This is a genomic window from Roseicyclus sp. (assembly GCF_018402035.1).
Taxonomy (GTDB): domain Bacteria; phylum Pseudomonadota; class Alphaproteobacteria; order Rhodobacterales; family Rhodobacteraceae; genus Roseicyclus.
Map to the genome: position 1 here is coordinate 111,803 of NZ_JAGYJN010000006.1, position 54,798 is coordinate 166,600.

Consider the following 54,798-nt stretch of genomic DNA (forward strand, 5'->3'; position numbering starts at 1 on the left):
CGGATCGTCGGTGAAGCGTTCTGGCCGCGTGGCGGCTGGATGCGCGGCTTTCAATATGTTCGCCACCGCATGCATCGCCTGCCCGGCACGCCCGAGCAGATTGCGCGTGGCGTGTTTGCTGGGGCTTTCACCATCTTTACACCATTCTTTGGCCTGCATTTCTTTGTCGCCGCCGCGCTGGCGCGGATGATGCACGGCTCAATCCTTGCGGCATTGCTCGCCACATTCTTGGGCAATCCGCTGACCTATGTGCCGATCGCGATCATTTCGCTGCAAATCGGCCACTGGATGCTTGGTACAGATATGCGCGGCGAGGTGGATGATTCCATCTTTTCCAAATTCGCTGCTGCTGCTGGCGATTTATGGCATAATTTCAAGGCGATGTTTACCGATGAACGCGCCCATTGGGGCGATTTGCATCGGTTCTATGACGATGTGTTTTTCCCTTGGATGATCGGCGCGATCATCCCCGGCGTGATCTGTGGCGTGATTTGCTATTACATCAGCGTGCCGGTGATCCGCGCTTATCAAAAGCGGCGTACGGCGCGGTTGCAAAAGAAGATGCAAAAGCTCCGCGATCAAGCTGGCGCAGCGGCGGCAAAACACTAGATCGCCCTTTGGGCATCAAGAGGATGACGGGAATGGCACAGCGCCTCAGGCTTGGTGTGAATATCGATCATGTCGCGACATTGCGCAACGCGCGGGGGGGGGCCATGCCCGATCCGGTGCGCGCCGCCGTGATGGCGCAGGCCGCCGGTGCCGATGGCATCACCGCGCATCTGCGCGAAGATCGCCGCCATATCCGCGACGCCGATATCGGCGCGATTATGGATGCAATCACCATCCCGCTGAATTTCGAGATGGCAGCGACCCCTGAGATGCAAAAGATCGCGCTGACCCATCGGCCCCATGCCGCCTGCATCGTGCCCGAACGCCGCGAAGAGCGCACCACCGAGGGCGGGCTAGAGGTTGCGGGAAACGCCAATTGGATGGGTGACTATATCGCGCCCTTGCGCGACGCAGGGTGCCGGGTGTCGCTGTTCATCGCGGCCGACCCCGCACAGATCGACGCCGCCGCGCGCATTGGCGCGCCTGTGATCGAGCTGCACACAGGTGCTTATTGCGATTTTGATGCCGAGGGTGATTTTGCGGCCCGCGACGCCGAACTTGCCCGGTTGATCGCAGGTGCCAAACAGGCCGCCGATCTGGGCCTTGAGGTGCATATGGGCCATGGGTTGAGCTACGCCAATGTCGCCCCCATCGCCGCCATCCCCGAGGTGGTCGAGCTGAATATCGGCCATTTCCTCATCGGTGAGGCGGTGTTTGTGGGCCTTTCTACCGCGATTTCCGAGATGCGCAGCCATATGGATGCCGCACGGCGCTAAACGTGCGGCCATTGCGCAATCGCGCCGAATGGGCGAAGCTAGAAACTGTTCAAACCGCCGTCAGACCCGGAGGGTTTCGTGCACCAGATTTTCGCTGTCCTGTCGCGGGCGGCCGCCTGTTTGGCTTGCGCCATGGACAGGCGGTCTGTTGTCGTGCCGCGTCGGCCCGGCCGAGGGGTTTTGCAATGATCCTCGGCATTGGCACCGATTTGGCGAATATCGAACGCATCCAGCGCGCGCTTGATCGCTTTGGTGACCGCTTTCGCGAGCGTGTCTTTACCGTGACCGAACAAAACCGCGCCGAGCGGATGAAGGAACCCGCCGCTGTCTATGCAAAGCGCTGGGCCGCCAAGGAGGCGTGCTCCAAGGCGCTAGGCACCGGGTTGCGGATGGGGATCGCGTGGAAAGATATGGCGGTGTCGAACCTGCCATCGGGCCAGCCGATCATGAAGGTGACGGGCTGGGCCAAGGAACGGCTCGATCAGATGACGCCAGATGGCTATACCGCCATCATCCATGTCAGCCTGACCGATGACCACCCTTGGGCGCAGGCCTATGTGGTGATCGAAGCCATGCCCGATGCCGAAGCGGCAAAGCGGCCCAATGTCGGCCCGGTCTCGCGCCGCAAGATCAGCTAATTTTCAGCGACGTCTGTTCTTTTGTCGCCGCTGATAGGCGTATTCTGTAGGGATAAGGATCAAGGCTGCCGCCGATCCGATGATCGCATCGATCCCCGGTGATCCAAAGCTCAGCCCAAAGAGCGACCGGATAAAAAACAGCACCAGAACCGCCCCAAAGGTGATCAGCACCGAAGGTAAGATGCCATTATGGCTCCAGCCCCATTTCTCGAACACAACCGCCACCACGCCCGCGATCATCAAAGAGCCGAAAAACGAAAACAACACCATGGCTCATACCCCCATTACAAAACCCGGCGCGATACGCGCGCCCGTAAATAGTCGTCGGCCGACATCCTTGGCTTGCCCTCGGGCTGAAGCGCGGTGATTTCGACCGCGCCTGTGGCGCAGGCGATCGTCAAACCCTTTAGCACCGTTCCGGGCGCGCCTGTGCCATTGGCCAACTGGCAGCCGATCAGCTTGACCCGCTTGCCCGCGATCATGGTCCAAGCGCCGGGAAAGGGCGAGAGGCCACGGATCTGGCGGTCAATTTCGATGGCTGGGCGTGTCCAATCGACCTGTGCCTCGGATTTGTCGATCTTGGCGGCATAGGTGACGCCTTCAGCGGGTTGGGGCTGCGGTGTCAGCCTATCCAGATCGGCCAGCGCGGTGACAATCGCCTCGGCACCCAAGCACGCCAGCCGGTCGTGCAACGCGCTGGCGGTTTCCGTCTCGCCGATGGGAATAGCGCGGCAGAGCAGCACGGGGCCGGTATCTAATCCGGCCTCCATTTGCATGATGCAGACGCCGGTTTCCGCGTCACCGGCCATAATCGCGCGCTGGATGGGCGCGGCCCCGCGCCAGCGCGGCAAAAGGCTTGCATGGATGTTGAGACAGCCCCGGCGCGGCGCATCGAGCACCGCTTGCGGCAAGATCAGCCCATAGGCCACGACGACGGCCACATCGGCATCGAGTGCTGCGAATTCCGCCTGCACCTCGGGGGTGCGGAGGCTTTTCGGATGCCGAACCGGCACCCTCATCGCCGCAGCGCGGGTATGAACGGGTGTGGGGCGTTCGGCCTGACCGCGGCCAGCCGGGCGGGGTGGCTGGGTATAGACGCAAGCGATCTCATGGCCCGCTTGCACCAGCGCCTCAAGCACCGTGACCGAAAACGCCGGCGTGCCCATAAAAACGATCCGCATCACCGCGCCCCTTTTCTGGCCCGTTTGAGCAGCATCTCGCGCTTGGTCCGCGAGAGGCGGTCAAAATACATCCGTCCCGCCAGATGGTCGATCTGGTGCTGCACCGAGGTGGCCCAAAGCCCGGTGAAATCTTGACGGACCCGAAGCCCGTGGTGATCGGTAAAGTCCACGGTCACATTGGCTGGCCGCGTCACCGATGCCCAGACACCGGGCAGGTTAGGGCTGGCTTCTTCATGGTCGTTCATCGCCTCGGATGCGGTGATGATCTCGGGGTTGGCCATGCGGATAGCTTGGCCGCGTGTGTCGCTGGCATCGACCACGGCCAGACGCAGCATCACGCCGATCTGCGGCGCGGCAAGGCCCACGCCCGGCATCGCCTCCATCGTTTCGATCATGTCGTTCCAGATCACGCGGATTTCATCGGTGATCTCGCCCACATCCACCGCCGGCGTCCTAAGCCGCTTGTCGGGCCACATCACGAAGGGGCGCTTTGTGCCGCTCACGCCTTTTCCCGCGCGCGGTCCTTCTTGAGCTTGACCATCTTGCGGGTGATCAGCTGGCGGCGAAGGGGGGTGAGGTAATCGATAAACATGATGCCGTTCAGATGATCGATCTCATGCTGCAGGCAGGTGGCCCAAAGACCATCGAAGGTTTCTTGCTTTTCGGTGCCGTTTGGATCGATCCAGCGCACCGTCACCTCGGCCGGGCGTTCGACATCGGCATAGATATCGGGGATCGACAGACAGCCTTCCTCGTAAATGCTGCGCGTCGTCGCTTTCGGCGATGATCTCGGGGTTGAACATGGCCAAGGGGCGCGGCGCGGCCCTTCGGCCTTGACGCAATCCATCACGATCAGCCGTGTGTCGACGCCGATCTGGGGTGCGGCCAGCCCGATACCCGGCGCGGCATACATCGTTTCTAACATATCATCGGCAAGCAGGCGCAAATCATCCGACAGGTCGGTGATGGGCGGGGCAAGCTTTTTCAGCCGCGGGTCGGGATGGATCAGGATCGGGCGCTTCATGGGCGTTCATTTAGGTCAAGCGGGCGCGCGCCGCAATAAGCGCGACCATGGGCTTGCACCTGCCGCCTGCTGGGGTAGCGTGGCTTAGTGCAAATCTGACGGAGCCATTCCCCATGTCCTTTGACGAGATTATCGACCGCCGCGGCACGCATTGCGTGAAATGGGACATGATGGAGACGCTCTACGGCGTTAGCCCTGATGAGGGGATCGCCATGTGGGTGGCCGATATGGAGTTTCGCCCCCCGGCTTGCGTGCAAGACGCGCTGCAAGCGGTGGCCGATCACGGCGTCTATGGCTATTTCGGTGATGATCGCGCCTATCTGGAGGCGATTTGCTGGTGGATGGAACACCGCCACGGCTGGCGCGTCGATCCGGCGGCGATTTTCACCACGCATGGCTTGGTCAATGGCACGGCCATGTGCGTCGATGCCTTCACCAAGCCGGGCGATGGAGTTGTGTTGTTCACGCCCGTCTATCACGCCTTTGCCCGCGTGATCCGCGCGGCGGGGCGCGAGGTGGTGGAATGCGAAATGCCTGTGGTCGATGGGCAATATACCCTCGATTTCGACGCATGGGATGCGCAGATGAAGGGGCATGAGAGCATGCTGGTGCTTTGCTCGCCCCATAATCCCGGCGGGCGTGTCTGGACGCGAGCAGAGCTTGAGGGGATTGCCGCGTTTGCAAAGCGCCATGATCTGATCCTGGTCTCGGACGAGATCCATCATGATCTGATCTTGCCCGGACAGGCGCATATTCCCATGGCGCTGATCGATGGCATTGCGGAGCGTCTGGTGATGATGACGGCGGCAACCAAGACCTTCAACATTGCGGGCGCGCATGTGGGCAATGTGATCATCCATGATCCCGCGCTTCGTGCAAAATTCGCGACGCGGATGGCGGCCATGGGCCTGTCGCCGAATTCCTTTGGCCTTTACATGGTCACAGCCGCCTACTCGCCCGAGGGTGCGGCATGGGTCGATCAGGTCCGCGCCTATATTGCCGAGAATGCGCGGATTTTTGACGAGGGGATCAATGCAATCCCCGGTCTTCGGTCAATGGCGTTGCAATCGACATATCTGGCTTGGGTCGATTTTTCAGGCACGGGCATGAGCCGCGCGGAGTTTACGGCGCGGGTAGAGAAAGGCGCCAAGATCGCGGTCAATTACGGGCCGAGCTTTGGTTTGGGCGGCGACAGCTATTTGCGCTTCAACATTGCCGCCCCGCGCAGTGTGATCGTGGATGCGGTGGCGCGGATGCAAGCGGCGTTTGGTGATCTGCAGTAAAGCGCGGGTGCGCCTGAGGGCGCATCCGCGCCAGCCCAAATCGGTCGCGCTGCACTGCAGCACTTGCATGCCGCAACGCAATATCCTATCGCATGCGGCGAGATAGACGAAACATCCTTGCGCAAGGAATATTGCCATGAGCTTCCGCCTTCAGCCCCAGCCTGTCGCCCGCCCGAATCGTTGCCAATTGTTCGGCCCCGGCTCGCGCACAGCGCTGTTTGAGAAGATGGCGGCCAGTGCGGCGGATGTGATCAACCTCGATCTTGAGGATTCGGTCGCGCCTGACGACAAACCCACCGCGCGCGCGAATATCATCCAAGCCATCGGTGACATCGATTGGGGCACCAAGACGCTGAGCGTGCGGATCAACGGGCTGGACACGCCATGGTGGTATCGCGATGTCGTGGACCTGTTGGAACAGGCGGGTGACCGGCTTGACCAGATCATGATCCCCAAGGTGGGTTGTGCGGCCGATCTTTATGCCGTCGATGCGCTGGTGACTGCGGTCGAGGCGGCCAAGGGGCGCAGCAAGCGCATCGCCTTCGAGGTAATCATCGAATCGGCCGCAGGCATTGCCCATGTGCACGAGATCGCCGCCGCCTCGCCGCGCTTGCAGGCGATGAGCCTGGGTGCCGCCGATTTCGCGGCCTCGATGGGGATGCAGACCACCGGCATCGGCGGGACGCAGGAGAATTATTACATGCTCCATGACGGTGCGCGGCATTATTCCGACCCGTGGCACTGGGCGCAAACCGCCATCGTCGCGGCCTGCCGCACCCATGGTGTGCTGCCCGTCGATGGGCCATTTGGCGATTTTTCCGATGATGAGGGCTACCGCGCCCAAGCGCGCCGCTCGGCCACGCTGGGCATGGTTGGCAAATGGGCGATCCACCCCAAGCAGGTGGCGCTGGCCAACGAGGTTTTCACCCCGTCAGAGGCCGCCGTGACGGAGGCGCGCGAAATTCTCGCCGCGATGGAGGCTGCCAAGGCATCGGGGCAGGGCGCCACGGTCTATAAGGGGCGGCTGGTTGATATCGCCTCGATCAAACAGGCCGAGGTGATCGTGAAACAGGCCGAGATGATCGCGGCGGGGTGATCTGGCGCAGCCATAGTTGCATCTCACGCCTTGGCCCGCCATATACGCGCAAGGCCATTGTGATGGGGTGTAAGGCGCATGACGACCTATCTCGACTTCGAAAAACCGCTTGCCGAGATCGAAGGCAAGGCCGAGGAGTTGCGCGCGCTGGCCCGCCAGAGCGAAGGCATGGATGTCGAGGCCGAGGCGGCAGCGCTTGACCGCAAGGCCGCCGATATGCTGCGCGATCTCTACAAATCGCTCTCGCCTTGGCGCAAATGCCAAGTGGCTCGCCACCCCGACCGCCCGCATTGCCGCGATTATATCAGCGCGCTGTTTACCGAATACACGCCGCTTGCCGGTGATCGGAATTTTGCTGATGATCACGCGGTGATGGGCGGGCTTGCGCGGTTTCAAGATCGCCCGGTCGTGGTGATCGGCCATGAAAAGGGCCATGACACCAAAACGCGCATCGAACGTAATTTCGGCATGGCCCGTCCCGAGGGGTATCGCAAGGCGGTGCGCCTGATGGATATGGCCGACCGCTTCAACCTGCCGGTGATCACGCTGGTCGACACACCCGGTGCCTATCCCGGCAAGGGCGCAGAAGAGCGCGGCCAATCCGAGGCGATCGCGCGTTCGACCGAGAAATGTCTGCAAATCGGTGTGCCCTTGATCTCCATCATCATCGGTGAGGGTGGATCGGGCGGTGCTGTCGCCTTTGCCACGGCGGATCGTCTGGCGATGCTGGAGCATGCGATCTATTCGGTGATCAGCCCCGAGGGCTGTGCCTCGATCTTGTGGAAAGACGCCGACAAAATGCGCGAGGCGGCCGAGGCGCTGCGCTTGACTGCGCAGGATTTGAACAAGCTGGGCGTTTGCGATCAGGTGATCAAGGAACCCTTGGGCGGCGCGCAGCGTGACAAGGCCGCGACCATCGATGCTGTCGGGGCCGCGATTGCGCAGATGTTGGAGCAATTAAGCGCGATTGATCGCAAGGCGTTGATCGCTGGGCGGCGGCGCAAATACCTCGATATGGGTTCCAAGGGGCTGGCCGCGTGATCACCCGCCGCGCGGTTCTTGGGGCGGCTGTGTTTTTCGCCACCAAGCTCAGCGCAGGGCAGGAGGATCTCGCCATGACACCGGCCAGCGATCTGGATTGGACCTATTTGGCCGATACGGTCATGGGCGGTGTCAGCCAAGGTGGCGCGCGGATGGAGGCAGGTGTCCTGCGCCTAAGCGGGACAGTCTCGACCGCCAATCGCGGTGGGTTCATTCAAGCCCGTACCGAGATGCCGTCCGGATTGCCCACCGATGCCACCGCCCTGCGCTTGCGGGTCAAGGGCAATGGTGAGCGGTATTTCGTGCACCTGCGGACCACCCGCACGCTTTTGCCTTGGCAGTATTACCAACAGGGTTTTCGAGACAGGGCCAGAATGGGCCGAGGTGACGCTGCCTTTGGCTGATTTCACGGCCTCGGGGCGGATAATGGCAGGGGCGATCAGGCCCGAGAGTATCCGCTCTATCGGGATCGTGGCCTATGGGCGCGATCATGTCGCAGATGTGTCTGTTGCGGCGCTGGGCGTCTGTCTGAGGCGCGAGGGTTCTGTTGCGCGTGTCCCGCGCGGAAGGAAAGGTGCGAGGGGGCTGTCTGCCCCACTCGCGCGCAGACCGCGCGGAAGGAAAGGTGCGAGGGGGCTGTCTGCCCCCTCGCGCTCCCCCGAGGATATTTATGAAACGAAGAAGCTAAAGCGCCGCGTAGAGGGCGGTTAGGCGGGTTGCCTCGTCTTGCAGGCCAAAGGGTGGGTTGAGCACGAAGATGCCCGATCCGATCATGCCATGGCCGGGGCGGGCGGGGGGGAAGCGGACCTCGTGGCTGAGCGCCTCGGAATAGCTCATGCGCAGGGTTTGGGCCATCTGTGAGTGGGCTTGGTTGGCCAGCACCGGATACCACAGCATCACCACGCCGACATTCCATTTGCGGTGCAATTTGGCGATAAGGTCGGGGATGCGGTCGTAATCGGTTTTGACCTCGTAGCTGGGGTCAATCAGCATGACGCCGCGCCGCGGCTCGGGCGGGGTGCGCGAGAGCGCCATGGCGAGGCCGTCTTCTTGCAGCACTTGGAGATAGCGCTGCGGCATAGCTTGGCGCAGTGCCGCGACCTCGGCGGGGTGGAGTTCGGCTAGCGTCATATTGTCGAAGCCGCGCAGAAGTGCAGCGGCGATGAGCGGCGAGCCGGGATAAGATGCTGCCCCGTGTTCAGTGGCCACGATGGCACGGGCGCGGGCATAGGGGTGATCGGGGGCGAACCAATCGGCCACCCGCCCTATGCCTTGGGCGGCCTCGCCGGTTTTGCGCGCCTCAACCCCGTCGAGATGGTAAAGGCCGCGCCCTGCATGGGTTTCGAAATAGCTCAGCGCCTTATCCTTGCGCGTGAGGTAGTCGAGCGTGCAGGACAGGAGCGCATGCTTATGCACATCAGCCAGATTGCCCGCGTGATAGGCGTGTTGATAGGAGAGCATCGCCTAGCACATCCGCTTGGACGCATGGGCGGGATCGATCAGGTCATTGACCCGCGTGTCGACATCATGGCCCGATCTGCGCAACAACGATGCGGGCTGCATTTCCGACCAAGGGCCGGTGCACATGAACGCTTTGGCAAGCGACAAGGCGCCAGGGCGATCATCGCGCGCCGCGAGCATGACGATATTCTCAATGATCCGCATGAAAGCCCGCCTCGGCCATCAGGCGGTTGGATGCGGTTTCGACATCATCTTCGAGTTTGCGCATGAACGCGTCGCGCTGCATGCCGGGGGCGATCCTTGGGAGGAACTCGACCACGGCCAGACCCGGTTTGCGCAACAGGCTGTGGCGTGGCCAGAAGACGCCGACATTGGCCGCGACCGGCACGCAGGGCTGGCCCAATTGTTCGTAAAGCGCGCCGGTGCCAACCTTGTAGGGGCGCGGCACGCCGGGGGCACGCGGGTGCCTTGGGGATAGATGATCAACTGGCCACCCTGACGCTTGCCGGATTTCACATCCGATAGCATCTTCGGCAATCGCTGCGCCGCGCTTGCCGCGATTGACCGGGACGCAGCCGATGCGCAGCCCGTATTGGCCCACGAAGGGCGCAAAGAGCAATTCGCGCTTCATGATGAACTTGCCGCGCGGCACGGCGTTGTAGATCATCAAGATATCCAGAAAGCTTTGATGTTTGGCCGCAATCATCACATCATCGGTGGGTGGTGTGCCGCGCACTTCGCAGCGCAAGCCGGTCATCCAGCCAAGCGTCCAGATCACCCAGCGGCAATAGGCATGGCAGGCCGCATGCGCCCCTGCAGCTGAGATGACAGCCCAAGGGAAATAGGCCACAGAAATGATCAGCATGGCGACATACATCTGAATGATGAAAGCCACGGAGCGCAGCAATTGGATCATCTCAATCCCTTCAGGGTGCGGAGGGCCGCGATACGCGTTGCCCAAAAGGCCGTGACCGCGGCCAGTGGGGGGATGGTCAGTGGCCAAAGCCACCCTGCGCCTTGAAAGCCAAGGCCAGTGAGAAAGGCCCCTTCTTGTGCCGCGCGCGGCAAGAGCGCAATGGCCAGCATGCCAAACGCCGCGCCAAGCCCCGCCCCGGTCAAGGCGCGGTGGGTGAACCGCCGCACGAAGGCGCGTGCGATATAACTGTCTTGTGCGCCAACAAGGCGCATTACGCGCAAAACCTGCACATTCGAGGCGAGCGCCGCTTGCGCGGCCAAGGTGATCATCGCCGCCGTCGCGCCAAGGATCAAGCTCAAGGATATCCAGCCCAGCAATCGCAAACGATCAGCGGCGGCAACCAAGGGACGGCGCCATCTGGTGTGATCATCGAGCACAGCGCCGGGGGCTTCGGCGGCGAGGCGCTGGCGCAGCCCAGCCGCGTCAAAGCCTGCGTCATCCTCGATGATCTCGATCAGGCGCGGCACGGGGAGATCGCCAAGGGGCAGATCAGGGCCGAACCATGGTTCAAGCAAGGCGCGCTGTTCATCATCTGACAGCGCGCGCGGCGGCGACGCCAGGTGTCTGGCCAAGCGCTGTCAGAACGGCGCGGGTCTGGATCTCGATCTGGTCATCGGGGGCCGATAGGCGGATGGTCGCACTTTGCGCCAAGGCGGCTGACCAGCGATCGGCCAGCCGCCCGGCGGCAAGCGACAAGGCCAAGGCAAAGACGGCCAGAAAGGCCATGGCGGCTGATACCGCCAAGGTCAGGCGCGCGGTCTGGCCTGTGCGCGGTACGATCCGGTCGGCCTGCACATCGCCACGGAGCATTGTCATGATGTTCATAGGTTCGTCCCCGCAGCGCTGAGCTTGCCATCGGCGATGCGGAGCACGCGGGCTTGCACCTGTGCTTTGGCCGCGCGAATGAGCGCAAGATCATGGGTCGCGATCACGATGGTTTTGCCCAAGCGGTTCAACTCGCACAGCAAGGTCAACAGTCTGAGCGACATCTCCCAATCGACATTGCCCGTTGGCTCATCGGCCAAGATCAGCTCTGGGTCCATCATGATCGCGCGGGCCAATGCGGCGCGCTGGCGCTCACCGCCTGATAATTCGGCCGGGCGGGCCGATGCGCGCGCGCTCAGGCCGACCCAAGCGATCAGTTCGCGCAGATTTGACGCGTTTTTCACCGCGTCGCGGCCCGACACGGTCAATGGCAGGGCAATGTTCTCGGCGATGGGCAGGTGATCGAGAAACTCGCAATCTTGATTGACCACGCCGATCCTTTGGCGGCTGCGCGCGATCCTGTCACGGTCGAGCGCCGCGGTATCTTGGCCGAAAACGCTCACGCGGCCTTGTGTGGCGATAAGCTCACCATAGCACAGCTTGAGAAATGTCGTTTTCCTGATCCTGATGGACCCGTCAGGAAATGAAATGATCCCGGCGCAAGGCGTAGTGTCATATCCGACAGGATCGGGTCGGCTCCGTAGCCATAGGCGGCATCCTGCATGTCGATCACGAAAGCACACTCCTTGGACCAGCACAACTACCGCGCCCGTCATGCAACGGATGCGCGCAGGTTGCAATCGGCGGGCCACCCATGCCCTTGGAATACAATGGGGGCGCTGCTACAAGCGAGGGCAATGACAGGCGGCGCGGCGCCCTAATGCGTTGTGCGCCGCGAGAATAGGGTAAGCGGAAACGGTAAATGCGGCTGACCTGTCCGAATTGTGGCGCCCGGTACGAGGTTGCCGATAGCATGATCCCCCCGAGGGGCGCGATGTGCAATGTTCCAATTGCACCACGACATGGTTCCAACCCGGTCGGCCCAATGATGCGCAGCCGAGGGATGAAGACGCGCCACCACCACCCCCGCCGCCGCCACCACCTGCGCAAGACGTCACAGACGCACCCGAAGTCGTCGAATTGCCCGACGCGCCCGCGGTGGAGAACCCTGCGACTGCGCCCCAGCCGCCTGATCCGCAAGCCGCACTAACCCGTCAAGAGATTGACCCCGCGATCCGTGAGATCTTGCGCGAAGAGGCCGCGCGCGAGGCCCGTCTGCGCCAAGCCGAGGCGGATCTTGTGCAAAGCCAATCCGAGATGGCCTTGGTGCCTGATGACGCGGCACAGGCGACATCGCGCATGCGCCCCGAGCTTGACGCGGCGGTCGATGCCTTTGATGCGCGTGACCCCGCATTGGGCCGTGGCGTTGCAGCGCGCGATCTTTTCCCCGACATCGAACAGATCAATTCAACACTGCGCGACAGTGCGGACCGTTCTGCGCGTGAGGCAGATGCAAGCGATATCGACACGCTCGACACAATCCCGCGTCGCCGTCGCGGCCTGCGCATTGGGTTTTTCATTGCCGTTGGCGCTGCGGTGGGGGCGGCCATGCTTTATGCCAATGCCGATGCAATGGCGGTGCAAATACCCGCGCTGGCAGAGGCGATCGAGGGCTATGTTCTCACGGTGAATGGCGTGCGTTTTTGGTTGGATGATCTGGTCCAAAGCTTGGCTAACGCCACGCAATAGCCATGCCCCAAGCGCCGCGCTGGATCAGAATTGATCTAGCAAGCGGCGCAGGTAATCGCGTTCGACCTCGGGCCGGTCCTGTTCGGCCGAGCGGCGGCGCAGTTCATCAAGCAGTTCGCGTGAGCGGCGGAACGCTTCTTGGCGATCTGCCATCGCCTCGTCGCTGCCGAAGCTGCCGGAATTGCCAGCTTGGCGGCCCAGCGGGTCTTGCAATTGGCGGTTGGGGGCCATGTTGCCCTCGGCTTGGCCTTGGCCGGGGTCTTGCCCTGCCTGCGCTTCGGCCAAGGCGCGGCCCAGTTCGGTCATGCCTTCGCGCAGTGCCTCGAGTGCTTCGGATTGGCTGTCGAGTGCGCCCGCGATATCGTCGTTCTCGAGCCGCCCCTCGGCCTCTTCCATCGCGCGGCCCGCCCGGTCGAGTTGGCGCAGCGCCTCATCGCCCGCATCGGTCCCTGCGCCGGGCAGGCGGCCTTGCTGGTCCTCGAGCAGGCGGCGCAGCGCTTCTTGGCGTTCGGCCAAGCTCATGCCTTCGCCGTTCTCGCCGCCTTCACCCTCACCTTGGGGTTGGGCGTTTTCACCTTGACCCTGGCCCTGCTGCTGTCCGGGTTGTTGACCTTGCTGCTGGCCCTGTTGCTGGCCTTGCTGCTGGCCTTGTTGCGGGCGGTCGGGGTTCAGCCGATCTTGCAATTCGCGGAATGCATCATCAGCGAGGTCTTGCTGATCGCGCAGCGTGTCTTGCAGACCTTCCATCGCTTGCTGGCCGGGGCTGCGAGGGCCATCGCCACCTTCGCCGCCTTGGGTCACTTGCATATTCTCAAGCATCTGTTGCAGCGCATCGAGCATCGCTTGCGCCTCGGCCATGCGGCCTTGCTGCATCAGCTCTTCGATCTGGCGCATCATTTCCTCGAGGTCGGCCATCGACATTTCCATGCGCTCGCCATCTTGATCGGGGCGATCCTCGCCGGGTTCGGCATTCTCGGCGAGTTGCTGCATGTAGTCATCCATCGCCTCGCGCAGCTCTTGCATCAGTTGGGCAATCTCGGCGTCGCTGGCACCTTGGCGCATCGCCTCGGACAGGCGTTCTTGGGCTTGGCGCAGCCGTTCCAGCGCGTCATCCAAATCGCCGATCTCAAGGGTCATCGCGGCATTCCACAAGATCTCGGCCACTTGATCGCGGGTCTCGGGTGAAAGCGTATCGACCGCGCTTTCCAACCGCCGGATCGCGCTGCGGATTTGCAGATAGACACCTTCGTCAAGACCTGCCTCGGGGCTCCATGTCATCGCGCGCAAGAGTTGCGCAGCGCGGGTGGCATTCTCGCGCGACCACAGAATATCGCGGCGCATCTCGATCAGCGCATTGGCCAAGGGATCGAAGAACCGCCGCCCCGGAAGGCGGGGGATGTCATAGCTGACAGTGCCGATCTGGCCCGCCGCATCCGTCACGGTCAGCACCAGCGAGACGGGGAGATTGGCGAAAGGATGCTGTGACAGGTCTTCGACCAAGACCTCGGCAAAATCGGTGCGCTCGCCGCGAAACGGCATGGGCAGATCAAGCACCAACGCCTCGCGCAGCTCGGGGGCGGTGGCGAGGCCAAAGCGGCGGTCAGCGCGGGCCGGGTCGAGGCGGATATGGGCGGTTCCCGATTGCACCCCATAGTCATCTTGCGCGGTAAAACTCAGTTGCATCTGCCCGGGCGGCTCGCCCAGCAACTCCCCCTCAAGCGCGATCATGGGGGGGTGATCGGCCAGCACCGAGATTGCCCAGCTTCGGCCCATCGGGCCGGTGACGGTGAAATCGCCCGCGCGTTCGATCACGATGCTTTGCACGGCCGGATCGGCGGGTTCGGTAGGAAGATCCCCGATCGTCGTCACAATGCCGATGCTGCCCGGCTCACCATAGGTGCGAAAGGTCATGCGCGCGCCTTGCGGCACCTCGAAGCGGTCGGCCAAGATCTCGTTGAGATAAAGCGATGGCAGGCCGGTATAAAGCGGCGGCTCGATCCATGCCTCCCATGAGGGGCCGGAGGCGGCGGCTGCGCCGGGGCCAATACCGACTGTCTCACCAAGATCGGTGACGCGGCCCAGCGTGCCAAAGGCCAGCGCCATGACAAAGGCGGTGGCCGCGATGTAGCGCAGCGCGAAAGGGTCTTGGCGCGATAGGCGCAGATCAGGCTCGGGCGCGCGGGCATCTTGGGTGCGGGCCGCCATTTGGCGCAGATGCGCGGCCCAAACGGCCTGTGCGCCGGGATCATCACTGCCGATGGCGGGCTGGTCAAGCAAGGCCGAGATCGGCCGCCCCGGTAACGTCGCATCAAGCCGGGCCAAAGCCTCGGCACGGCTGGGCATGGCAAAGCGCGTGATCCCGCGCGCGATCATCGCCGCAAGCGCCATGCCGATCACACCCAATGTGATCAGCACCGCGAGCGGCGGGACAAAAGCGGCAAAGCCAAAGGCAAACAGCGCCAACACCACCATGGCGATGGTCCAGACCGGCCAAAAGGCGCGCGTCGCACGCTCGGCCATCATGGCCGCGCGCGTTAAACGCAACGGCCAGATCAGGCGCGTCAGCGCAGGCGTGCTGGGGGCTGACTTTGGTCATGGTCCCTTTCGGGGGCGATTTGCCCCGTGGGCCTATACCCACGAGGGAACTGTATCTCGGTTTATGATCTCGTCAAATGTCGGGCGCGCCCGGATGACGGCGAATTGATCGCCCTTGACCATGACTTCGGGGATGAGGGGCCGCGTATTGTACTCGCTGGCCATCACCGCGCCATAGGCACCCGCGCTACGAAAGGCGACCAAATCGCCTGCGGCGACGGGGGTCATCTGGCGCTGCTTGGCAAAGGTATCGCCGGTTTCGCAGACGGGGCCGACGACGTCGAAGGGTCGTTGATCAACGCCCGGCGCGGGTTCTGTGACCGGCACGATATCGTGCCATGCGCCATACATGGCGGGCCGCACCAGATCGTTCATCGCCGCATCAAGGATCAAGAAATCGCGCCCCTCACCCTCTTTCACATAGACGACCGAGGAGACGAGCAGCCCAGCATTGCCCGAGATCAGGCGGCCCGGTTCAATCTCGACCTCGACGCCCAGATCGCCCACGACCTCGCGGATCAGCGCGCCATATTCGGTGGGCAGCGGCGGCGCGGTGTTGGTGCGCTCATAAGGGATGCCAAGCCCGCCACCCAGATCGAGGCGGCGGATATCATGCCCCTGCGACCGCAAGAAAAGCGTCAGATCGCGCACTTTTTCATAGGCTTGGCGGAACGGCTCAAGATCGGTCAATTGGCTGCCGATATGCACATCGATGCCGATCACCTCGATCCCCGGCAGTGACGCGGCCAGTGCATAGACAGCGGGGGCCTTAGCGATGGGGATGCCGAACTTGTTCTCGGATTTGCCGGTGGCGATTTTCTCATGCGTCTTGGCATCGACGTCTGGGTTCACCCGCACGGTGATCGGCGCGCGCAGGCCAAGGCCATGGGCCACCTCGGACAGCGCGATCATCTCGGGTTCGCTTTCGACGTTGAACTGCCGGATGCCGCCGGTCAGCGCCATGTGCATTTCTTCGCGCGTCTTGCCGACACCGGAAAAGACGATCCGCTCACCCGGCACGCCCGCGGCGCGCGCGCAGGTATTCACCGCCCGAGACCACATCCATGCCCGCACCCAGACCCGCGAGATGCGCGATCACGGCTTGGTTGGAATTCGATTTCATCGCAAAGCACACAAGATGATCGAGACCTGCCAACGCCTCTTCGAACAGGCGATAGTGGCGCGTCAGCGTGGCGCAGGAATAAACATAGAAGGGCGTGCCGACCATCGCCGCGATTTGCGGGATCGAAACATCCTCGGCGTGGAGGATGCCGTTGCGGTAAAGAAAATGGTCCATTGCATATGCCCTGACAGATCGCCGTGGGGGCAGGTAGCACGGCTGCGCCCCGCATCAAAGAGGCTGGACGCCGCGGCATTCCCCGCTAGGCTTTGCCATCGGCGAAAAGGGAGGGAAACACCCATGGCAAAGACCGTGATCATCGAGGCCCCCGGTGGGCCGGAGGCCTACAAAATCGTTGACCGCCCGGTGGGCGATCCGGGTCCGGGCGAGATACGTATTCGTCACCATGCCTGCGGGCTGAATTTCATCGACGTCTATCAGCGCAGCGGCCTTTACCCGTTGTCGATGCCCCATGCGATGGGGATGGAGGGTGCCGGCGTGGTTGAGGCCGTGGGCGAGGGCGTTTCACATCTTAAGGTTGGTGATCGTGCCGCCTATGCCTCCATGCCGCCCGGTGCCTATTGCGAGGCCCGCGTGATCAAGGCCGATCAGGTCTGTCCGCTGCCCGATGGTATTTCCTTCGAGGAAGGGGCGGCCATGATGCTCAAGGGTCTGACGACCCAATACCTGTTCCGCCGGACGACACCGATTGCCAAGGGCGACACCGTGCTGTTTCACGCCGCCGCCGGTGGTGTTGGCCTCTTTGCCTGCCAATGGGCGAAAAGCGAAGGTATCCGCCTGATCGGAACGGCAGGCACGGCTGAGAAATGCCAGCTTGCGCTTGATCATGGGGCCGAGGCTTGCGTCAATTACCGCGATGGCGATTGGGTGGCCAAGGTGCGCGAATTGACCGGCGGGCGCGGTGTCGATGTGGTGATGGATGCGGTGGGCCGCGACACCTTCGAGGGATCGCTTGATTGCTTGCGGCCCTTGGGCTTCATGATTTCCTTCGGCAATGCCTCGGGGCCGGTGCCGCCCTTCGATATCGGTCTTTTGGGCAAGAAGGGTTCGCTCAAGATCACGCGGCCGACGCTGTTCACCCATATCGCTGACCACGCCACCTGCCAGCAGATGGCGCGGGAGTTGTTCGCGAAGGTGCTATCGGGTGATGTGAAAATCCGCATCGATCAGCGCTTTGCGCTTGATCAGGTGGCCGAGGCGCACCGCGCGCTCGAGGGGCGGGAAACGACCGGGCAGACGGTCATCTTGCCGTAATCAAGGGTTCTGCCACCAAGGGTGCGCCTAAAGGCGCACCTTTACCCAGCCCGCCGTGCCAATAGGAACAGGGCGAGGGGCAGGCCCGCGCTGACCCCGATGCCATAGGTCACGGGGATCACCAGAAAAAACCAGCGGTCCCCGCGCAGCCCCTCGACCACGGCCCAGATCGTCAGCGCAATCGCCGCGATGGTCAGGTCATAGACCAGCGCGCTGGTGGCATCATTGACCCACCACGCATCGATCATCGGCCCCAATGCCCAGCCATGTTCCGTGAACCACGCGTAGAAATAGCTCCACGGCAGAATCGTGCCGAGGACGACAAGGGCGAGGTAGACAAGGCGTAGGGGGTCATGACATGCTTTCCAAGATCGTTGCTTGATGATCTAGGACGCCAAGGCTGTCGCTTCTACCCCTGTTTTGCCCCGTCCTGTTTGCGCTTTGCCTCTACATAGGCGCGCAAGACTGCTTGCATGCGCGTCAGATGGCCGGGGCCCTGCGCCTTGAACCATTCCAGCACATCGGGATCAACGCGCAGAGAGACAGGCGTTTTCCGTTCGGGATAGACCGCTTCGGCGCGTTCCCAGAACGTGTCGGGCAATGCGTAATCCGGCGCGCCCGGCGCTGGTGGGCTGATCTCGCCCCGTTCCTTCATCTGGCGAATTTCAGCCAGGGAAGCGTGCTTTATATCGCCCATATGCTTTTTGGCCTCCCAGCCATGCCGAAATCAGGCGTGTGTGTTCTCCCCGTGACGTATGCACCACGACATAAGCGACCTCATCAACCAGTCCGACCGAGATGCAACGTGTTTCGCCATAGTCGTTCCTATCGTCGATCTTTGTCAGGACTGGACCTTCGAAGATCAGGGCCGCGAAGACAAAATCGACACCGTGTTTCTTCAGATTTTCGGCGCGCTTTGTCTCTGACCACTCGAATGACAATCGTTTAACTCGCACAACGGCGCTGGTTCAATACAGGCACATATCATTGTGAAGCGGCTACCCTTTTGGATGTCGGCACACGGCTAAACGTATATACGAAATGTATGCCATAATCAAGGCTCACCTGCGACACCGTGCTGCGGCGTCGTGATTGACCCGCGCGCGTCGCTCCAATACGCATTCACGAAACAATATTGCGCAAGCTGCGGCCCAAGTGGCCCTGACGGGAGCAAGGGAAAAACATGTCCGAGATGATACGCGAAAGCATGGATTATGATGTGGTCATCGTGGGTGCGGGGCCAGCGGGCCTGTCGGCGGCGATCCGGCTGAAACAGATTGATCCCGATCTTTCGGTCGTTGTGCTGGAAAAGGGCTCGGAGGTCGGCGCGCATATCTTGTCGGGGGCTGTGCTTGATCCGGTCGGTTTGAACCAATTGATCCCCGATTGGAAAAAGCGCGGCGCGCCTGTCACGGTCCCGGTCAAGAGCGACAGCTTTTACATGCTGGGCGAGGGGGGCGGCATCCGCATTCCCAACGCGGTCATGCCGGGTCTGATGAACAACCACGGCAACTACATCGTCTCGATGGGCAATGTTTGTCGCTGGATGGCCGAACAGGCCGAGGCGCTGGGCGTCGAGATTTTCCCCGGCATGTCCTGTTCCGCGTTGGTCTATGGTGAGAATGGCGAAGTGGCGGGCGTGGTCGCGGGCGAGTTTGGCAAAAACCCCGATGGCACACCGGGCGACGCCTATGAGCCGGGAATGGAGCTGCGCGGAAAATACGTCATGCTGGGCGAGGGCGTGCGCGGGTCGCTGACCAAGGAAGTGCTGGCGAAATACGATCTGCAAAAGGGGAAATGCCCGCAGAAATTCGGCCTTGGCATGAAAGAGATTTGGGAGATCGACCCCGAAAAGCACCGCGAAGGCACGGTGGTGCATACGATGGGCTGGCCATTGGGCAGCAATGCGGGCGGCGGATCGTTCATCTATCACCTTGATAACAATCAGGTCTATGTGGGCTTTGTGGTGCACCTCAACTACGAGAACCCGCATCTTTACCCTTACATGGAATTCCAGCGCTTCAAGCATCACCCGATGGTGGCCGAACTGCTCAAGGGCGGCAAACGCATCGCTTATGGCGCGCGCGCGATTTCCGAAGGCGGCTGGCAATCCATGCCCAAGGCGGTGGCACCCGGCGTGGCGATCTTGGGCTGCGGCGTGGGTCTGGTGAACGTGCCGCGCATCAAGGGCAATCATAACGCGATGCTGTCGGGCATGGCGGCGGCCGAGGCCGCGGCATCGGCGATTGCCGCGGGTCGCGCGGGCGATGAGCTGGGCGATTACGACGATTACCTGCATAAATCGGGGCCGATTGCCAAGGATCTCAAGCCCGTGCGCAATGTCAAACCGCTCTGGTCGAAATACGGGCTGATGGGGGGCTTGGCCTTTGGCGGTCTGGATATGTGGACCAACAGCCTTTTGGGCTTTTCCTTCTTCGGCACGTTGCGCCATGGCAAATCCGATGCCGCGGCCACCGGCAAGGCCGTCGATCACAAGCCTATCGATTATCCCAAGCCCGACGGTGTCTTGAGCTTTGACCGCTTGACCAATGTCAGCTTCTCGATGACGAACCACGAGGAAAGCCAGCCCGCGCATCTGACGCTCAAAGATGCAAGCGTTCCGATCAAGGTGAACCTGCCCGAATATGCCGAACCCGCGCAGCGCTATTGCCCGGCGGGGGTTTACGAGGTCGTGGGCAGCGGGGCCGAGGCGCGCTTCGTGATCAATTTCCAGAACTGCGTGCATTGCAAGACATGCGACATCAAGGATCCGTCGCAGAATATCCATTGGACGGTGCCGCAAGGTGGTGACGGGCCAAACTACCCGAACATGTGATCGGATGATGGCGATAATGATGCTTGGCGCGGTTTGGGCGCATTGCCCTTGCCCTGCGCCGGGCCTAGTCTTTGGCCCCTAACGGGGAGTTTCCTTCATGCGCCGCTCATTGCTTGCCGTCTTGCCAATGGTCATCGGTCTTGGGTTCGGTCACGCCGCTTTCGCACAAGACACAGGGCCGGGTCTTGCCGGGCCATATCTTGCGGCGCGGTCTGCCGTGCTTGAGGGCAATCACCGCATCGCGGCGGTTTATTTTGAGAATGCGCTTGCCGCCGATCCCGGCAATCCGGTGCTGATCGGCAACGCGATCTTTGCCAATGCCGCCTTGGGCCAATGGATGCGCGCCGAGACCATCGCCGAAATGTTGCCGTCCACGGGCGACGGCGGGCAGGAATTGGTCAATCTTGTCAGAATGGTGCGTGGCATGGCCACGGGCGATCTGGTCGGCGTGCGGGCCGCGATCCAGGCGGGCCAGGGTGCAGGGCCACTGATCGATGATCTGGCCATGGGCTGGATTTACTTGGGCGAAGGCGACATGCGCCGCGCCGCCGAAGCCTTTGTGGCCCTCGCCGCTGATGAAAGCTTGGCCGATATTGCCTATACGCATCTGGCCTATGCGCTTGCGGCTGTGGGTGATTTCGAAGGGGCCGATGCAATCTTGTCGGGCGAGGCCTATGGCCCGCTTGCCGCAAGCACACGCGCGATCCGCGCACGCGCCGAGGTTTTGGTGCAACTCGACCGGCCTGAGGACGCGCTGGAACTGTTGGATTTCTACACCAATGTGGTGCCTGATCCGGCCATGCTGGCCTTGCGTGCGAGGATCGCGCAAGGCGATACGCCGACAGGCTACAGCTTTATCACGACCGCCCAGCAAGGCGTGGCCGAGGTGTTTTATAGCATCGCACGCGCTTTGGGTGGCGAAAGCGGGTCGGGCACGCTGCCCCTGCTTTATGCCCGCGCGGCGCATGGGATCGATCCTGCGCATTCCGAGGCGCTGATCTTGGCCGGGGAATTGCTGCGCGATGAAGGGCAATACAGCCTTGCCGCTGATACCTATGTCGAGGTGGGTGCGGACGACCCGCATTTCGTCGATGCCCAGCTTGGCCGCGCCGATGCCTATTTCGAGGATGGCCGCGAAGAAGAGGCGGTGGCCGTGTTGCGCGATTTGGCCACCCGGCACCCCGGCCTTGCCACTGTGCAGGCAGCCTTGGGCGATGCGCTACGCCGCACGGATCGCTGTGCCGAGGCGGTGGTGGCCTATACCGCCGCACTCAACCTCGTGGATCGCACACAAACGCGCTATTGGTTCCTCTATTATACGCGCGGCATCTGTCACGAGGTGTTGGATGATTTCGTGGGCTCTGAGGCTGATTTTCGTCAAGCCCTTGTCCTGAACCCCGAGCAGCCGCAGGTTTTGAATAACCTCGGCTATTCGCTGGTCGAACAGCGCCGCAATCTGGACGAGGCTTTGGGCATGATCGAGCGCGCGGTCGCGGCAAGGCCGGATTCGGGTTATATCGTCGATAGTCTTGGTTGGGTGCTCTATCGTCTGGGTCGTTTTGATGAGGCGGTCGCGCCGATGGAACGCGCGGTGGCACTTTTGCCGACCGATCCGATCATCAACGACCATCTGGGCGATGTCTATTGGATGGTCGACCGCAAGCGCGAGGCCCAGTTTCAATGGCAGCGCGCACTCAGCTTCGACCCCGAGGAGGCCGACGCGATCCGTATCCGCCGCAAGCTGGAGATCGGGCTTTATCGTGTGCTGGAAGAAGAGGGCGGGGTGGGCGAGACGCAGTGAAGCAATTCGCCCCCGCCAAGGTCAATCTTGCGCTGCATGTCACGGGGCGGCGGGCAGATGGGTATCATCTGCTCGACTCACTCGTGGTTTTTGCCGGTGCGGGTGACTGGGTTACGATTGCGCCTGCTGAGCGCTTGTCGCTGTGTGTCAGCGGCCCACGCGCCGCGGGTGTGCCTGATGATGGGCGTAACCTGATCTGGCGGGCGGCGGAATTGCTGGGGCCGGGGTTGGGGGCGGCGATCACACTCGATAAGCATCTACCCGCTGCCGGGGGGATTGGCGGTGGTTCGGCCGATGCGGCGGCCGCCTTGCGCGGTTTGGCCGCGCTTTGGGGCCGACCCTTGCCCGATGCTGGGGCTGTGTTGTCCTTGGGGGCGGATGTGCCTGTGTGCCTTTTCGGGCGTCCTGCGCGGATGGCGGGCATCGGCGAAGACATCACGCCCCTGCCACCCTTGCCGCCGCTGTGGCTGGTCTTGGTCAATGCAGGCGTCGCCGTGCCAACGGGGCCGGTTTTCAAGGCGCTGGCACGCGCCGATAACCCGCCCCTGCCCATGATCCCGCCGCAGGGCTGGCCCAGTGCTGAAGCGCTGGCCGAATGGTTGGCGCAAACCCGCAATGACCTCGAGGGGCCGGCCCGCATGCTTGTGCCGCAGATCGGGGATGTGATTGCGGCGATCGCGGCGCAAAAGGGCTGTCTTTTGGCGCGCATGTCGGGGTCGGGCGGCACCTGTTTTGGGCTTTTCGCCACGGCGCAATCAGCCCGCGAGGCGGCGGCAGCGCTCAGCGCGCAAGACCCCGCATGGTGGGTGCAGGACGCAGCCGTTCTAGGCTAGGCGCGCCACGACGTAATCGGCCAGATCATGCATCATGTCGCGCAGCGGGTGATCGGGCAAAACCGTGAGCGCCTCTTGCGCGCGGGCGGACCAGCCGAAAGCCTCGGTCCGGGTTTCATCCAATGTGCCATGGCGGCGCAATAGCGCCAGCGCGTGATCCAGATCGCCCTCTTGCTGGTCGCCCTTTTCGATGGTGCGCTGCCAAAAGGCGCGCTCTGTGTCATCGGCGCGCGCGATGGCGCGGATCACGGGCAGGGTCAGCTTGCGCTCGCGGAAATCATCGCCAGTATTCTTGCCGATGACCCCGTCGCTGCCGCCCCAATCGAGCAGGTCATCAGCCATCTGAAAGGCGATGCCTAGCCCGTCACCATAGGTGGCCAGCGCGCGCACCTCGGCCTCGGGGCGGTTGGCGATGACGCCGCCAACCTCGCAAGCCGCTTCGAACAATGCAGCGGTCTTGCCACGGATGACCTGAAGATAAGTGTCCTCAGTGGTGGCGATATTCATCGCGGCACTCAGTTGCAGCACCTCGCCCTCGGCGATCACGGCGGCGGCGTTGGACAAGATCGATAGCACCCGCAGATTGCCGGGCTCCACCATCAATTGAAAGGCGCGGGCAAAGAGGTAATCGCCAACCAGAACCGATGACTTGTTGTCCCAAAGCAGGTTGGCGGTGGGCCGCCCGCGTCGCTTTTGGCTTTCATCTACGACATCGTCATGCAGCAGCGTGGCGGTGTGGATGAACTCGACCGTTGCCGCGAGCTTGTGATGGGCATCGCCCTCGTAGCCGCATAGCTTTGCTGCGGCCAAGGTCAGCATGGGGCGCACGCGCTTGCCGCCCGCTTCGACCAGATGAGCGGTCACCTCGGGGATGCGGGGCGCGTGTTTGGAGGCCATCCGCGCGCGGATCAGCGCATCAACCGCAACCAGATCGGGACCAAGTGCCGCCTGCATGCGTTCATGCGGCTTGCTGGCTGCATTATCGAGGCTCATGCGCCGATCCTTCCCAAAGTCCTGTCCCCGTCTCGACAAGTGCCGCGGGCCTGCCTACATCCGTCATATGCTGGAAATCATGCGCAGCACCGACCCGACCGAGATTGCCTTTGCCTCGGCGCTATTGTCCGGCGAGGATATAGAGGTCTTCGTGCTGGACGTCCATATGAGCGTACTCGAAGGGTCGATCGGCATTTTGCCACGGCGCATGCTGGTGCGGCGCGCGGATGCGGAGCGTGCAAGGATCGTGCTGCGCGACAACAAGCTTCCGGTGAGCGAATGACGCTGGATACGACAACACGCGATGCCTTCTTGGGGGGGCGTGTGGTTTTGCGCCAACCCCGCGACGGTTATCGCGCGGCGACCGATCCGGTATTTCTGGCCGCCGCCTGCCCGGCCAAGGCTGGTGAGCATGTGCTTGAACTTGGCTGTGGTGTGGGTGCTGCGGCGCTTTGTCTGGCCGCGCGGGTGGCGGGGGTGCAGATCATCGGTATCGAGCGCCAGCCGGATTATGCGGCACTTGCCCGTGAAAACGCCGCTGTCGTCGGCGCCAATTTGCAGATCGTGCAGGCCGATCTGACCGCTTTGCCCGCTGATCTGCGGCAGATGCAGTTCGATCAAGTGATCGCCAACCCGCCCTACTTTGGTGCAGGCGAAGGATCGCGCGCCAAGGATGCCGGGCGCGAGGCCGCCAATCGCGAAGACACGCCGCTGGCCGATTGGATCGCGGTCGCACGCGCGCGGCTCAGGCCCGGCGGCTGGCTGACGCTGATCCATCTGGCCGAGCGTTTGCCTGATTGCTTGGCCGCGCTTGCCACGGGCTTTGGCGCGGTCACGGTCTTGCCTTTGCAGCCGCGTGCCGGGCGGGCGGCGTCACGGGTGGTGATCCGCGCACGCCGGGCGGCGCGCACGCCATTCACCCTGCTTGCGCCGCTTCTTATACATGAAGGTGCCGAGCACGGTGCAGATGCCCCCGACTTTACAGCACAAGCCCAAGCGGTGCTGCGCCAAGGTGCGGCGCTGCGCTTTCCGGGCGATGATTGATAAAGAGCAATGCATTTTTCCGCACGGTTTTGCGTGACACGACTCAGGTTCCGTGATGGGATTGTCATGTGACTGTCATCAAAGAGGAGAAATTGCCCATGTCGCTTGGCTCTCATCTGCAGGAACTCAAGAAAAAGCACGCCAATCTCGCCCAACAGGTCGAGCAGGCACAGCGCAGCCCGGGGATCGATGATCTGAAGGTGCGCGAGTTGAAGAAAGAAAAGCTGCGCCTGAAGGAAGAGATTTCGCGTCTGGCCAACTAAACGCGATCTTTTGCATAAGCCTTGCATTTGGCGAAGGGCGGCTTTGCCCTTTTCGCGGCTACTCAGGTCATGAAGTCTGACCTATCTCGGGCGTAAGGGAAGAACACATCCCACCGAGAGGATCAGATCGATGGATAGCTTTGCACTGACACATGAGATGCGCCTGAAAATCGCGGCGGCGCGGGTTGAATGCGCCCAGTATTTCTGGGGCCAGCTCTTGAGCTTGTTCGCCCGCCGCGCCTGAAACGCGCGCGAGGGTGCCAATGAAAAGGCCGGGGTTATGCCCCGGCCTTTTGTATTTCTACACGCTTGACCAAAGTCAGACGAAGAATTGCGCCCCATTGGCCGAGATGGTCGCGCCATTGATGAAGCCTGCATCTTCTGCCGCAAGGAAGGTCACGCAGCGCGCAATTTCCGCAGGTTCGCCCAAACGGCCCGCCGGGATGCCCGCGATGATCTTGTCGCGCACCGACTCGTCAATCGCCATCACCATTTCGGTGGCGATATAGCCGGGGCAGATTGCATTGGCGGTGATGCCGAACTTCGCACCCTCTTGCGCCAGCGATTTCACGATGCCCAGATCGCCTGCCTTGGTCGCGGCATAGTTGACTTGCCCTGCCTGACCTTTCTGGCCGTTGATCGACGAGATCACGATCACGCGCCCAAATTTGCGGTCGCGCATGCCCGACCAGACGGGATGCACGGTGTTGAACACGCCGGTCAGGTTGGTGTCGATCACTTCTTTCCACTGCGCGGGGGTCATGCGGTGGAACATCGCATCGCGCGTGATGCCCGCATTGGCGACGACCGTGTCGATGGGGCCAAGATCGGCCTCGACCTGCGCGATACCCGCCTTGGAGGCGTCGTAATCGGCGACATCCCATTTGTAGGTCTTGATGCCCGTCGCTTCGGTAAAGGCCGCGGCTTTTTCATCATTGCCGGCATAGGTGGCGGCGACCGCATATCCTTGGGCTTGCAGGGCTTTGGAAATGGCCTCACCGATGCCGCGGCTGCCGCCGGTGACGAGTGCTACTCTTGCCATGGGTCTCCTCCAGTTTGGCGTCAATCTTGGTAACGGTGTTACGATTATATCGATCTGCACGCAACAATATTACGCAAGAAAATCCGACCAATATGGAAATGAAAAGGGCGCCCGCAGGCGCCCCAATCTCTCCTTGGTCTCAGGGGCGCTCAATGCACATGGCGACACCCATGCCGCCGCCGATGCACAGCGTGGCAAGGCCGCGCTTGGCGCCACGGCGCTGCATCTCGAACAAAAGCGTGTTGAGAACGCGCGCGCCCGATGCACCGATAGGGTGGCCGATGGCGATTGCGCCGCCATTGACGTTCACGATGGCCGGATCCCAGCCCATATCCTTGTTCACGGCACAAGCCTGCGCAGCGAAAGCTTCGTTGGCTTCGACCAGATCGAGGTCATCGACCGTCCAGCCCGCTTTTGCCAGCGCCTTGCGGCTGGCATAGATCGGCCCCACGCCCATGATCGTCGGGTCAAGCCCGGCGGTGGCGTAAGAGGCGATGCGCGCCAAGGGCTCAATCCCACGGCGCTCGGCCTCATCAGCCGACATCAGCAGCGTCGCGGCCGCGCCATCATTCAGCCCCGAGGCATTGCCCGCCGTGACCGAGCCGTCCTTGGTGAAGGCGGGGCGCAGCTTGCCCATGGCATCGACCGTGGCACCGTGGCGGATATATTCATCGGCATCGACCACGATATCGCCCTTGCGGGTTGAAATCGTGAAGGGCGTGATCTCATCGGCGAACTTGCCCGCCTTTTGCGCGGCTTCGGCCTTGTTTTGGCTGGCGACTGCGAATTCATCCTGCATGTCACGGCTGATCTGCCATTGCTGGGCGACATTCTCGGCGGTTTGGCCCATGTGGTAGCCGTTGAAGGCATCCCACAGACCGTCGCGGATCATGGTGTCGATATAGGACATATCGCCCATTTTCTGGCCTTGGCGCAGCATGGCGGCATGGGGCGACATCGACATGTTCTCTTGACCACCGGCGACCACAATCGCGGCATCGCCCAGCATGATGTGCTGCGCACCGAGTGCTACCGCGCGCAGGCCCGAGCCACAGACCTGATTGATGCTCCACGCGGCGGCTTCTTTGGGCAGGCCCGCATTGATATGCGCCTGACGCGCTGGGTTCTGGCCCTGCGCGGCGGTCAGCACTTGGCCAAGGATGGTTTCGCTCACATCCGCCTTGTCGATACCCGCGCGGGCGACGACCGCCTCGATCACGGCGCGCCCAAGATCATGGGCGGGTGTATTGGCGAAAGACCCTAGAAAGCTACCGACCGCAGTGCGCGCGGCAGAGGCGATGACGACATTGGTCATGAAAATCCCTTTCGTGAACGACACGCACCCCAACACGGGGGGCAGCGCATGGATTCGCTGTGTCAGGGAAAATTTAGCCGCGCAAGCCCTCGGATTTCAACAGACAGGGTGTCTCAGCCGATAGGGGGGTATTATTTGTCCGTCCCGCGACCCTTGGCCTTGGATGGATCTTTCCACGGTGGGGTGATGCTGGGTGCGGCGAAGTAATAGCCTTGCAGGCAATCCACGCCCGCGCTGACCAGCCAAGCCGCCTCCTGTTCGGTTTCGACGGCTTCGGCGACGACGATCATATCGAAATGCCGCCCAAGCGAGATCAGCGCCGCGCAGAGCACTTGGTTATCGGGGTCGGAGTCAACATTGCGGGAAAACTGGCCATCGATCTTGATGATATCAAAGCAAAACCGCCGCAGGTGGCGAAACGCGGTCTGGCCTGCGCCGAAATCATCCAAGGCAAAGCTAATCCCCTTATCTTGCAGGGTTTCCATAAAGGCTTGCACGATCTCGGGCATTTGCATGGCCGAGGTTTCAGTAATCTCGAGGATCAGCCGATGCACGATATCGGGTTGCAGGCGGATGGCGCGTTGTAGCGCGCGCATCCAGCCGGGATAACCGATGGAGCGGGCCGACATATTGATCGAAAGGCGAAGCGCCGGGTTGGCGCGCAACGCCGAGAGACCCAGCCGGAGGGCGGCGCAATCGATCAGGCGGCCAAGATCTTGCTCTTCGACGACGGTGATGAAATCGCGCGCCGGGATCACGCGCCCGGTTTCATCAAGCAGGCGGATCAACCCCTCGTAAAAGGCGACACCGCGCCCATCGGCGCGGATGACCGGCTGATAGGCCAAAAGCGCATCGCCGCGTTCAAGGGCATGGCGCACCATTTCCAACGTGCCGCGATCACGCTGGCTGATCGCGGCGTCAAGGGGGTTGCCCAAGCCCGGTTCGACCGGTTTCGTGCGGAAATGACCCATCACATCCTCATCCGAAGCAATTCGCTTGCTGTCATGCAGCCTGCGCACTTAAGGAATGGTGAAACCTTGGATTTGCATCCAATTTGCGGGGGTTTTCCAATGTCTGACGCTGGCCGCTGCACATGGTGCGGCACCGATCCGCTTTACGTCGCCTATCACGACACCGAATGGGGCGTGCCCGAGCGTGATAGCCGCGCGCTGTGGGAAAAGCTGGTGCTTGATGGCTTTCAAGCGGGGCTTTCGTGGATCACGATCTTGCGCAAGCGCGATGCGTTTCGCGCCGCTTTCGCGGGCTTTGATCCCGAGGTGATCGCGGGTTGGGGCGAGGCGGAGATTGCCCGGCTTTTGGCCGATCCGGGCATCGTGCGCCATCGCGGCAAGATCGCGGCTACGATCGGCAATGCGCGCGCTTATCTGGCGATCGAGGAAAACATCGGGTTTTCACAGTTTATCTGGCGATATGTCGATGGTGCGCCGTTGCAGAATACTTGGGCAAATCAAGCGCAAGTGCCAGCGCAAACCGCATTGAGCCAAGGCTTGTCCAATGATCTGCGCCGCGCCGGGTTCCGGTTTTGCGGCCCAACGATTACCTATGCGTGGATGCAGGCCACCGGGCTTGTGAATGATCATTTGACCAGTTGCCACCGTCACGCGGTGTTGCGCTGAACGGCGGCTATGGCGCGCGGTCAAACCGTGCATAAAGCGCGTCGAGGGTGTAGCTCTCGGCGACCATACCGTGATCTTCGGGCATGAAATCGGGGTCTTCCGGCAAGCAGCCGCGCCCACAGAATTGGCGCATCGTGCCAGTCGCGCCATCGATGAACCACAAACGCCCGCCCGGTGTGCCAACCCATCCATTCACGCCCAAGGCCATATCGCCCTCGACATCTTGGATGGAGGGGACTTCGCCATCATAATCGGCGGCATAGGCCGCATGGGTGTGCCAAGACGAGACGACATCAACCCCATCTTGGAGTGGCAGCGACGCGCAAGTGGCATGCGCGCCCCAGCTGACCTTGGTGGAGGAATAGGCCCCGTTGGAATGGCGCAGAATATAGCCACAGACCTCGCGGTTGAAGCGCACCGAGAGGGTGTTCACCGACTCCATCAAGGCAAGGACAAAGGCCGCCTCTTGCCCGCTTTGTGCCGAGGCGGGCGTGGCGCTTAGCAGCGATAGGGCCATGGTGGCAGAGGTGACAATTCGAAAAAGCACGCGTGATGCCCCATTTTTCAAGCCTGACTGAAAAGATGATAAGCGGTTTTCCCGCACAATCCAGTGAAAGCGATCCTGCGCCACTGGACCCGGGGCGTGACACGCTTATGTTCTCGATTGAAAATTTTGTTTGCGACTATGAGGAGGGCCGCGCATGTCACGTATGGAATTCATCGATCCCAAAACGGCAACTGCGACCGGGATGAGTGCGGCATTTTCCGAAGATGCAGAAATACAGCTCTGGCTCAAGCTGGGCCGGATGGCGTTTTTCTTCTGTATCTGGAGCGCGATGGTGATCCCGATTGCGCTGATCTATTCGTTCCGCTTCTAAGGCCGGGTCACGCCCTGTTTCGGCTATGTTGCTGAACAAAGGCCGTGATCTCGGCTGCTGGTCGCGCGCCTGTCAGCCGCGCGACCTCTTGGCCGTTTTGAAACAAGATCAGCGCGGGAATGCCCCTGATGCCATAGCGTTGGGCAGCATCGCCATTGACCTGCGTGTTGATCTTGGCCAGCCGCGCATGGGGTGCAAGCGCGCGGGCGGCTTTCTCGAACTCGGGGGCCATCGCGCGGCATGGGCCGCACCAAGGTGCCCAGAAATCCACCAAAAGCGGTAAGCTGTCCTTGCGTTCGGCCTTGCGCAACGTGGCGCTGTCGACCTCTTGCACCTTGGCCTCGGCCAGCTTGGCGCCGCATGTGCCGCATTTGGGATGCGCGCTGAGCCGTTCGGTCGGAACCCGGTTGGTGGTGCCGCAGGTCAGGCAAGTGATGATATGGGACATGGCTGGCCCCTTTTGTGATTGCCGAAGTCAATCATTTGGGCGCGCATGGCGATAAAGGCAAGCCCTATCGCGCGATGGGAAGGGCAAGAAAAAAGGTGCGCATTGCTGCGCACCTTTGTCTTAGGGCCGGATCGCTGGGCATGCGCCCCGCGCTGGCGTCTGGTTCAGACCAGAACGATGTTGATCGCGGACTCGCGACCATCACGGCCGGATTCGATGTCGAAGGTGACCTTCTGGTCGTCCTTCAGGCTTGTGTGGCCCGAACGCTCGAGCGCGGAGATGTGGACGAAAACGTCCTTGCCGCCGCTATCGGGTGCGATAAAGCCGAAACCCTTGGTGCTGTTGAACCACTTCACGGTGCCATTGGCCATCGTGTTATCTCCTAACTATAGGCTGCCCACGAGATGCGGCAGCTTGGCTTGGTCGGTCTGGATCGAAAGACTGACGGCCTGTTAGGGAAGACAGTGGTCGAAAAAGAATAACGTTCGCATGGGTCACATGGGGGTTGTCGGCGCAAATAGCAAGCCCGAACTGGCACAGGCCGCTATGTCGGGTGCGCCTTGGGCGCACCACGGCATGCGGGTGCGCCCAAGGGCGCACCCTAGACCCGTCACGGGCTTAGCGCGTGAACTTCTTATACTTCAAGCGCTTAGGCTCTAGCGCGTCGGGGCCGAGGCGGCGTTTTTTGTCGTCTTCATAGGCCGAGAAATCACCCTCGAACCATTCGACATGCGCCTCGCCTTCAAAGGCGAGGATATGGGTGCAAAGCCGGTCGAGGAAGAAGCGGTCGTGGGAAATGATTACCGCGCAGCCCGCGAAATCCTCGAGCGCGTCTTCAAGCGCGCGCAGCGTCTCGACGTCGAGATCGTTGGTGGGCTCATCGAGGAGCAGCACATTGCCACCCGATTTCAGAAGCTTGGCCATGTGCACGCGGTTGCGCTCACCACCCGAGAGCAGGCCCACCTTTTTCTGCTGATCGCCGCCTTTGAAATTGAAGGCCGAGCAATAGGCGCGGCTGTTCATCGAGGCGTCGCCCAATTCGATGATTTCGGCCCCGCCCGAGATCTCCTCCCACACGGTTTTGGCCGGGTCGAGCGAATCGCGCGACTGGTCGACATAGGACAGCTTGACCGTATCGCCAAACTCGACCGAGCCGGAATCGGGTGTTTCTTGCCCGGTCAACATGCGGAAAAGCGTCGATTTGCCCGCACCGTTGGGGCCGATCACGCCGACGATCCCGCCGGGTGGCAGCGAGAAACTCAGATCTTCGACCAAGAGCCGGTCGCCATAGCCCTTTTTCAGATCGTTGATCTCGATCACCTTGGACCCAAGGCGCGGACCATTTGGAATGACGATCTGGGCGCGGGAAATCTTTTCGCGCTCGGATTGGTTGGCCATTTCCTCATAGGCGTTGATACGTGCCTTTTGCTTGGCCTGACGCGCCTTGGCACCGGCACGGATCCATTCCAATTCGCGCTCAAGCGTTTTCTGGCGCGACTTGTCTTCGCGGGCTTCTTGCGCAAGGCGCTTGGCCTTTTGCTCCAGCCACGCCGAATAATTCCCCTCGTAGGGGATGCCGCGCCCGCGGTCGAGTTCGAGGATCCAGCCCGTGATATCGTCGAGGAAATAGCGGTCATGGGTCACGATCAGGATCGTGCCCTTGTATTCGATCAGGTGCTTTTGCAGCCAAGCGATGGTTTCGGCGTCAAGGTGGTTGGTCGGTTCGTCCAAGAGAAGCATCTCGGGCGCTTCCAAAAGCAGTTTGCACAGCGCCACGCGCCGCCGTTCGCCGCCGGAAAGTGTCGCCACCTCGGCCTCGTCCGGCGGGCAGCGCAGCGCCTCCATCGCGATATCGACTTGGCTGTCGAGATCCCACAGGTTCTCGGCGTCGATCTCATCTTGCAGGCGGGCCATTTCGTCGGCGGTCTCGTCCGAGTAGTTCATCGCCAGCTCGTTGTAGCGGTCGAGCTTGGCCTTTTTGGTACCGACGCCGAGCATCACATTGTCACGCACATTCAAGCTTTCATCGAGCTGCGGTTCTTGCGGCAGGTAGCCCACGCGCGCGCCCTCAGCCGCCCAAGCCTCACCGCTGAAATCGGTGTCGATGCCTGCCATGATCCGCATCAAGGTCGATTTACCCGAGCCGTTGACGCCGACGACGCCGATTTTCACACCGGGCAAAAAGTTCAGGCGGATATTTTCAAAGCATTTCTTGCCGCCCGGATAGGTCTTGGAAACGCCATCCATGTGATAAACATACTGGTAGGAGGCCATGTGCCGCTCCGTTGTCATGATCCGAGGTTTGCAAGCCATCTAGTCGCTTCGGGGCCGATGGGCAATCCGGTGCGCGCGGCGGCGCGTTGACTATGGGTCATCAAGGCCGCATCAAGGTGCGCCAATACCCCTTGAACAAGGCCGCATCCGCCCTTGCGCTCTGATTTACCCCTTGCACGTGCAGGCCAGACGATCGGCCTTTTCGGCGGATCATTCGATCCGGCCCATCCCGGCCATCTGCATGTCAGCCGCGAGGCGCTCAAGCGGTTCGGGCTTGACCGCGTCTGGTGGTTGGTGAGCCCCGGCAATCCGCTCAAGCCCAAGGGACCAGCCCCCTTGGCGCAGCGCTTGGCGGTGGCGCGTGCCTTGGTCGATCATCCCCGCATCATCGTCACCGATATCGAGGCACGGATCGGCACGCGCTACACGGCCCAGACCATCGCGGCGCTGCAAGCGCTTTACCCCGGTGTGCGGTTCGTGTGGCTGATGGGGGCCGATAATCTGGCCCAGTTCCATCGCTGGCAAGATTGGCAAGCGATCATGGGCCGCGTGGCGGTGGGTGTTCTGGCCCGCCCCGGTAGCCGGATCGCGGCGCGCACGGCTAAGGCTGCCAGCATTTATCGGCACGCGAAATTACCCGCCGAGGCGGCACATCTTTTGGCCCATACACCGCCCCCCGCGTGGTGTTTCGTGAATCTGCCGATGATCGATGCCTCATCCACCGCGATCCGCGCGCGCGGTGAATGGTAGCGCCTAGCGCTTGTCGCGCAGTGCCAAACTTGTCAGGCCCGACAAAAGCAAGATCGCAAGCCCCGCCAGGGTCAGCCCATCGGGCAGCGTACCGAACACCGCCCAGCCCAGCGCCGTGGCCGCGACCAGTTGGAAATAGACAAACGGGGCCAGCCGCGATGCCGGGGCCATGCGCAGTGCGAGGATCAGAAAGAGATTGCCCAGCATCGAGCCAAAGGCCGACCCAAAGGTCAGCGCGGTGATGCGCGGCTCGAAGCTGGGCAGCGCCAGCAGCCCGAAGGGGGCCAAGGCCAGAGCGCCCACGACCAATTGGCTGAGCAAAAGCGCGCCGGGATGGGCCAGCGCTGACAGCCAACGCGAAGTGGTCAAGAACCCACCGTAGAAAAGCCCCGCCAAAACGGCAAAGCCAAGCCCCGGCGTCATGCCAAAGCCCGGGCGCACCACCAGCAAAACGCCACAGAAACCCAAAAGCAAAAGCACGACCCTGAGGGGCGAAAACCCCTCTTTGAGGAGCCAAGCCGACAGCACATAGGCCAAGATCGGTCCAATGAAGAAGGCCCCGAAGACATCGGCGATGGGTTCGGTCTTGAGCGCGGTCAGGATCGACAAGATGCCCCCCGCCAAGAGCAGACCGCGCAGCCAGATCCGCCAATTGGCAAATAGTGCCAGTGGCATGATCCGGGCCACGAAGGGCAAGATCATCACCGCCCCGAGGGTGAAGCGGCTCCATGCGGTGAAAACCGGCGCGACGCCTGCCTCACCCAAAAGCTTGCCCGCTGTATCCCCTGCCGGGATCAGCGTCATCGCCAGCAGCATCAGGGGAAGAGCCCGAAGGACATCGCGTTGCATGCGCCCTACTATCCCATCGCCATGGTGGCGAAAAGCGCCCTCCCAAGGGGGATTGAAGCGACAAACCCTTGAGCGATGCTGCCGCCTGCGGTTAAGTCCGGGCAAAGTTTGCGCAAATGGTGTTGTGATGTCGTCGCGTCGTTCATTCCTGTCTGGCCTTGCCGCTTTCGCGGCCACGCCTGCCATGGCGGCGGCCCCGGCGGTCTCGCTACGCCCCGTGACGCGCCCTGCGGCGCTTTTGGCGGATATTATCCCATCGGCCAGTGATCTGGTTCAACAGGCGGCCATCGGCGGGCGTGTCGGTTTTGTCGTGGCCGATGCCACGACCGGCACGGTGCTTGAGGGGATGAACCCGCTTTTCCCGCTGCCACCCGCTTCGGTTGCCAAGGCTGTGACCTGTAGCTATGCGCTTGAGCGGCTTGGCCCTGACTACCGGTTCGAAACCCGTATTGTCGCTGATGGCACGATCAGTGATGGGCGGCTAGAGGGCGATCTGTGGCTGGTCGGATCGGGTGATCCGGCCTTTGACACAGACACATTGGCGGGCATGGCCGATGCTTTGCGCGCGCAAGGGCTACGCACGGTGACCGGGCGCTTGATGGTCGCCGATGGCGCGCTGCCTGCGATCTTTGAGGTCGATCCCTCGCAGCCGCCGCATGTGGGCTATAACCCCGCAATCTCGGGTTTGAACTTGAATTTCAACCGGGTCTATTTCGAATGGGCGCGGCAGGCGGGCGAGTACACCATCGCATTGGACGCGCGCTCGGAAACCCTGCGCCCTGCGGTGCAGATCGCCCGGATGCGCATCGCCGATCGCAGCGACCCCGTCTATACCTACGAGCATATCGAGGGGCGCGATCATTGGAGTGTGGCGCGCGCGGCTTTGGGTGATCGTGGGTCGCGTTGGTTGCCGGTGCGCCGCCCCTCGGCCTATGCCGCCGAGGTGTTCCAGACATTGGCCCGCGCCGCAGGGATCAGCTTTTCGGGTTTTGCGCTTGCCCCTGCCGCCCCGGCGGGCGCGACGGTTCTGGTGGTCCATCACAGCGAACCGCTGGCGGTGATCTTGCGCGACATGATGCGTTGGTCGACCAATCTCACCGCCGAGGTTGTGGGCCTGAAGGCGACGATGGCGGATGGCCAAAGGCCCGATGATTTGGCGCAGTCGGCGGGTGCCATGTCGGCGTGGATGCGCGCGAAGCTTGGGGCGCGGCAGGCGGGATTTGTTGATCATTCAGGTTTGGGCGATCAAAGCAGGCTGAGGCCCCATGATATGGTCAGCGCGTTGGTCGCCGCTGGCCCCACGGGTGCATTGCGGCAGATGATGCGCGCCCAGCCCATGCTTGACGGGCGCGGCAGACCGATTGCCGATCACCCGGTTCAGGTCGCGGCAAAGACGGGGACGCTGAATTTCGTGTCGTCCTTGGCGGGCTATGCGCGCTTGCCATCCGGGCGCGATCTTGCCTTTGCGGTTTTCTGTGCCGATACCGCGCGGCGCGATGGCCTGAGCGAGGCAGAGCGTGAACGCCCCGAGGGTGCGCGCCCTTACAACCAGCGCGCAAAGCGTCTGCAACAACAGTTGATCGAGCGCTGGGCCGCGCTTTACGCCTAGGCGGCGCGGCGATCATTGAAATGAATTCGTCACCGATCCCGCAACCTAGTTGCAGCGGGCGCCTTTGCGCGCCCGAATAGTGGGCCAATCGCCGTATCCGCACGGGGCAAGACGGTGTTCGTGGCCGAGAATACTTCCGAGAGCGACATCGCCCCTTCGGGCGTGTTGCATGCAATCGATGTGGGTGGCCGCAACATCATCGCCCCTTGCGATCTGGGCGCTCAGCCCGATAGCACCGCCATTGCCCCTGATGGCAGCTTCATCACCGTCGTGATCGCCAATGAGGGCGATATGGATGGCGCCTCGCGCGGGTTTACCGCGTTCCACCGCGCTGCCCAACGAGTTGCTGGCGGTTGAAACCCGCTTTGGGCTGGAGGGGATCACCCGCGTTCCCCTGTCCGCGATGGATGGCATGGTCGCTTTGGGTGAGACCCCCGCCGTGCTGGCCAAGGAAACAGTCGTCGACCTGATCCCCTATCTGACCTCGACCGGCGGATACGTCCTCGACAAGGTCGAAGGCTTGACGGCACGATGAGGGTGTCGACCGACGATGAGGGCGTCGATGACCACTCGGGCCAGACGATGTTCTTTTCTATCGCGCCGATGTGATCAAGGATTTGGCCCGCCCCTGAAAGGGCGGGCCAATCCCAGAATATTCAAGGCTTTTTCAGCACGACATCACCCCGCGGTCATCCCCCGCGGGGTTTTCCTTTGGTTGAACCTATAGGCGGATGACGAAATCCTTTGTGGTGGTTTCGACCACCTCCCAGATGCCGGTGAAACCGGGGCGGATCACATGGGCATCGCCTGGCCGCAGCTGGATCGGCGCGCCACCGTCGGGTGTGAGGATCGAGAGCCCTTCGGTCAGGCGGAAATATTCCCATTCGTCATAGACAACGCGCCATGCGCCGGGGGTGGATTGCCAGACGCCGCACCAAAGGCCGGGGGCCTCATCGGTCAGCCATGTGCGATGTTCGGGATCGCCTGCGATCAGCCGCGCGGGGTCAGGGCGGCTGATCTCGGGCGTGCCTTGGGGCAGAACGGGCGAAACAAGCTGCATGGTGCTTTCCTATAAAGCGCCGCCCCAAGGGTTTGGGGCGACGCTTGATTGGCTTTACTCTATCCAGCGCACGCCGGTCAGGTCATTGGCTTGTGTGGGCGAGTTTTCCCACAGCCCTTCGATCTTGGCATTGGCGACGCCGGTCTTGGCCAACTGGAACAGATAGCCGTTGACGTAATCGCCCGCGATCATCTCTTGCATCTGCACCATGAGCGCGGCGCGCGCGGCGGGTTCTGAGGTGGTGGCCAGTGTCTCGTTCAGCGCGACGAATTCGGGCCGCGCATATTGGAAGTAGTAATCGGGCCGGGCGTAGATGCCGATATCCATCGGCTCGGTATGGCTGACGATGGTCAGGTCGAAATCGCGCCCGCGAAAGACCTGTTCCAGCCACTGCGCCCATTCGAGATTGGTGATCTCGGTCTCAATCCCCACCGCGCGCAGTTGGGCGGCGATGATCTCGCCGCCCCGGCGCGCATAAGCGGGCGGCGGGAGCGCAAGGCGCAGGGTCAACCCATCTGGTGCTGCCTCGGCCAAGAGCGCGCGCGCGGCGTCAGGATCATGAGGCGAAAGACCCGTCAGATCGACATAATTGGGGTTGTGTGGCGCAAAATGCGTGCCGATGGGCGTACCATAGCCGAACATCGCCCCGTCGATGATATCTTGGCGGTTGATCGCATGTGCGATGGCTTGGCGGATACGGATATCGTCAAGCGGCGCTTGGCCATTGTTCATCGCGAGGATGGTTTCCCCCTCGGTCGAGCCAACGATCACGGAGAATCGCGGGTCTGCTGCAAATTGAGACAGCGTCTCGGGTGCGGGGAAATTCGGGAAAGCATCGACATCGCCCGCCATCAGCGCGGCAAAGGCGGCGTTCGGGTCCGAGATGAAGCGGAAAGTCGCGGCTTCTAGCGCCACGGCCTCGCCCCAATAGGCGTCGTTGCGCACAAGCTCGATCCGGTCGCCCTCAACCCGGTTGGCAAAGCGGAAGGGGCCGGTGCCGATGGGGTTGGTGGCGTTGCTCTCGGCGCTTTCGGGGGCCACGATCACCGCATCCCCCCATGCCATGTCGAACAAGAACGCCCCATCTGGCCCATCAAGCGTGACACGCACGGTGAGATCATCCACCGCCTCGGCGCTGAGGATATTTGCAAAAAGCGCGGGCTGGGCATTGGTCGATCCGACGGCGCGGGCGCGGTCGAGCGTAAAGACCACATCATGGGCGGTCAGCGTCGTGCCGTCGTGAAAGCTCACGCTGGGACGCAGGGCAAAAGTATAGACCGTGCCATCTGGCGAGATTTCCCATGAAGCGGCAAGGCCGGGAATGACTGATCCATCGGGGCCAAACCGCGTCAGACCCTCGAAGATATTGGCATAGACCACCTCGTCGATGGCGGCGGCGGCTCCTGCGGTCGGGTCAAGGTTCGGCGGCTCCAGCACCATGCCGATGGAAATATCGGCCTGTTGCGCGAATGCGGCCCCGGCGGTGAGCGCACAGATCGCTACGCCACGGCGAAGGTGATGGATCATGGTCATTGTCTCCCACAAGATGTCCCTGATGCATCATGAAACAGTGTGCGGGAAAAATCTCATAAAAACTTCTTGGTGAAAGGACGCCTCTCAACACCTCGCCGGTTGTCGCAAAGTCCTCGTCATTCAACTGGTCGCCTTGCATATGACATCAATTGCGACGCGGTTTGCCCGATGCATAAAGGGCGCTGCAGGCTACGGGGCGCTCTTTCGTTCATTTTTACGCATCTTTTGCGATCATGCGTGGTGAAAGGGGCATCTGTCGGCCAGCCCGAAATTCTATGGGCCTCGGGCGGCGAATCGGATTAGAGGTGCTTGGCATGGGACAGAATCTAGGGGGCGGAATGCCTAATTTGACCATCCAAGAGATCTTGTCGATCAGCCCCGAAGCAATGCCAGACTTTATCCGTCAGCATACATCGACACGTACGCTCAGCCGTGTGGTGAAAACGCTCAATCGCACATTGATCGAGGGTGACGAGGCCGCGCGCGACATGGCTGCAACAGCTTTGCGGCACTTGGGGTTCCACGAAACGACCTAAGGCGCAGGGGCGATCAGCAGCTCACCCAAGGTCAGCGCCATCACCTTGGCGCTGTCGATCATGTCTTGAACGCCCACCCATTCATCGGGCTGATGCGCAAGATCAAGGATCCCCGGCCCATAAGCGATGCAGTTCTTCAGCCGCCCGATCCGGTCGATATGCTTCTGGTCATAAGTGCCGGGTGACACCACATAATCGGCCTGTCGTGCCAAGACCCGCTCGATGGCAGCGGCCACGCTGGTGACAATGGGCGCGTCGCGCGCGGTCATGGTTGGCTGAACCTCGAACAATTCGCGGATCTCGTAGGTAAAGCCAGGGCGGCGGGCGCGCACCCTCTCCATCAATGCGGTGATCTCGGCCTTTACCTCGGCGGGGTCTTCTTCGATCAAGAAGCGCCGGTCGATGGTGATGCGGCAGCGATCCGGCACGCAAGGCGCGGGCAGGCCGGTGTAATCGGCGTCCTGCTCCACGGCACCGCCATGAATGGCATTGATATTCAGCGTCGAGGACCGCGCACCTTCGGGCACCACGGGCATTTCGGTCCGCTTGCTGGCCAGAAGCGGAAAGAGCGTTTCCTCCATCTCGGCCAGAACGGCCCCCATGTGGCGCACCGCGCAATCGCCCAGAAACGGCATAGAGCCATGGGCGATCCGGCCATGCGTTTCGATCTCGGCCCACCACACGCCGCGATGCCCAAGACAGATGCGATCCTTGTTCAAAGGTTCGGGGATGATGACATGCTGCACGCGCGCGGGGCTGAAATAGCCGCGCTCGGCCAGATAGGCGACACCGCCATAGCCGCCCGATTCCTCATCCGCCGTGGCGCTGATCTCGATTGCGCCGGTGAATTCGGGGTGGGTGTCGATGAAAGCCTCGGCCGCGATCACGCTGGCGGCAAGCCCGCCTTTCATATCACAGGCCCCCCGGCCATAAACGCGACCCTCGCGCAATTCTCCGCCGAAGGGGTCCACCGTCCAGCCATGGCCGGGCTCGACCACATCATGGTGCGAATTGAAATGCACGCAATCGCCCGGACGCCCGCCTTCGCGCCGCGCGACCATGTTCCAACGCGGGTAAGCCTCGCTATCGGCGGGGGCACCATGGGCGCGGATCAATTCCACCGCGAAACCCTTGGCCGAAAGCCGCGCGGCCAGCATCTCGCAAATCTCAAGGTAATTGCGACCCGGCGGGTTCAGGGTCGGGATACGGATCAAGGCCTGCGTCAGCGCGACCAAATCATCTTGGCGCGCGGCAATAGCATCCAGCAATCGATCATCATGTTCCATGACGACCAAACTGCGCCGATGCGGCACAGGCTGCAAGCCCTGCCATTTTGTGCAAAGATCACCTATATCGGGGATATCGGGACGCGACACAGAGGCGAAAGATGATCATCGGGCTTGGACGTATGCTATTGTTGATGCTGGCGCTACTGACGGTGGTCTATGTCTCGCTGTTCTTCTATTGGCGCGCCGGTGCCAAGATGCGGCTGGAAGAGGAATGGGTGATGGCCGGGCGACCCGGTGATCGCGATGTTTGGATCGATGAGCGCATCGCGCCGATCACACGGCGCATCCGTGCTTGGCTCGTGTTTTTCGTTTACCTGCTGCCAGTTGCAGGTTTGAGCTTGTATATCACCCTTGCGAATTGAGGTGCGCCCATGCGCTGGCCCCGTATCGTCTTTTTCTTGATTGTGTTCCTGATCATCGGGGCCTTGCTGCACTATACCCTGCCGCAGCGCGATATCGTGCGCATCACCGGAACCGAGATCATTCGGCAGGATTTCTCGGGCCTGAACCGTATCTTCTATGCCCAAGGCGATAGCGGCAATGCCCAGACCGAGAGCCGCGATTTGCGGCTGATCAATGCGGTTGCCGCTTCGGGCGCGGTGATGGTCTATCGCAACGAGGATACGGGATTTGGCTGGCCGCCCTATTTCAAACTCGACAGCGCTGATCTCCATGCCGAGGCCGCGAACCTGACCTCGACCGCCGCGACACCGCAATGGGTGGCAATCACCCATTATGGCTGGCGCTCGCGGCTTTTGACGACCTATCCCAATGCGGTGGGCATTCGCCCCGTCGAAGGGCCGGATGCGCGTTTTGTGCCTTGGCTTAACGCCATGATCTTGTTTGTTCTGCTGGTTATCTGTTTCATGGCATGGCGGATCTGGGAGCGGTTCGAGGATCGCGTGATCGACCCGCTGCGCGACCGCCTCGCCGTGCAATGGGCCAAACTGAAAGACAAGACCGCCGGGCGGGGCTGATCATCGCTTCTTCGTTTCAAAAATATCCCCGCCGGAGGCACCCCAAGCCAGCCAAAGGCCCAATCACTGGGCCTATTCGCCATAGGGAACCCAGATCGTTTTGACCTCGGTCGCCTGATCGAGAAAACGCCGCCCTTCACCATCGCCGCCTATCCAATCGGGGGCATGGGCATTGATCCATGTGCGTTTGAGATTGCCCGCCGATGCAGCCTCGAGTGCGGCCCTATCGATGGCACCGGCAAAAGACCAAAGCGCGTCCACATCGGCATGTGCGGCCAGCGTTTGGCCCAGTTCTTTCGCGTCGCCTGTTACGATATTGACCACGCCGCCCGGAAGATCGGATGTGTCGAGCACTTGGTAAAGATCGGTCGCGGCCAGCGGGTAGGCGCGCGAGGGAACCACGACCACGCGGTTGCCCATGGCGATCGCAGGCGCGACGAGGGACAGCGTCCCGAGAAGCGGCGCCGCATCGGGGGCGAGCGCCCCGATCACGCCAACGGGCTCGCGCATCGCGAGCGCCACGCCACGGATCGGCGCCTGCGCCACATGCCCATCCATCTTGTCAGCCCATGCGCCATAGCTGAAAAGCCGTGCGATGCTGGTGCTCACCTCCGCCTCGGCCTGCGCCTTGCTGCATCCCGTCAGATCGCGCAAGCGCTGGCCAAATTCACCCGCCCGCGCGGAAAGATTCTCGGCGATATAATAAAGCACCTGCGCGCGGTTATGCGCGCTGGCCTTGGCCCAGCCACTTGCCCCCCGCGCAGCTTCCACCGCGTTGCGGATATCCTTGCGGTTGCCGATGCCCATATGCCCAAGCAGCTTGCCGCGCTTGGACCAGACAGGGGCAGAATAGCCGCCATCGGGCCGTGCCTGTTTGCCGCCGATATAAAGCTTGGCCGTGCGGTCAAGTCCTGGGGCCTCGACCGATTTTGGGGCAGCAATGGGTGCAATCGGTTTGATCGGAATATGCTTGGCTCTGGGCACAAGATAGGCTGAAAGCCCCTCCCACCCGCCTTCGTGGCCAAAGCCGCTTTCGCGTACCCCGCCAAAGGGCGCGCTGGCGTCAAAAAGATTGGTGGCATTCACCCAGACCACACCAGCCGCCAGTTTCGGCGCGATGTCGAGCGCGAGGTTGAGGTTCTCGGTCCACACACTGGCCGCCAAGCCGTAGCGGGTGTTGTTGGCGATCTCGACCGCTTCGGTCGGCGTCCGAAAGGTGGTTGAGACGAGAACAGGGCCGAAAATCTCTTCCTGCATCAAGGGCGCGGCGGGCGAGAGGCCGGTGATCAGCGTGGGCGGAAAGAAACAGCCACCCTCCGGCATGACGACCGGGGCGGTATGGACCTCACCTTCGGTATTGGCGGCCAGCATCGCGGTTATGGCTTGATGTTGCACAGGATCGACCAGCGCGCCCATGTCGATGCATTTATCCAGCGGGTCGCCCACGCGTAGCTTTGCCATGCGCGCCTTGAGGCGGTTGTGGAAATCGTCCGCGATCCCCTCTTGCACCAAAAGCCGCGATCCCGCGCAGCAGACTTGGCCTTGGTTGAACCAGATCGCATCGACCAGCCCTTCGATGGCGCTGTCAATATCGGCGTCGTCGAAAACGATATAGGGGGATTTGCCACCCAACTCGAGCGTCAGCGCCTTGCCCATGCCTGCGGTCGCCTTGCGGATGCGGCGGCCCACTTCGGTCGAGCCGGTGAAGGCGATCTTTGCGATGCCCGGATGGGTGACGATCGCCTCGCCCGTGCGCCCATCGCCGGTGACAATGTTGACCACACCTTTGGGAAGGCCCGCCTCCTGACAGATCTGGCCGAAAAGGAGCGCCGTGAGCGAGGTGTATTCGGCAGGTTTCAGCACCACCGTGTTGCCAGCGGCAAGGGCAGGCGCGATTTTCCATGCCAGCATCAAAAGCGGAAAGTTCCATGGGATGATCTGACCGCAAACGCCGATGGGCTGATGGCCCGGCGCTTCGGCGTCGCGCAGCTGTGCCAACCCTGCGTGATAGTAGAAATGGCGCTGGGCCAAGGGCAGATCGACATCGCGGCTTTCGCGGATCGGCTTCCCATTATCGAGGGTTTCCAAGACGGCGAAAAGGCGCGCATGTTTTTGCAACAGACGCGCCAGCGCATAGAGGTATTTGGCCCGCGCATGGCACGACAGCTTGGCCCATTTTGGGAAGGCTTTTGTTGCGGCCGCGACGGCGGCCTCTACGTCCTCGGCTGTGCCTTGGGTGATTTGGGCAAGCTCTGCACTCGTGGCCGGGTTGCGCGTGGCAAAGGTTTTGCCTGCTGGGGTAAAGCGCCCGTCGATGAAATGGCCAAAGGCAGGGCCGCGTGAGGCGATCCATTCTCGCGCCTCGGTGGCGCTTTCGGGGGCGGGGCCGTAGTCCATGGTCTCGAAAATCTTGGCTGTGGTCATCTGCTTATCCCCTCATCTGAGGCGTCGTGGGAAAACTGCAGTTTTCCCACGCGAAAAACCCGGGTTTTTCGCTTCGTTTTCCTGCAGGCAAACGCGCCCACTGCTCATGCCATCGGATGCCGCCAGCTTGCCGAATAGGCGCCGGTGACATGGTGTTCGAGTTGCCGTTCGATATCGCCCAAAAGACTTGATGCGCCAAAGCGGAACAGATCGGCGCGCAGCCAGTCGTCGCCCAGTTCCTCTTTCATCAAGGACAGGTAGACCAGCGCATCCTTGGCCTTGGAAATGCCGCCCGCGGGTTTGTAGCCGATCTTAATCCCTGTCGCTTGCTCATAGGCGCGGATCGCGCGGATCATCGTCAGGCTGACAGGCAGCGTGGCGTTGACGCTTTCCTTGCCCGTGCTGGTCTTGATGAAATCGGCCCCCGCCATCATGCACACGAGCGAGGCGCGCGCGACATTCCTGAGTGTGCCAAGCTCGCCCGTGGCCAAGATCGCCTTGACATGCGCCGGCCCACAGGCCGCGCGAAATTCGCGCATTTCGTCATAAAGCGCTTGCCAATTTCCGGTCAGGACATGGCGGCGCGAGATGACGATGTCGATTTCTGCGGCCCCCGCCTTCACGCTTTGCTCGATCTCTTTCACCCGCAGCGCAAAAGGCGACAACCCCGCTGGAAACCCGGTGGACACGGCGGCAACGGGGATGCCTGATCCTGCAAGTGCAGCGACAGCGGTTTCCACCATCTCATGATAGACGCAAACGGCCCCAACGGTGATCTGTGGCAGGTCGAGTGCCGCGCGCAGATCCGCGCGCAGAGGTTGGCGCGCCTTGGCGCAAAGGCGGCGAACGCGGCCCGGCGTGTCGTCGCCCGCAAGGGTTGTCAGATCAATCAGCGTGATCGCGCGGGCCAGCCATGCGGCTTGGTAGTCTTTCTTGACCGTGCGCCGACCGGGCAGGGTGGCCGCGCGGCGTTCGATGGCCGAGGTATTGGCCTGCACCCGCGCCACCCAATCGAGGTCGAGTGCCATGCCCGGATTTCGGGGGCGATGAAGCTGCGGCAGGTGATCTTTCACGCTTGGCGCAACGGCGGTCTGGGACATTGGGGTGCTGGGCGATGCTTTGGTCATGATGGTGAAAGCCTGTCACGCGGCCCGTGGCTTGGCAAGCGTGACCCGGCGGCGGTTTGGGGCCGTGACAGGGGGCGGTGAAGCCGCTAACAGGACGGCCAAGACCGCAAAGGGAAAGCACATGACATTCGACCGCGCCATCAAGATCGCCCCCTCGATCCTATCTGCCGATTTCGCTAATTTCGGGGCCGAGATCAGGGCCATTGAGGATCAAGGCGCCGATTGGGTCCATGTCGATGTGATGGATGGGCATTTCGTGCCGAACCTGACCTTTGGGCCGATGGCGGTGAAAGCGTTCCGCCCCCATGTGAAAACCGTGATGGATGTGCATTTGATGATCGCGCCTGTCGATCCCTATATCGATGCCTATGCCGATGCGGGGGCCGATGTGCTGACCGCCCATGTCGAGGCCGGGCCGCATATCCATCGCACGCTTCAGGCGATCCGTGGCGCGGGGATGAAGGCGGGCGTGGCACTGAACCCCGGCACCCCGGCGGAAGCCGTGGCGCATCTGTTGGATCTGGCCGATCTGGTCTGTGTCATGACCGTCAACCCCGGCTTTGGTGGGCAGAAATTCATCGACATGACGGGCAAGATCGCCGCCCTGCGCGCCATGATCGGTGATCGGCCCATTCATATCGAGATCGATGGCGGTGTTGATCCGCGCACCGCCCCGTTGGTCGCTCAGGCGGGGGCGGATGTGCTGGTTGCGGGATCGGCCGTGTTCAAGGGCGGATCGGTCGACCATCCCGAGGTTTACGGCGCGAATATCGCCGCGATCCGTATGGCCGCCAAGGGCTAGGCGGCCCCGTCAGACCCGCTTTGGCCCTGCTTCCAGCACATCTTCCAAGGTGCGCAGACCGGTGCGCGGTGCTTGCACCAGCACGGCCATATTGCCCGGCTTATGCTCGTTGCGCATCATTTTCATATGCGCCAGTGGCAGGTCGTCCCATGGGAAAACCTCGGACATGCAGGGGTCAAGGCGGCGGTCGAGCATCAGCTTGTTGGCCGCTGCCGCCTGTTTGAGATGGGCGAAATGGCTGCCTTGCAGGCGCTTTTGGTGGCTCCACATATGGCGGACGTCAAAGGTGCAGTTATAGCCCGATGTGCCGGCGCAGATCACGACCATGCCGCCGCGCTTGACCACGAAGGTGGAGACGGGGAATGTCGCCTCGCCGGGGTGCTCGAACACCATATCGACGTTGACGCCTTTGCCGGTGATGTCCCAGATCGCCTTGCCAAAGCGGCGCACCTCGTTGAACCAATCGGTGTATTCATCGCTGCCGACCTCGGGCAGGCGGCCCCAGCAGTTGAAGTCGCGCCGGTTGATCACGCCCTTGGCGCCCAGATCCATCACGAATTGGCGCTTATCCTCATCCGAGATCACGCCGATCGCATTGGCGCCTGCGGTGTTGATCAGCTGGATCGCGAAAGAGCCAAGCCCGCCTGACGCGCCCCAGACCAGCACATTCTGGCCGGGTTTGAGGTCATGGGGTTCATGGCCAAAGAGCATCCGGTAAGCGGTGGCGAGCGTCAGCGTGTAACAGGCCGATTGTTCCCATGTCAGATGCTTGGGGCGCGGCATGAGTTGTTGGGATTGCACGCGGGTGAATTGGGCAAAGCTGCCATCGGCGGTCTCATAGCCCCAGATGCGCTGGCTGGGCGAAAGCATTGGGTCGCCGCCGTTGCATTCCTCATCGTCGCCATCATCTTGATTGCAGTGGATCACGACCTCGTCGCCGACTTTCCAGCGGGTGACGCGATCACCCACCGCCCAGACGATGCCCGCCGCATCCGAGCCGATGATGGCATAAGGCGCCTTGTGCTGGCGGAAGACGGAGGCAGGTTTGCCCAAGCAGGCCCAGACGCCATTGTAATTCACACCCGCCGCCATCACGAGAACCAGCACATCGTTGCTGTCGAGCTTGGGGGTATCGACCACTTCGACCTTCAGCGCATCGACCGGCTCACCATGGCGTTCTTGGCGCAAGATCCAACCATACATCTGCGCGGGGACATGGCCCAAGGGCGGGATTTCGCCCATTTCATAAAGGTCTTTCTTGGGTGCGTCATAGCTGGCGATCGCTGGGGTCGCGTCGAGGGCCATCGTCATATCTCCGATCCTTTGCGGATGCCGCAGTGCGGAATCAATCATGCTGCTGCTGCGAGGGATACAGATCGTCACGCAACAAAGCAAACCAGAAATTTAAATCTGTGAAATATTATGTCGCAAAGAAATGAATTTTCTCGTCTAGCGTGTGTGAGTTTTCGGCTTGATCGCCAATAAGATGTGCAATCGAGGCCGCATAGAAAGCGAGAAATTCCGATCCTGCCGCCGAAACAGCCAAGCGGTCGCCAATGCGTGTCACATGACCGGCTTCGATGAGCGCGCGCAGACCCACCTCCATCGCGTAAGAGATATCGCCGCGCGGGATATGGAGCACGATATCGCATGCTTCGGCCTTGGCGATCTGGCGGCGCAGCACGGCCTCTAGCGCCACGACACTGCGCACCCCACAGCTTAGCGCATGGGCGACCAATGGCACTGGTGTCACGGGCATCACCCGCGCAATGCGCGCCATGAGCGCTTGGCCAAGGTCACGGGCGGGGTCTTGATGTCCCTCTTGCATGAAATCCGTCAGGCTGAGTGGGTCGCCAAAGCTCACCGCCGCATAGCCATAGCGGTGAAAGCGGCCCGTTATCCGGTACCAAATCTGGCGGCGCAGGTAGCGCCAAATCGGCCAAAGTGTGAAGCGAAAGGCCCGCGTGCCGCTATCTTGCGCCTCGATCAGGTTACGATCTTCCATCACGCGATCATAGTTGATCGCGACGGGCACAAAGACGACATCGCGCGATTGACCGGGGTGAAACCCCTCGATGATGTAAGAAAACAGCCCCAGTTTGGGCCGCCCCATCGCGCCTGTGCGGCTAAGGCCGCCTTCGGGGAAAACGGCCTGTGTCACGCCGGCCTCGGTCGCCATCTGGACATAGCGGGCCAGCACCTTGCGGTAGAGTGCATTGTTGTGGCGGCGGCGGATGAAATAGCCGCCCATCGCGCGGACAAGCTGGCGCAACGGCCAGACCCGCGCCCATTCACCCACCGCATAGGCCAAGGCCGAGCGTTCGGCGGCAAGCCATGTGACCAGCACGTAATCCATATTGGAGCGGTGGTTCATCACAAAGATCACGGTCGAGGCCGCCGGAATATCCTCGAGCGCGCGATCATTGGCGTGGACCAGCCGCACCCGGTAAAGCGATTGGCTGAGTATCCGCGCCGCGCGAATGGCGAAACCGAAATAGGTAAAGGCCGAAAAGCCCGGCACGATCTCGCGGGCATAGCGTTCAGCCTTTTGAAAGGCGACGTCTTCGCGGATTTTGTTGCTGCGCGCATGGTCGGCGATGGCTTGTGCCACCTCGGGGTCATAGATCAGGCGGCGGATCGTGTCGGTGCGCGAGGCAAGCTTGAAGGGCTGGATCGGCGTCTTGAGGCGGGTATTGAGTTGCTCGACCGCGCGCTCCAGCCTGCGGCGCAGGAACCAGCGCACCGATGGGAATAGGAAATGCGACGCGAATGTTACCCCCGCAAACAGCAGGATCAGAACAAAAAGCCAAATCGGTAACGTGACATCGGCGGACATGATGCGCCTAGACTGTCAGCTTTGCCGCAGGCGGGCAACGGGGCGGTCTATGCCCATCTCACAGCGTCATATGCCGCGCGCGTGCGCCGCGTTCGATCGCGGCTGCATGTAGGCGGTCGATGTCCAACTCATGGCGCAATTCCTCGAGAAAGCGTAGCTCACTTTGCGCCAAAGCCCCGTCTGCCACCGCGACATCGCAACAGATCGCATAGGCGGTTTCAAACAGCTTTTCGGGCAAAGCATCGGTCACGAGGCCAAAGAATGCGTCAAGCCCGTCTTCCTCTTCGAAGAGTTCGAAGACGATATTGGCCACGCTGCGCATGCGGTCGGTGTCGTAATTGGCGAAAACCGGCAGGTGGTTCACGATCTGCTCGATATTCAACAGCTCTGCGGTGCGGATCGCCGCATCCGAGACGGACACCGCCACCATCAGCGCGACAAGGGCATCTTCGGGGCTAAGTTCGGCCATGTGGCTCTCCTTTCGTCTTTGGGAATTTATTGACGTTGCCGCGTCTGCACAATAGGGGCATGGGCGCGCGGGCGATGGGGCCCGCTGTCAATTCGGGACCGAAACAGATGACCACGCTCCGCGATGCCGCGATGACCTCCAAGGCTTGGCCCTTTGAAGAGGCGCGGGCGGTGCTCAAACGTTACGAGAAAGCCCCACCCGAAAAGGGCTATGTGCTGTTCGAGACGGGCTATGGCCCATCCGGCTTGCCCCATATCGGCACCTTTGGCGAGGTGCTGCGCACGACCATGATCCGCCGCGCATTCCAGATGATCTCGGATATTCCGACGCGGCTGATCTGTTTCTCGGATGACATGGACGGGATGCGCAAAGTTCCCGGGAACGTTCCAAACCAAGACATGCTGCGCGAACATCTGCAAAAGCCGCTGACGCGCGTGCCTGATCCCTTTGGGGAGTTCGAAAGCTTTGGCCACCATAACAACGCAATGTTGCGCCGGTTCCTCGATACCTTTGGGTTTGATTACGAGTTCTATTCGGCGACCGACTATTACGCATCCGGCCAGTTCGACGAAATCCTGCTGCGCGCGGCTGAACGTTATGACGCGCTGATGAAGGTGATGCTGGCGTCGCTGCGCGATGAGCGGCAGCAAACCTATTCCATCTTTTTGCCGATCCATCCCGAAACGGGCCGGGTGCTTTACGTGCCGATCAAGCATGTCGATGCGCAAGCGGGCACCGTCACCTTTGACGATGAAACGGGCCGCGAATGGACGCTGCCCGTTACGGGCGGTCAGTGCAAATTGCAGTGGAAGCCCGATTTTGGCGCGCGCTGGGCGGCCTTGGGCGTCGATTTCGAGATGTATGGTAAGGACCACTCGACCAATACGCCGATCTATGACGCGATCTGCGAGATCTTGGGCATGCCCGCGCCGCATCATTTCACCTATGAGCTATTCTTGGACGAGACCGGGCAGAAGATCTCCAAATCGTCTGGTAATGGCATCTCGATCGATGAATGGTTGAGCTATGCCTCGACCGAAAGCTTGAGCTACTTCATGTATCTCAAGCCCAAGACGGCCAAGCGGCTTTACTTCGATGTCATCCCCAAGGCGGTGGATGAATATCACCAGCAATTGCGCGCCTATCCCGATCAGACGCCCGAGCAGCAATTGGCCAACCCGGTCTGGCACATCCATGGCGGCGAAGTGCCCGCCAGTACGATGGTGGTGCCATTCGCGATGCTGCTGAACCTCGTCAGCGTGTCGGCGGCCGAGGATAAGGACAAGCTTTGGGGCTTTATCAACCGCTATGCGCCTGATGCCTCGCCCGAGGGGAACCCCGATCTGGATCAGGCGGCTGGTTTTGCGATCCGCTATTTCAACGATTTCGTCAAACCGACGCGTGTCTTCCGCCTGCCCGATGCGCGCGAAGCGGCGGCGATGGAAGAGTTGTCAGCCTGTTTGGGCGACGCGGCGCGCGCGCGCGATGTTCTGGCGCGCAAAGCCGCATTGGAGGGGGTCGAGGCCGGCGATGTGGCCATCGATTGGCAAAGCGACGATTTCTTGCAATCCCTCGTCTTTGCAGTGGGCAAGTTGCACGGGTTCGAACCGCTACGCGATTGGTTCTCGGCGCTCTACGAGGTTTTGCTGGGTGCCAGCCAAGGGCCGCGTTTCGGGGGCTTTATCGCGCTTTACGGCATTGATGAGACCCGCGCCCTGATTGCGCGCGGGCTGAAAGGCGATCTGGGCGCGTGAAATCGCGCGCGTCTGCGCTACCATCCCGGCATGGCCTTGTTCAAAAGGGGATGCCGGGATGCTGCGCGCCGTTCTTGCTGGAATTTTCGCTGCCTGTTTCGCTGTGATGGTCCATGCCCAAGAGGTGTTGGAGCCTCAGCCTGAGATCGAGGCCGCGATCGCGGGTCAGTTCGATGCCTTCCTTGCCGAAGATGTGGGCCGGGCGTGGGAATTCGCCAGCCCCAATATCCAGCGGATCTTTCGCGATGCCGAGACTTTCGGGCGCATGGTCGAACAGGGCTATCCGATGGTTTGGGCACCTGCCCAAGTGGATTTCATCGATTTGCAGAGTTTCGGCGGCATCTTGGTGCAGCGCGTGCAAGTGATCGATCAGGCGGGCAATGCGCATTACCTTGGCTACCAGATGATCCAGACCGAGGGTGGATGGAAGATCAACGGGGTGCAGATCTTGCCGCCGCCACAGGTCGCGGCGTGATCTTTACCAGCGCTTAATCATTCCGCTTTAGAACCGCCTGCAACCCGGCCCGATGTGCTGGGCTGTCTCACTGACATCGCTTCACAACCGAGCGGGCCGTTTACGGGCGCTGCGGTTGCCCCTTTCGGTCCTTGGACATGCGCGCGCCCAACGGTGAGCGGGCGCGGAAAAGGGGTAGAATATGAACCAGGTGATTACCGACGGGTTGGTCTTGATGCCTCCCGCTTTCGCAAACGGGTTGGGCGTCTGGTCGCGCCAAGATGGGCGGCCGGGCAGCGATACATGGGCCACCGCGCCCAATGCGGCGCTTGTGGCCGCCGATGCGGATTTCGGCAGTTGCCTAGAGATCGTGAAGACCGAGGCCACGACGCGGTTGCGCTATATGGGCCAGACCCCGATCCTGCCGGGGCTGTATCTGCGGGTTTCTGCGCGCGTTAAGGTGCTTTCGGGCAATTTCCCCAGTGTCCGCATCGCGGCATGGGCGGGGGATGGGGGCAATCAAAACCTTGCAAGCGTCACCCAAGTGGGGCCGAGCACCACGCTTGGTGCCTATGGTGCGGTGGTCACGGTTTCCGCCATCATCGGCACGGGTGCGCGCGGCGGTGTCGACATGACTTGGGGGCCGCAAGCGGCGTTCGGGCATATGGGGCTTGATCTGACCGGGTCCAATGGCGGGCAGGTGCGGATCGAAAATATCACGATCGAGGATGTGACATCGATCTTTTTCCGCAAGATGATGGATTGGGTCGATGTGCGCGATTTCGGCGCGCGGGGTGACGGTGTCACCGATGATCGCGCGGCTTTTGTTGCCGCTGATGCTGCCGCCGCAGGCCGCGAGGTGATGGTTCCTGCGGGCGATTATGTCATCGGCTCTAGCCTGACCATCAACGCGCCGATCCGCTTTGAGGGGCGCTTGGTCATGCCCGCTGGCGCACGCTTGGCGTTGAACCAGAATTTCGATTTAAAAGGTTACTCCGAGGCAATGGGCGACGATGTGCTGGGCCTACAGAAGGGCATCCAGCAATTGTTCAACCAATCCGACCATGAGAGTTTCGATCTATGTGGGCGGCGGGTGTTGCTGGATGGGCCGCTGGATGTGCAGGCGATTGTTGGCAACCGCAATACCTATGCCAATCGCCGGGTGCTACGAAATGGCCAGCTTGCGGCGCAAAACTCGCCCAATTGGGATGATGAGGTGCATACCCGCAGCGGCACATGGACGGCCTCTGATCCGCGCCGCATTTCGGGCCTGTCCAATGTGGCCGATATTCCGGTGGGCGCATTGGTCAGCGCGGGCCAAGGTGTGGGCCGCGAGATCTATGTCACAAGCAAGGATGTGGCAGCTGGGCGCGTGATGCTGTCGGGCGCACTGCGCGCGGCACCTGTCACGCAGACCTATACCTTTCGGCGATTCAAATACCTGCTCGATTTCTTTGGTTGGCTGAACCTCCAGCGGTTCATCGTGGCTGATATCGAGTTTCTTTGTGCGGGCATTTGTTCGGGTCTGAACCTGCCCCGTGACGGGTTGGCGTTCCAGATCCAAGATTGTTTTTTCACCGGACCCAAGGATCGGGGCATTACCTCGGCCGGTGAGGGGTGTCAGGGGTTGCAGATCGACCGCTGCCAATTCTTGTCGAATGAGCAAGACGTCAACGCGCCTTTGCGCACGACCATCGCCTTCAACGCCAATGTCTCGGACATCAAGGTGCGCGACAACCGCGCGGTGCGCTTTCGGCATTTCGGGGTAATCGCGGGCACCGGCAATATCTTGTCGGGCAATCATTTCTTCCAAGGTGATGGCGTGACCGACGGGCCGCGCACTGCGGGGCTTGTGTTGGCCGACCACAACATCAAGACGACCTTCGAGGGGAATTACGTCGATAATTGCTATATCGAATGGGGTAATGAGCGTGATCCATCGCCGCAATTCTCGGGGGGATTGAGTTTTCATGGCCTTTCGCTCGACGGAAATATCTTTTTCTCGACAGGCAGTGCGCCGTGGATGAATTTTATCCTGATCAAGCCTTATGGTTCGGGGCACTTCATCAACGGGCTGACGGTGACCGACAACCTGTTCAAGAAAACCACGGGCGCCCAGCTTTTCGCGGTCGAAGGGGTAGACACGAGCTTTGCCACGCTTGATTTGAGCCGCACCTCTGACTTGCTGTTTACGGGCAATACCTATCACGGCATCGTCAAGCGGACAGAGAACCCCGTGACCGTGCGCTATGTGCAAAGCACCGCCAGCAGCGTGTGGAATGTCGATCTGAGCAATGTGTCCCCCTTCGGTTCTCAGGTGCGGGGCGGCATCTCGTTTCTGGCCGAGGGGCCGCTGCGCAGCATCTCGAACGTGATCGTCTATCTGTCGCCCTATGCCGAGCCGGGGCAGGGCGCGGGCGGGCAGACCTTGCGCCTGCGCTGGCAGCAAGATGTGCGCGGCACAGCGCAAATCACCGCGCGTTTCGACGTCTAGGCAGGGGCTGATCGCGTGGCCCGCCCCAATCTTGGGGCGGGCTTTTCTTTTGCGCCTCATCGGGCTAGCTCGACCTCAGGTCAGGAGGGCAGCAGCATGACGGTTCTGCCGGTTGAGAATGTGCAAGACTACCCCCGCCCACCAAGGTTGGAGCGCGTCGCCCAACCGCTGCGCGTGATCTTTGCCGGGGTCGAGATTGCCCATGCCGATGCGGGCAGCGCGTGGCGTGTGCTCGAAACCCATCACGCGCCGACCTACTACTTGCCACCCGCCGCGGTGCTTGGCGCGGCGCTTATGCCCGCATCGCGCGAGACATGGTGCGAATGGAAAGGCAGGGCCGCCTATGTCGATCTGGTGCTCAATGGGCGGCGGTCGCGCAATGCAGGCTGGCTTTATCCCGCGCCCACGGCGCGCTTTGAACCGATCCGCGATCACATCGCCTTTTACGCCACATCGGTTGATGCCGCTTTTGTCGGTGATATCCGCGTTCTGCCCCAGCCCGGCGATTTCTACGGCGGCTGGGTCACGCCCAATTTGACCGGCAAGATCAAGGGTGCCGTTGGCACAACGCATTGGTAGGCGCGCGGGCCTAACCGATCAGATCGCCGGGCGAGAGGCGGTACGCCTTGCCAAACCCGCCATTCAAAAGACCGTCAAGCGGGGCAAAGCGCATCAGCCCGAAATCGCCAAAGTCATAGTAAAGTTGGGCCTTGGGGTAATGCGATAGGTAATGGGCCTTGAGCGCTGCCTTGTCTGCGACTTCCGCGCGCGCTTGTAGTGTCAGGCGCGGATGGGTCAGCGGATCGCCCTTTGCCCCCGGTTCCCCGATCAAGAGCGAACAGGCCGGGTTGGCGACCAAGGCCCCGGTATGGGCCGAGAGGC

56 protein-coding genes and 5 pseudogenes (2 of these 61 only partly in view) are annotated in these 54,798 nt (G+C 61.8%); 29 read left to right on the top strand and 32 right to left on the bottom strand.

What is annotated here, in order from left to right:
- The 3 genes from KG698_RS11170 to acpS form a co-directional block, all read left to right on the top strand.
- On the top strand, positions 1-609 hold the 3' portion of the coding sequence (locus KG698_RS11170) for a DUF2062 domain-containing protein (RefSeq protein WP_213685654.1). The gene continues 36 nt to the left of window position 1, outside the view; 609 of the gene's 645 nt are visible here — the last part of the coding sequence; its start codon lies beyond the left edge, outside the window; the stop codon is at positions 607-609.
- A gap of 32 nt (positions 610-641) precedes the next feature.
- Positions 642-1,385, top strand: coding sequence for a pyridoxine 5'-phosphate synthase (locus tag KG698_RS11175; RefSeq protein WP_213685655.1), 744 nt, complete (start codon positions 642-644; stop codon positions 1,383-1,385).
- A 185-nt stretch (positions 1,386-1,570) separates the two neighbouring features.
- Positions 1,571-2,023, top strand: a complete 453-nt coding sequence (gene acpS / locus KG698_RS11180; protein ID WP_213685656.1) for a holo-ACP synthase — start codon at positions 1,571-1,573, stop codon at positions 2,021-2,023.
- 3 nt (positions 2,024-2,026) lie between these two features.
- Here the strand turns inward: acpS and KG698_RS11185 are convergent, their stop codons facing one another.
- From KG698_RS11185 to def (KG698_RS11200), 4 genes are read right to left on the bottom strand one after another with little or no spacing between them, the layout of a single operon-like run.
- Positions 2,027-2,293 (bottom strand): hypothetical protein, encoded by a 267-nt coding sequence (locus KG698_RS11185; RefSeq protein ID WP_213685657.1) that lies wholly within the window; start codon positions 2,291-2,293, stop codon positions 2,027-2,029.
- A gap of 14 nt (positions 2,294-2,307) precedes the next feature.
- Complete coding sequence (fmt, locus tag KG698_RS11190) at positions 2,308-3,204, bottom strand: methionyl-tRNA formyltransferase (protein ID WP_213685658.1); 897 nt, start codon at positions 3,202-3,204, stop codon at positions 2,308-2,310.
- On the bottom strand, positions 3,204-3,680 hold the full coding sequence (gene def, locus KG698_RS11195; protein WP_213685739.1) for a peptide deformylase: 477 nt from the start codon (positions 3,678-3,680) through the stop codon (positions 3,204-3,206). Before def (KG698_RS11195) ends, fmt begins: the two co-directional genes overlap by 1 nt.
- A gap of 23 nt (positions 3,681-3,703) precedes the next feature.
- Positions 3,704-4,228 carry a peptide deformylase gene (def, locus tag KG698_RS11200; protein ID WP_213685659.1) on the bottom strand — a complete coding sequence of 175 codons (525 nt, stop codon included), beginning with the start codon at positions 4,226-4,228 and terminating at the stop codon, positions 3,704-3,706.
- 113 nt (positions 4,229-4,341) lie between these two features.
- Here def (KG698_RS11200) and KG698_RS11205 point away from each other — a divergent pair, with 113 nt between their 5' ends.
- The 4 genes from KG698_RS11205 to KG698_RS11220 all read left to right on the top strand — a co-directional run bounded on the left by KG698_RS11205 (position 4,342) and on the right by KG698_RS11220 (position 8,052).
- Complete coding sequence (locus KG698_RS11205) at positions 4,342-5,511, top strand: MalY/PatB family protein (protein WP_213685660.1); 1,170 nt, start codon at positions 4,342-4,344, stop codon at positions 5,509-5,511.
- Positions 5,512-5,647: 136 nt separating this feature from the next.
- Positions 5,648-6,607, top strand: coding sequence for an L-malyl-CoA/beta-methylmalyl-CoA lyase (locus tag KG698_RS11210; RefSeq protein WP_213685661.1), 960 nt, complete (start codon positions 5,648-5,650; stop codon positions 6,605-6,607).
- A gap of 78 nt (positions 6,608-6,685) precedes the next feature.
- Entirely contained in the window at positions 6,686-7,648 is a 963-nt protein-coding gene (locus KG698_RS11215; protein ID WP_213685662.1) for an acetyl-CoA carboxylase carboxyltransferase subunit alpha, read from the top strand.
- Positions 7,645-8,052 (top strand): CIA30 family protein, encoded by a 408-nt coding sequence (locus KG698_RS11220; protein WP_213685663.1) that lies wholly within the window; start codon positions 7,645-7,647, stop codon positions 8,050-8,052. The genes KG698_RS11215 and KG698_RS11220 overlap by 4 nt, the downstream gene beginning before the upstream one ends.
- A 280-nt stretch (positions 8,053-8,332) precedes the next feature.
- On the opposite strand, the gene rlmJ is transcribed toward KG698_RS11220, so the two are convergent.
- The 5 genes and pseudogenes from rlmJ to KG698_RS11245 all read right to left on the bottom strand — a co-directional run bounded on the left by rlmJ (position 8,333) and on the right by KG698_RS11245 (position 11,583).
- Entirely contained in the window at positions 8,333-9,109 is a 777-nt protein-coding gene (rlmJ, locus tag KG698_RS11225) for a 23S rRNA (adenine(2030)-N(6))-methyltransferase RlmJ (RefSeq protein WP_213685664.1), read from the bottom strand.
- A gap of 3 nt (positions 9,110-9,112) precedes the next feature.
- Positions 9,113-9,313 (bottom strand): hypothetical protein, encoded by a 201-nt coding sequence (locus KG698_RS11230; protein WP_213685665.1) that lies wholly within the window; start codon positions 9,311-9,313, stop codon positions 9,113-9,115.
- Positions 9,300-10,025, bottom strand: a pseudogene (locus KG698_RS11235) (lysophospholipid acyltransferase family protein). The gene KG698_RS11230 and the pseudogene KG698_RS11235 overlap by 14 nt, the downstream one beginning before the upstream one ends.
- A pseudogene (locus KG698_RS11240) lies at positions 10,022-10,910 on the bottom strand (cell division protein FtsX). Before KG698_RS11240 ends, KG698_RS11235 begins: the two co-directional pseudogenes overlap by 4 nt.
- Positions 10,907-11,583: pseudogene (locus KG698_RS11245) on the bottom strand (cell division ATP-binding protein FtsE). Before KG698_RS11245 ends, KG698_RS11240 begins: the two co-directional pseudogenes overlap by 4 nt.
- 263 nt (positions 11,584-11,846) lie before the next feature.
- Between KG698_RS11245 and KG698_RS11255 the strand changes: the two are divergent.
- A complete protein-coding gene (locus KG698_RS11255) occupies positions 11,847-12,599 on the top strand; it encodes a hypothetical protein (RefSeq protein ID WP_300983667.1) in 753 nt (250 codons plus the stop codon).
- Between the two features lie 24 nt (positions 12,600-12,623).
- On the opposite strand, the gene KG698_RS11260 is transcribed toward KG698_RS11255, so the two are convergent.
- Positions 12,624-15,164, bottom strand: a complete 2,541-nt coding sequence (locus tag KG698_RS11260) for a DUF4175 domain-containing protein (RefSeq protein ID WP_367114084.1) — start codon at positions 15,162-15,164, stop codon at positions 12,624-12,626.
- A 63-nt stretch (positions 15,165-15,227) separates the two neighbouring features.
- Positions 15,228-16,491, bottom strand: a pseudogene (lysA, locus tag KG698_RS11265) (diaminopimelate decarboxylase).
- Positions 16,492-16,614: 123 nt separating this feature from the next.
- Between lysA and KG698_RS11270 the strand changes: the two are divergent.
- Complete coding sequence (locus KG698_RS11270) at positions 16,615-17,589, top strand: quinone oxidoreductase (protein WP_213685669.1); 975 nt, start codon at positions 16,615-16,617, stop codon at positions 17,587-17,589.
- 41 nt (positions 17,590-17,630) lie between these two features.
- Here KG698_RS11270 and KG698_RS11275 read toward each other — a convergent pair whose 3' ends face one another.
- Genes KG698_RS11275 through KG698_RS11285 form a run of 3 tightly spaced genes read right to left on the bottom strand, consistent with a single transcriptional unit; the run spans position 17,631 to position 18,545 of the window.
- Positions 17,631-17,975 carry a DUF2834 domain-containing protein gene (locus KG698_RS11275; protein ID WP_367114085.1) on the bottom strand — a complete coding sequence of 115 codons (345 nt, stop codon included), beginning with the start codon at positions 17,973-17,975 and terminating at the stop codon, positions 17,631-17,633.
- Positions 17,976-17,998: 23 nt separating this feature from the next.
- A complete protein-coding gene (locus KG698_RS11280) occupies positions 17,999-18,244 on the bottom strand; it encodes a BrnA antitoxin family protein (RefSeq protein ID WP_213685670.1) in 246 nt (81 codons plus the stop codon).
- 10 nt (positions 18,245-18,254) lie between these two features.
- Positions 18,255-18,545, bottom strand: a complete 291-nt coding sequence (locus tag KG698_RS11285) for a BrnT family toxin (RefSeq protein WP_367114079.1) — start codon at positions 18,543-18,545, stop codon at positions 18,255-18,257.
- Positions 18,546-18,772: 227 nt separating this feature from the next.
- Here KG698_RS11285 and KG698_RS11290 point away from each other — a divergent pair, with 227 nt between their 5' ends.
- The 3 genes from KG698_RS11290 (at position 18,773) to KG698_RS11300 (ending at position 23,059) form a co-directional block, all read left to right on the top strand.
- Positions 18,773-20,425, top strand: coding sequence for an electron transfer flavoprotein-ubiquinone oxidoreductase (locus tag KG698_RS11290; protein WP_213685672.1), 1,653 nt, complete (start codon positions 18,773-18,775; stop codon positions 20,423-20,425).
- 97 nt (positions 20,426-20,522) lie between these two features.
- The gene (locus tag KG698_RS11295; RefSeq protein WP_213685673.1) at positions 20,523-22,226 is read left to right on the top strand and encodes a tetratricopeptide repeat protein; all 1,704 of its coding nucleotides are present in this window, start codon (positions 20,523-20,525) and stop codon (positions 22,224-22,226) included.
- Positions 22,223-23,059 carry a 4-(cytidine 5'-diphospho)-2-C-methyl-D-erythritol kinase gene (locus KG698_RS11300; RefSeq protein WP_213685750.1) on the top strand — a complete coding sequence of 279 codons (837 nt, stop codon included), beginning with the start codon at positions 22,223-22,225 and terminating at the stop codon, positions 23,057-23,059. The genes KG698_RS11295 and KG698_RS11300 overlap by 4 nt, the downstream gene beginning before the upstream one ends.
- Here the strand turns inward: KG698_RS11300 and KG698_RS11305 are convergent.
- A complete protein-coding gene (locus tag KG698_RS11305; RefSeq protein WP_213685674.1) occupies positions 23,051-24,052 on the bottom strand; it encodes a polyprenyl synthetase family protein in 1,002 nt (333 codons plus the stop codon). The two genes, KG698_RS11300 and KG698_RS11305, sit on opposite strands and share 9 nt — an antisense overlap.
- Before the next feature lie 67 nt (positions 24,053-24,119).
- On the opposite strand from KG698_RS11305, the gene KG698_RS11310 reads away from it, so the two are divergent.
- The 3 genes from KG698_RS11310 to KG698_RS11320 all read left to right on the top strand — a co-directional run bounded on the left by KG698_RS11310 (position 24,120) and on the right by KG698_RS11320 (position 25,359).
- Positions 24,120-24,335, top strand: a complete 216-nt coding sequence (locus tag KG698_RS11310) for a DUF2007 domain-containing protein (RefSeq protein WP_213685675.1) — start codon at positions 24,120-24,122, stop codon at positions 24,333-24,335.
- Positions 24,332-25,096: a methyltransferase domain-containing protein gene (locus KG698_RS11315; RefSeq protein ID WP_213685676.1), complete on the top strand. Its 765-nt coding sequence runs from the start codon at positions 24,332-24,334 to the stop codon at positions 25,094-25,096. The genes KG698_RS11310 and KG698_RS11315 overlap by 4 nt, the downstream gene beginning before the upstream one ends.
- A gap of 98 nt (positions 25,097-25,194) precedes the next feature.
- Complete coding sequence (locus tag KG698_RS11320) at positions 25,195-25,359, top strand: DUF465 domain-containing protein (protein ID WP_213685677.1); 165 nt, start codon at positions 25,195-25,197, stop codon at positions 25,357-25,359.
- Between the two features lie 319 nt (positions 25,360-25,678).
- Here the strand turns inward: KG698_RS11320 and phbB are convergent, their stop codons facing one another.
- The 3 genes from phbB to KG698_RS11335 all read right to left on the bottom strand — a co-directional run bounded on the left by phbB (position 25,679) and on the right by KG698_RS11335 (position 28,687).
- Positions 25,679-26,401, bottom strand: coding sequence for an acetoacetyl-CoA reductase (gene phbB, locus KG698_RS11325; protein WP_213685678.1), 723 nt, complete (start codon positions 26,399-26,401; stop codon positions 25,679-25,681).
- A gap of 139 nt (positions 26,402-26,540) precedes the next feature.
- Complete coding sequence (locus KG698_RS11330) at positions 26,541-27,716, bottom strand: acetyl-CoA C-acetyltransferase (protein WP_213685679.1); 1,176 nt, start codon at positions 27,714-27,716, stop codon at positions 26,541-26,543.
- 131 nt (positions 27,717-27,847) lie between these two features.
- Positions 27,848-28,687: an EAL domain-containing protein gene (locus KG698_RS11335; protein ID WP_213685680.1), complete on the bottom strand. Its 840-nt coding sequence runs from the start codon at positions 28,685-28,687 to the stop codon at positions 27,848-27,850.
- 99 nt (positions 28,688-28,786) lie between these two features.
- On the opposite strand from KG698_RS11335, the gene KG698_RS11340 reads away from it, so the two are divergent.
- Entirely contained in the window at positions 28,787-29,353 is a 567-nt protein-coding gene (locus tag KG698_RS11340; RefSeq protein WP_213685681.1) for a DNA-3-methyladenine glycosylase I, read from the top strand.
- 7 nt (positions 29,354-29,360) lie between these two features.
- Here KG698_RS11340 and KG698_RS11345 read toward each other — a convergent pair whose 3' ends face one another.
- The gene (locus KG698_RS11345) at positions 29,361-29,870 is read right to left on the bottom strand and encodes a DUF4329 domain-containing protein (protein ID WP_213685682.1); all 510 of its coding nucleotides are present in this window, start codon (positions 29,868-29,870) and stop codon (positions 29,361-29,363) included.
- Between the two features lie 184 nt (positions 29,871-30,054).
- Here KG698_RS11345 and KG698_RS11350 point away from each other — a divergent pair, with 184 nt between their 5' ends.
- On the top strand, positions 30,055-30,231 hold the full coding sequence (locus KG698_RS11350; protein ID WP_213685683.1) for a hypothetical protein: 177 nt from the start codon (positions 30,055-30,057) through the stop codon (positions 30,229-30,231).
- Between the two features lie 7 nt (positions 30,232-30,238).
- Here the strand turns inward: KG698_RS11350 and trxC are convergent, their stop codons facing one another.
- From trxC to ettA, 3 genes are all read right to left on the bottom strand, one after another.
- Complete coding sequence (gene trxC, locus KG698_RS11355) at positions 30,239-30,679, bottom strand: thioredoxin TrxC (RefSeq protein ID WP_213685684.1); 441 nt, start codon at positions 30,677-30,679, stop codon at positions 30,239-30,241.
- Positions 30,680-30,843: 164 nt separating this feature from the next.
- Positions 30,844-31,050, bottom strand: coding sequence for a cold-shock protein (locus KG698_RS11360; RefSeq protein WP_213685685.1), 207 nt, complete (start codon positions 31,048-31,050; stop codon positions 30,844-30,846).
- Between the two features lie 247 nt (positions 31,051-31,297).
- Positions 31,298-32,953 carry an energy-dependent translational throttle protein EttA gene (gene ettA / locus KG698_RS11365; protein WP_213685741.1) on the bottom strand — a complete coding sequence of 552 codons (1,656 nt, stop codon included), beginning with the start codon at positions 32,951-32,953 and terminating at the stop codon, positions 31,298-31,300.
- A 153-nt stretch (positions 32,954-33,106) separates the two neighbouring features.
- Here ettA and KG698_RS11370 point away from each other — a divergent pair, with 153 nt between their 5' ends.
- A complete protein-coding gene (locus KG698_RS11370) occupies positions 33,107-33,703 on the top strand; it encodes a nicotinate-nucleotide adenylyltransferase (protein ID WP_213685686.1) in 597 nt (198 codons plus the stop codon).
- Between the two features lie 3 nt (positions 33,704-33,706).
- Here KG698_RS11370 and KG698_RS11375 read toward each other — a convergent pair whose 3' ends face one another.
- Positions 33,707-34,519: a DMT family transporter gene (locus KG698_RS11375; protein ID WP_213685687.1), complete on the bottom strand. Its 813-nt coding sequence runs from the start codon at positions 34,517-34,519 to the stop codon at positions 33,707-33,709.
- 160 nt (positions 34,520-34,679) lie between these two features.
- On the opposite strand from KG698_RS11375, the gene dacB reads away from it, so the two are divergent.
- The 3 genes and pseudogenes from dacB to KG698_RS15595 all read left to right on the top strand — a co-directional run.
- Entirely contained in the window at positions 34,680-36,161 is a 1,482-nt protein-coding gene (gene dacB / locus KG698_RS11380) for a D-alanyl-D-alanine carboxypeptidase/D-alanyl-D-alanine-endopeptidase (protein ID WP_213685688.1), read from the top strand.
- A 120-nt stretch (positions 36,162-36,281) separates the two neighbouring features.
- Positions 36,282-36,518 (top strand): hypothetical protein, encoded by a 237-nt coding sequence (locus tag KG698_RS11385; RefSeq protein WP_213685689.1) that lies wholly within the window; start codon positions 36,282-36,284, stop codon positions 36,516-36,518.
- Positions 36,519-36,585: 67 nt separating this feature from the next.
- Positions 36,586-36,770: pseudogene (locus KG698_RS15595) on the top strand (hypothetical protein); the annotation flags it as partial.
- 112 nt (positions 36,771-36,882) lie between these two features.
- Here KG698_RS15595 and KG698_RS11395 read toward each other — a convergent pair.
- Positions 36,883-37,221: a cupin domain-containing protein gene (locus tag KG698_RS11395; RefSeq protein WP_213685691.1), complete on the bottom strand. Its 339-nt coding sequence runs from the start codon at positions 37,219-37,221 to the stop codon at positions 36,883-36,885.
- A 54-nt stretch (positions 37,222-37,275) separates the two neighbouring features.
- Complete coding sequence (locus tag KG698_RS11400; RefSeq protein ID WP_213685692.1) at positions 37,276-38,748, bottom strand: ABC transporter substrate-binding protein; 1,473 nt, start codon at positions 38,746-38,748, stop codon at positions 37,276-37,278.
- 344 nt (positions 38,749-39,092) lie between these two features.
- Between KG698_RS11400 and KG698_RS11405 the strand changes: the two genes are divergently transcribed.
- Entirely contained in the window at positions 39,093-39,290 is a 198-nt protein-coding gene (locus KG698_RS11405; protein ID WP_213685693.1) for a hypothetical protein, read from the top strand.
- Here KG698_RS11405 and KG698_RS11410 read toward each other — a convergent pair.
- Positions 39,287-40,576 carry an acetylornithine deacetylase/succinyl-diaminopimelate desuccinylase family protein gene (locus KG698_RS11410; RefSeq protein WP_213685694.1) on the bottom strand — a complete coding sequence of 430 codons (1,290 nt, stop codon included), beginning with the start codon at positions 40,574-40,576 and terminating at the stop codon, positions 39,287-39,289. The genes KG698_RS11405 and KG698_RS11410 overlap by 4 nt on opposite strands.
- 101 nt (positions 40,577-40,677) lie before the next feature.
- Between KG698_RS11410 and KG698_RS11415 the strand changes: the two genes are divergently transcribed.
- Together KG698_RS11415 and KG698_RS11420 are read left to right on the top strand one after the other, a co-directional pair.
- A complete protein-coding gene (locus tag KG698_RS11415) occupies positions 40,678-40,941 on the top strand; it encodes a hypothetical protein (protein WP_213685695.1) in 264 nt (87 codons plus the stop codon).
- Positions 40,942-40,950: 9 nt separating this feature from the next.
- Positions 40,951-41,556, top strand: a complete 606-nt coding sequence (locus KG698_RS11420; RefSeq protein WP_213685696.1) for a DUF1523 family protein — start codon at positions 40,951-40,953, stop codon at positions 41,554-41,556.
- Between the two features lie 72 nt (positions 41,557-41,628).
- On the opposite strand, the gene KG698_RS11425 is transcribed toward KG698_RS11420, so the two are convergent.
- Positions 41,629-43,980, bottom strand: a complete 2,352-nt coding sequence (locus KG698_RS11425) for an aldehyde dehydrogenase family protein (protein ID WP_213685697.1) — start codon at positions 43,978-43,980, stop codon at positions 41,629-41,631.
- A 104-nt stretch (positions 43,981-44,084) separates the two neighbouring features.
- A complete protein-coding gene (gene deoC, locus KG698_RS11430) occupies positions 44,085-45,080 on the bottom strand; it encodes a deoxyribose-phosphate aldolase (protein ID WP_300983724.1) in 996 nt (331 codons plus the stop codon).
- 148 nt (positions 45,081-45,228) lie between these two features.
- Here deoC and rpe point away from each other — a divergent pair, with 148 nt between their 5' ends.
- On the top strand, positions 45,229-45,909 hold the full coding sequence (gene rpe, locus KG698_RS11435; RefSeq protein WP_213685699.1) for a ribulose-phosphate 3-epimerase: 681 nt from the start codon (positions 45,229-45,231) through the stop codon (positions 45,907-45,909).
- A gap of 9 nt (positions 45,910-45,918) precedes the next feature.
- Here the strand turns inward: rpe and ccrA are convergent, their stop codons facing one another.
- The 3 genes from ccrA to KG698_RS11450 form a co-directional block, all read right to left on the bottom strand.
- Positions 45,919-47,214 carry a crotonyl-CoA carboxylase/reductase gene (ccrA, locus tag KG698_RS11440; protein ID WP_213685742.1) on the bottom strand — a complete coding sequence of 432 codons (1,296 nt, stop codon included), beginning with the start codon at positions 47,212-47,214 and terminating at the stop codon, positions 45,919-45,921.
- Between the two features lie 115 nt (positions 47,215-47,329).
- Positions 47,330-48,745 (bottom strand): 1-acyl-sn-glycerol-3-phosphate acyltransferase, encoded by a 1,416-nt coding sequence (locus tag KG698_RS11445; protein ID WP_213685700.1) that lies wholly within the window; start codon positions 48,743-48,745, stop codon positions 47,330-47,332.
- A gap of 58 nt (positions 48,746-48,803) precedes the next feature.
- A complete protein-coding gene (locus KG698_RS11450; RefSeq protein ID WP_213685701.1) occupies positions 48,804-49,214 on the bottom strand; it encodes a tellurite resistance TerB family protein in 411 nt (136 codons plus the stop codon).
- A 107-nt stretch (positions 49,215-49,321) separates the two neighbouring features.
- Between KG698_RS11450 and KG698_RS11455 the strand changes: the two genes are divergently transcribed.
- The 4 genes from KG698_RS11455 to KG698_RS11470 all read left to right on the top strand — a co-directional run bounded on the left by KG698_RS11455 (position 49,322) and on the right by KG698_RS11470 (position 54,495).
- The gene (locus KG698_RS11455) at positions 49,322-50,968 is read left to right on the top strand and encodes a lysine--tRNA ligase (protein ID WP_213685702.1); all 1,647 of its coding nucleotides are present in this window, start codon (positions 49,322-49,324) and stop codon (positions 50,966-50,968) included.
- 58 nt (positions 50,969-51,026) lie between these two features.
- A complete protein-coding gene (locus KG698_RS11460) occupies positions 51,027-51,443 on the top strand; it encodes a DUF4864 domain-containing protein (RefSeq protein ID WP_213685703.1) in 417 nt (138 codons plus the stop codon).
- 181 nt (positions 51,444-51,624) lie between these two features.
- On the top strand, positions 51,625-53,916 hold the full coding sequence (locus KG698_RS11465) for a glycosyl hydrolase family 28-related protein (protein WP_213685704.1): 2,292 nt from the start codon (positions 51,625-51,627) through the stop codon (positions 53,914-53,916).
- Positions 53,917-54,012: 96 nt separating this feature from the next.
- Positions 54,013-54,495 carry a DUF427 domain-containing protein gene (locus KG698_RS11470; protein WP_213685705.1) on the top strand — a complete coding sequence of 161 codons (483 nt, stop codon included), beginning with the start codon at positions 54,013-54,015 and terminating at the stop codon, positions 54,493-54,495.
- A gap of 10 nt (positions 54,496-54,505) precedes the next feature.
- On the opposite strand, the gene KG698_RS11475 is transcribed toward KG698_RS11470, so the two are convergent.
- On the bottom strand, positions 54,506-54,798 hold the 3' portion of the coding sequence (locus KG698_RS11475; protein WP_213685743.1) for a HugZ family protein. It continues 187 nt past the right edge of the window; only the last 293 of its 480 coding nucleotides appear in the window; its start codon lies off the right edge, out of view; the stop codon is at positions 54,506-54,508.

What these genes read in the sequence shown, in the direction of transcription:
- KG698_RS11175 (WP_213685655.1), top strand. Translation starts at nt 642, where the DNA reads ATGGCACAGCGCCTCAGGCTTGGTGTGAATATCGATCATGTCGCGACA.
- acpS (WP_213685656.1), top strand. Translation starts at nt 1,571, where the DNA reads ATGATCCTCGGCATTGGCACCGATTTGGCGAATATCGAACGCATCCAG.
- KG698_RS11185 (WP_213685657.1), bottom strand. Translation starts at nt 2,293, where the DNA reads ATGGTGTTGTTTTCGTTTTTCGGCTCTTTGATGATCGCGGGCGTGGTG.
- fmt (WP_213685658.1), bottom strand. Translation starts at nt 3,204, where the DNA reads ATGCGGATCGTTTTTATGGGCACGCCGGCGTTTTCGGTCACGGTGCTT.
- def (WP_213685739.1), bottom strand. Translation starts at nt 3,680, where the DNA reads ATGTGGCCCGACAAGCGGCTTAGGACGCCGGCGGTGGATGTGGGCGAG.
- def (WP_213685659.1), bottom strand. Translation starts at nt 4,228, where the DNA reads ATGAAGCGCCCGATCCTGATCCATCCCGACCCGCGGCTGAAAAAGCTT.
- KG698_RS11205 (WP_213685660.1), top strand. Translation starts at nt 4,342, where the DNA reads ATGTCCTTTGACGAGATTATCGACCGCCGCGGCACGCATTGCGTGAAA.
- KG698_RS11210 (WP_213685661.1), top strand. Translation starts at nt 5,648, where the DNA reads ATGAGCTTCCGCCTTCAGCCCCAGCCTGTCGCCCGCCCGAATCGTTGC.
- KG698_RS11215 (WP_213685662.1), top strand. Translation starts at nt 6,686, where the DNA reads ATGACGACCTATCTCGACTTCGAAAAACCGCTTGCCGAGATCGAAGGC.
- rlmJ (WP_213685664.1), bottom strand. Translation starts at nt 9,109, where the DNA reads ATGCTCTCCTATCAACACGCCTATCACGCGGGCAATCTGGCTGATGTG.
- KG698_RS11230 (WP_213685665.1), bottom strand. Translation starts at nt 9,313, where the DNA reads ATGCGGATCATTGAGAATATCGTCATGCTCGCGGCGCGCGATGATCGC.
- KG698_RS11270 (WP_213685669.1), top strand. Translation starts at nt 16,615, where the DNA reads ATGGCAAAGACCGTGATCATCGAGGCCCCCGGTGGGCCGGAGGCCTAC.
- KG698_RS11280 (WP_213685670.1), bottom strand. Translation starts at nt 18,244, where the DNA reads ATGAAGGAACGGGGCGAGATCAGCCCACCAGCGCCGGGCGCGCCGGAT.
- KG698_RS11290 (WP_213685672.1), top strand. Translation starts at nt 18,773, where the DNA reads ATGTCCGAGATGATACGCGAAAGCATGGATTATGATGTGGTCATCGTG.
- KG698_RS11295 (WP_213685673.1), top strand. Translation starts at nt 20,523, where the DNA reads ATGCGCCGCTCATTGCTTGCCGTCTTGCCAATGGTCATCGGTCTTGGG.
- KG698_RS11305 (WP_213685674.1), bottom strand. Translation starts at nt 24,052, where the DNA reads ATGAGCCTCGATAATGCAGCCAGCAAGCCGCATGAACGCATGCAGGCG.
- KG698_RS11310 (WP_213685675.1), top strand. Translation starts at nt 24,120, where the DNA reads ATGCTGGAAATCATGCGCAGCACCGACCCGACCGAGATTGCCTTTGCC.
- KG698_RS11315 (WP_213685676.1), top strand. Translation starts at nt 24,332, where the DNA reads ATGACGCTGGATACGACAACACGCGATGCCTTCTTGGGGGGGCGTGTG.
- KG698_RS11320 (WP_213685677.1), top strand. Translation starts at nt 25,195, where the DNA reads ATGTCGCTTGGCTCTCATCTGCAGGAACTCAAGAAAAAGCACGCCAAT.
- phbB (WP_213685678.1), bottom strand. Translation starts at nt 26,401, where the DNA reads ATGGCAAGAGTAGCACTCGTCACCGGCGGCAGCCGCGGCATCGGTGAG.
- KG698_RS11330 (WP_213685679.1), bottom strand. Translation starts at nt 27,716, where the DNA reads ATGACCAATGTCGTCATCGCCTCTGCCGCGCGCACTGCGGTCGGTAGC.
- KG698_RS11335 (WP_213685680.1), bottom strand. Translation starts at nt 28,687, where the DNA reads ATGGGTCATTTCCGCACGAAACCGGTCGAACCGGGCTTGGGCAACCCC.
- KG698_RS11340 (WP_213685681.1), top strand. Translation starts at nt 28,787, where the DNA reads ATGTCTGACGCTGGCCGCTGCACATGGTGCGGCACCGATCCGCTTTAC.
- KG698_RS11345 (WP_213685682.1), bottom strand. Translation starts at nt 29,870, where the DNA reads ATGGCCCTATCGCTGCTAAGCGCCACGCCCGCCTCGGCACAAAGCGGG.
- KG698_RS11350 (WP_213685683.1), top strand. Translation starts at nt 30,055, where the DNA reads ATGTCACGTATGGAATTCATCGATCCCAAAACGGCAACTGCGACCGGG.
- trxC (WP_213685684.1), bottom strand. Translation starts at nt 30,679, where the DNA reads ATGTCCCATATCATCACTTGCCTGACCTGCGGCACCACCAACCGGGTT.
- KG698_RS11360 (WP_213685685.1), bottom strand. Translation starts at nt 31,050, where the DNA reads ATGGCCAATGGCACCGTGAAGTGGTTCAACAGCACCAAGGGTTTCGGC.
- ettA (WP_213685741.1), bottom strand. Translation starts at nt 32,953, where the DNA reads ATGGCCTCCTACCAGTATGTTTATCACATGGATGGCGTTTCCAAGACC.
- KG698_RS11375 (WP_213685687.1), bottom strand. Translation starts at nt 34,519, where the DNA reads ATGCTGCTGGCGATGACGCTGATCCCGGCAGGGGATACAGCGGGCAAG.
- dacB (WP_213685688.1), top strand. Translation starts at nt 34,680, where the DNA reads ATGTCGTCGCGTCGTTCATTCCTGTCTGGCCTTGCCGCTTTCGCGGCC.
- KG698_RS11395 (WP_213685691.1), bottom strand. Translation starts at nt 37,221, where the DNA reads ATGCAGCTTGTTTCGCCCGTTCTGCCCCAAGGCACGCCCGAGATCAGC.
- KG698_RS11400 (WP_213685692.1), bottom strand. Translation starts at nt 38,748, where the DNA reads ATGATCCATCACCTTCGCCGTGGCGTAGCGATCTGTGCGCTCACCGCC.
- KG698_RS11405 (WP_213685693.1), top strand. Translation starts at nt 39,093, where the DNA reads ATGCCTAATTTGACCATCCAAGAGATCTTGTCGATCAGCCCCGAAGCA.
- KG698_RS11410 (WP_213685694.1), bottom strand. Translation starts at nt 40,576, where the DNA reads ATGGAACATGATGATCGATTGCTGGATGCTATTGCCGCGCGCCAAGAT.
- KG698_RS11415 (WP_213685695.1), top strand. Translation starts at nt 40,678, where the DNA reads ATGATCATCGGGCTTGGACGTATGCTATTGTTGATGCTGGCGCTACTG.
- KG698_RS11420 (WP_213685696.1), top strand. Translation starts at nt 40,951, where the DNA reads ATGCGCTGGCCCCGTATCGTCTTTTTCTTGATTGTGTTCCTGATCATC.
- KG698_RS11425 (WP_213685697.1), bottom strand. Translation starts at nt 43,980, where the DNA reads ATGACCACAGCCAAGATTTTCGAGACCATGGACTACGGCCCCGCCCCC.
- deoC (WP_300983724.1), bottom strand. Translation starts at nt 45,080, where the DNA reads ATGTCCCAGACCGCCGTTGCGCCAAGCGTGAAAGATCACCTGCCGCAG.
- rpe (WP_213685699.1), top strand. Translation starts at nt 45,229, where the DNA reads ATGACATTCGACCGCGCCATCAAGATCGCCCCCTCGATCCTATCTGCC.
- ccrA (WP_213685742.1), bottom strand. Translation starts at nt 47,214, where the DNA reads ATGGCCCTCGACGCGACCCCAGCGATCGCCAGCTATGACGCACCCAAG.
- KG698_RS11445 (WP_213685700.1), bottom strand. Translation starts at nt 48,745, where the DNA reads ATGTCCGCCGATGTCACGTTACCGATTTGGCTTTTTGTTCTGATCCTG.
- KG698_RS11450 (WP_213685701.1), bottom strand. Translation starts at nt 49,214, where the DNA reads ATGGCCGAACTTAGCCCCGAAGATGCCCTTGTCGCGCTGATGGTGGCG.
- KG698_RS11455 (WP_213685702.1), top strand. Translation starts at nt 49,322, where the DNA reads ATGACCACGCTCCGCGATGCCGCGATGACCTCCAAGGCTTGGCCCTTT.
- KG698_RS11460 (WP_213685703.1), top strand. Translation starts at nt 51,027, where the DNA reads ATGCTGCGCGCCGTTCTTGCTGGAATTTTCGCTGCCTGTTTCGCTGTG.
- KG698_RS11465 (WP_213685704.1), top strand. Translation starts at nt 51,625, where the DNA reads ATGAACCAGGTGATTACCGACGGGTTGGTCTTGATGCCTCCCGCTTTC.
- KG698_RS11470 (WP_213685705.1), top strand. Translation starts at nt 54,013, where the DNA reads ATGACGGTTCTGCCGGTTGAGAATGTGCAAGACTACCCCCGCCCACCA.